The 45412-nt window shown below is 39.5% G+C and carries 32 protein-coding genes and 1 tRNA gene; 27 read left to right on the top strand and 6 right to left on the bottom strand.

The window, feature by feature from the left end:
- From M0R21_09965 to M0R21_09955, 3 genes are all read left to right on the top strand, one after another.
- Positions 1–368 (top strand): T9SS type A sorting domain-containing protein (locus M0R21_09965; protein MCK9618145.1); only part of this gene is annotated, 368 nt, incomplete at its 5' end.
- 310 nt (positions 369–678) lie between these two features.
- On the top strand, positions 679–2160 hold the full coding sequence (locus tag M0R21_09960; GenBank protein MCK9618144.1) for a T9SS type A sorting domain-containing protein: 1482 nt from the start codon (positions 679–681) through the stop codon (positions 2158–2160).
- A gap of 241 nt (positions 2161–2401) precedes the next feature.
- The gene (locus M0R21_09955; GenBank protein ID MCK9618143.1) at positions 2402–4174 is read left to right on the top strand and encodes a YgiQ family radical SAM protein; all 1773 of its coding nucleotides are present in this window, start codon (positions 2402–2404) and stop codon (positions 4172–4174) included.
- A 27-nt stretch (positions 4175–4201) separates the two neighbouring features.
- On the opposite strand, the gene M0R21_09950 is transcribed toward M0R21_09955, so the two are convergent.
- A complete protein-coding gene (locus M0R21_09950) occupies positions 4202–4639 on the bottom strand; it encodes a universal stress protein (GenBank protein MCK9618142.1) in 438 nt (145 codons plus the stop codon).
- A 131-nt stretch (positions 4640–4770) separates the two neighbouring features.
- Between M0R21_09950 and M0R21_09945 the strand changes: the two genes are divergently transcribed.
- Positions 4771–6015, top strand: a complete 1245-nt coding sequence (locus M0R21_09945) for a hypothetical protein (protein ID MCK9618141.1) — start codon at positions 4771–4773, stop codon at positions 6013–6015.
- 26 nt (positions 6016–6041) lie between these two features.
- Here the strand turns inward: M0R21_09945 and M0R21_09940 are convergent, their stop codons facing one another.
- Positions 6042–6695: a succinate dehydrogenase cytochrome b subunit gene (locus M0R21_09940; GenBank protein MCK9618140.1), complete on the bottom strand. Its 654-nt coding sequence runs from the start codon at positions 6693–6695 to the stop codon at positions 6042–6044.
- A gap of 124 nt (positions 6696–6819) precedes the next feature.
- Here M0R21_09940 and M0R21_09935 point away from each other — a divergent pair, with 124 nt between their 5' ends.
- The 17 genes from M0R21_09935 (at position 6820) to M0R21_09855 (ending at position 33846) form a co-directional block, all read left to right on the top strand.
- Entirely contained in the window at positions 6820–8109 is a 1290-nt protein-coding gene (locus M0R21_09935) for an aminopeptidase P N-terminal domain-containing protein (protein MCK9618139.1), read from the top strand.
- 147 nt (positions 8110–8256) lie between these two features.
- On the top strand, positions 8257–9495 hold the full coding sequence (locus M0R21_09930; GenBank protein MCK9618138.1) for an insulinase family protein: 1239 nt from the start codon (positions 8257–8259) through the stop codon (positions 9493–9495).
- A 2-nt stretch (positions 9496–9497) separates the two neighbouring features.
- On the top strand, positions 9498–10778 hold the full coding sequence (locus M0R21_09925) for an insulinase family protein (protein ID MCK9618137.1): 1281 nt from the start codon (positions 9498–9500) through the stop codon (positions 10776–10778).
- Between the two features lie 20 nt (positions 10779–10798).
- Positions 10799–12253 (top strand): gliding motility-associated C-terminal domain-containing protein, encoded by a 1455-nt coding sequence (locus M0R21_09920; protein ID MCK9618136.1) that lies wholly within the window; start codon positions 10799–10801, stop codon positions 12251–12253.
- Positions 12254–12345: 92 nt separating this feature from the next.
- On the top strand, positions 12346–13959 hold the full coding sequence (locus M0R21_09915) for a DUF2807 domain-containing protein (GenBank protein MCK9618135.1): 1614 nt from the start codon (positions 12346–12348) through the stop codon (positions 13957–13959).
- Positions 13960–14063: 104 nt separating this feature from the next.
- Complete coding sequence (locus M0R21_09910; GenBank protein MCK9618134.1) at positions 14064–14810, top strand: YebC/PmpR family DNA-binding transcriptional regulator; 747 nt, start codon at positions 14064–14066, stop codon at positions 14808–14810.
- Positions 14811–15091: 281 nt separating this feature from the next.
- Positions 15092–15532, top strand: a complete 441-nt coding sequence (locus tag M0R21_09905) for a TlpA family protein disulfide reductase (GenBank protein MCK9618133.1) — start codon at positions 15092–15094, stop codon at positions 15530–15532.
- Positions 15533–15635: 103 nt separating this feature from the next.
- Positions 15636–17324 carry a DUF6029 family protein gene (locus M0R21_09900; protein ID MCK9618132.1) on the top strand — a complete coding sequence of 563 codons (1689 nt, stop codon included), beginning with the start codon at positions 15636–15638 and terminating at the stop codon, positions 17322–17324.
- 11 nt (positions 17325–17335) lie between these two features.
- Positions 17336–18214 carry an Omp28-related outer membrane protein gene (locus M0R21_09895; protein ID MCK9618131.1) on the top strand — a complete coding sequence of 293 codons (879 nt, stop codon included), beginning with the start codon at positions 17336–17338 and terminating at the stop codon, positions 18212–18214.
- Positions 18215–18341: 127 nt separating this feature from the next.
- Complete coding sequence (locus M0R21_09890; GenBank protein MCK9618130.1) at positions 18342–19448, top strand: ROK family protein; 1107 nt, start codon at positions 18342–18344, stop codon at positions 19446–19448.
- 194 nt (positions 19449–19642) lie between these two features.
- A complete protein-coding gene (locus M0R21_09885; protein ID MCK9618129.1) occupies positions 19643–20974 on the top strand; it encodes a succinylglutamate desuccinylase/aspartoacylase family protein in 1332 nt (443 codons plus the stop codon).
- 17 nt (positions 20975–20991) lie between these two features.
- On the top strand, positions 20992–22698 hold the full coding sequence (locus M0R21_09880) for a carboxypeptidase regulatory-like domain-containing protein (GenBank protein ID MCK9618128.1): 1707 nt from the start codon (positions 20992–20994) through the stop codon (positions 22696–22698).
- Positions 22699–22727: 29 nt separating this feature from the next.
- Positions 22728–27074, top strand: a complete 4347-nt coding sequence (locus M0R21_09875) for a C25 family cysteine peptidase (GenBank protein ID MCK9618127.1) — start codon at positions 22728–22730, stop codon at positions 27072–27074.
- Positions 27075–27232: 158 nt separating this feature from the next.
- Complete coding sequence (locus M0R21_09870; GenBank protein MCK9618126.1) at positions 27233–27853, top strand: TetR/AcrR family transcriptional regulator; 621 nt, start codon at positions 27233–27235, stop codon at positions 27851–27853.
- A gap of 3 nt (positions 27854–27856) precedes the next feature.
- Complete coding sequence (locus tag M0R21_09865; protein MCK9618125.1) at positions 27857–29263, top strand: TolC family protein; 1407 nt, start codon at positions 27857–27859, stop codon at positions 29261–29263.
- A 14-nt stretch (positions 29264–29277) separates the two neighbouring features.
- Positions 29278–30393 (top strand): efflux RND transporter periplasmic adaptor subunit, encoded by a 1116-nt coding sequence (locus M0R21_09860; GenBank protein MCK9618124.1) that lies wholly within the window; start codon positions 29278–29280, stop codon positions 30391–30393.
- 51 nt (positions 30394–30444) lie between these two features.
- The gene (locus tag M0R21_09855; GenBank protein ID MCK9618123.1) at positions 30445–33846 is read left to right on the top strand and encodes an efflux RND transporter permease subunit; all 3402 of its coding nucleotides are present in this window, start codon (positions 30445–30447) and stop codon (positions 33844–33846) included.
- 72 nt (positions 33847–33918) lie between these two features.
- Here the strand turns inward: M0R21_09855 and M0R21_09850 are convergent, their stop codons facing one another.
- Complete coding sequence (locus tag M0R21_09850) at positions 33919–34428, bottom strand: nitroreductase family protein (protein ID MCK9618122.1); 510 nt, start codon at positions 34426–34428, stop codon at positions 33919–33921.
- 36 nt (positions 34429–34464) lie between these two features.
- On the opposite strand from M0R21_09850, the gene M0R21_09845 reads away from it, so the two are divergent.
- A complete protein-coding gene (locus tag M0R21_09845; GenBank protein ID MCK9618121.1) occupies positions 34465–34779 on the top strand; it encodes a hypothetical protein in 315 nt (104 codons plus the stop codon).
- Between the two features lie 44 nt (positions 34780–34823).
- On the opposite strand, the gene M0R21_09840 is transcribed toward M0R21_09845, so the two are convergent.
- Positions 34824–34896 (bottom strand) — tRNA-Phe (locus M0R21_09840).
- A gap of 109 nt (positions 34897–35005) precedes the next feature.
- On the opposite strand from M0R21_09840, the gene M0R21_09835 reads away from it, so the two are divergent.
- From M0R21_09835 to M0R21_09815, 5 genes are all read left to right on the top strand, one after another.
- On the top strand, positions 35006–35743 hold the full coding sequence (locus tag M0R21_09835) for a type III pantothenate kinase (GenBank protein MCK9618120.1): 738 nt from the start codon (positions 35006–35008) through the stop codon (positions 35741–35743).
- The gene (locus M0R21_09830; protein MCK9618119.1) at positions 35724–37028 is read left to right on the top strand and encodes a hypothetical protein; all 1305 of its coding nucleotides are present in this window, start codon (positions 35724–35726) and stop codon (positions 37026–37028) included. The genes M0R21_09835 and M0R21_09830 overlap by 20 nt, the downstream gene beginning before the upstream one ends.
- 67 nt (positions 37029–37095) lie before the next feature.
- Positions 37096–37572, top strand: a complete 477-nt coding sequence (lptC, locus tag M0R21_09825; GenBank protein MCK9618118.1) for an LPS export ABC transporter periplasmic protein LptC — start codon at positions 37096–37098, stop codon at positions 37570–37572.
- A gap of 32 nt (positions 37573–37604) precedes the next feature.
- A complete protein-coding gene (locus M0R21_09820; protein MCK9618117.1) occupies positions 37605–38867 on the top strand; it encodes a hemolysin family protein in 1263 nt (420 codons plus the stop codon).
- A gap of 111 nt (positions 38868–38978) precedes the next feature.
- Positions 38979–41093: a SurA N-terminal domain-containing protein gene (locus M0R21_09815; protein MCK9618116.1), complete on the top strand. Its 2115-nt coding sequence runs from the start codon at positions 38979–38981 to the stop codon at positions 41091–41093.
- Positions 41094–41420: 327 nt separating this feature from the next.
- Here the strand turns inward: M0R21_09815 and M0R21_09810 are convergent, their stop codons facing one another.
- Positions 41421–41588 (bottom strand): hypothetical protein, encoded by a 168-nt coding sequence (locus M0R21_09810; protein ID MCK9618115.1) that lies wholly within the window; start codon positions 41586–41588, stop codon positions 41421–41423.
- 29 nt (positions 41589–41617) lie between these two features.
- On the bottom strand, positions 41618–45412 hold a 3795-nt coding region (locus M0R21_09805), incomplete at its 5' end, for a hypothetical protein (GenBank protein ID MCK9618114.1).

Here is a 45412-nt window from a genome sequence, read left to right as displayed (position 1 = left end):
CCATGCTTTGTAATATTTTGGATGTTTTTGAAGGTGGTCCATTAAGGTGTTATGAAGATAATACTTTGGGATATTTTTCCACAAACATTGCTTCCTCATGCGATTATATCGCAGGAATCAGTAAAAAGAAAAAGGAAAATACTTTTCAACTCTTACCCAACCCCGGCACCAACATTCTATACATCCAAACCACATTAAAAGATGCGAAATTAGAGATGTACGATGCCAACGGCAAGTTAGTAATACAACAAGACATAAACGAAACCACAACGGTAAGTACATCTGCACTAAATCAGGGCATGTATTTTTACCGGGTAATGCAGAAAGGAGAAGTAAAAGATAGCGGGAAATGGGTGAAGCAGCAGTGAACTGGGAGCCTGGAGCTATGAAAAAACAAAAAAGAACGAACCAATCCACTTGTATAAGAAAACATTCAACCAATAATCGTCGTAAATAAAAAAACTTAATTTTGAAAGTATAACAAAACTTAATTTTTTTGATAATCTTTAAGATAAAGCAAAGAAGAATACAAATTTTTTTAAAGAAATCAATAAACAAAAGGGGAAATAAAAACCAACATAGACAATTAAGTGTGGATGTGCTGGTTCTAAATGATTTAATTAACCATCGAAGGGCTGCACTTTTGTACAGCCCTTCTAAAAATAATATATTGAAAATATGATTAAAAAAAAATTTCTATTACTGGCAATCATTGTAGTATGGGTAGGAAACAGCAAAGCTCAGCCTGAATTTCTACTTAATTTAACACATCCTGAAACAGATGATGTAGTTTATGATACTAAAGAACTTTCGGATGGTACTTTTTTGTTTGTAGGAAGAACGTTTGATTGGGCAACGTCTTGCAAAAGTCCTCTATTGATTAAAACTGACTTCAATGGCAATATAGAATCATATAAGCAATATAATTTTTCACCATATTCCGGCGATTTTTTCAATATAGTTGAAAAAAGTGGTCAGATATATGTTGTTGGTGATTTGATAGATACTACAAATGCTGGTATTAACAGGTTTTTTATTTCTGAATTAAATAGTAATTATGATACAACAAGTCTTCATTTTTTTATCCTACCAGATAGTCTTGATGTGACAGATGCCATGAGCTTTGTTGATAGCTCCGGAAACTTTATCATATTTGGTTATTTGTGTAATAAATTAAATATATATCAGAATAATATGTTTGTTTATAAGATAAACATGAATAGTAAACAAACACAGTTTAAATTATTTAATGATATAATGTTTTGTTATGACATGGTAGAAAGAAAAGAAAGGAAAGGTTTCTATGCGTTTATTTTTGGTCGTTCTGAAAAAAATACAAATGAAATGGTACGATTAGATTCTTCCTTAAATATTCAATCCTTCTTTTCATTTGATCAGATTTTAGAAGGGGTTCATAGTTCAGCAAAATGGTTTTCAGATACTACTTTAATTTGTGTTTCAGAAATAGTACATAGTAATTATCCAGCTCCCGGAGTTAAAAGAGGCATTACTTCTATTATCCTTAACCCGGAAGATACTATTATTTCACAAACTGATATTGAAGTAAATGATACGCTCACTTTTCCTGCATGCAGAGATATCATTTCCGTGAATGGAGATAACTCTGCTTATATAGGAGGGATAAAGAATTTTGATGTAAATGGTGGGGGGGGGTATTGGTCAACATACAAATCATGGTTTTCACTCACCAGATTAGATAAGGATTTGAATATTATATGGACAAAGTATTATGGGGGAGACGCTTATTACGTTTTATGGACTGTAAAAGCTACTTCAGATGGTGGCTGCCTTTTGCTTGGCACAAGATATGATTATTTAACACAGAATGAGGAGCGTGATATATTTATTATAAAAGTTGATGAAAATGGAAATGTTACTTCTGTTAAAGATAATCCCGGTATAATGGCTAAGGAAGCCATTCTTTACCCCAACCCCGGCGCCAACACTTTGCACATCCAAACCGCTTTAAAAGATGCAACATTAGAGATGTACGATGCCAACGGCAGGTTGGTAGTACAACAAAACATCAACGAAACCACTTCAGTAAATACCTCAGCACTAAATCAGGGCATGTATTTTTACCGTATAATGCAGAATGGAGAAGTAAAAGATAGCGGGAAATGGGTGAAGCAGCAGTGAACTGGAAACTGGGAGCGATGAGAAAGTAGTACCTAAGATTGCATATCTAAAGGTTGGCGTAAACGAAGTCCTGGCAAAATCCGTGAGTGGCAGATTGTCTCATTTTAAAAAGACTTTATATTTTTCCGGTAAATTTGCAGCTAATGGCTACTTTTGCAAAATATTCATTTCATGAATTCAACAAGATTTGACGATCTCCGGTAAAAAACCTCCTCTTTGGCTCCCCATTACCCGCGACGAGATGCTCCACCGTGGCTGGAACGAAGTGGATGTCGTCCTTATCACCGGCGATGCCTATGTGGATCACCCCTCTTTCGGGACGGCTGTGGTAAGTCGTGTTATTGAAAAAGAAGGCCTTCGCGTGGCAATAGTCCCTCAACCCAACTGGCAGGACGACCTGCGTGATTTCCGTAAATTCGGCAAGCCTAAACTGTTCTTTGGTGTTGCTTCCGGCAACATGGACTCAATGGTAAATCATTACACCGCCAACAAACGCCTTCGTTCCGACGATGCTTTTACTCCGGGTGGCAATGCCGGTTTCCGTCCCGATTATGCAGCTTACGTCTACACACGCATCTGTAAACAACTTTACCCGGATGTTCCGGTGGTGCTTGGCGGTATAGAAGCGTCGCTGCGACGACTTACCCATTACGATTACTGGAGCAACAGCCTGAAACCTTCTATTCTGACAGATACCGGTGCCGACCTGCTGATTTATGGCATGGGCGAGCGACCACTGGTTGCCCTCTTAAACGAATTAAAATCCGGGAAACCCTTTGCAGAACTTACCAATATTCCGCAAACGGCTTACCTTACTGAAAATAAAACGGTAGCTCAGAACTTCCACGAAAGCATAGAACTTCCTGCACATGAAGTTTGTGTAAAGGATAAAAAAGCTTTTGCCCTGGCTTTTCGGCTTACCGAACAGGAATCGAACCGCTGGCAGGTTAAGCATATTCTGCAAGCTGTTGGCGAGAAAGTTGTTGCTGTGAATCCACCTTTTCCCCCCATGGAAGAAACCGAACTGGATGCCGTTTACGACTTGCCGTTTACCCGTCTTCCACACCCAAAATATGCCAAAAGAGGTACCATTCCGGCTTACGAGATGATACGCCATTCGGTAAATATCCACCGAGGATGCTTTGGCGGATGCAGCTTTTGCACCATTTCGGCACACCAGGGAAAATTTATTACCAGCCGTTCGGAAGCATCCGTTCTGCGCGAGGCAGAAGCCATTACCAGGATGCCAGATTTTAAAGGTTATATCACCGACCTGGGTGGCCCGTCGGCAAATATGTACCGGATGAAAGGCTTTGATACGGCACTATGTAAAAAGTGCGGCAGGGCTTCCTGTATTTTCCCTTCCGTTTGTAAAAATCTGAATTTCGATCATCAACCTCTTACCGCATTGTATCGTAAGGTAGCTGTGCTTCCGCAGATAAAGAAGGTTACCATCGGCAGCGGTATACGCTACGACCTGCTCGCCGGTAAAAGTGATGAAGAAAACCGGCGTTTCGGACTGAGGGAATATACCCGCCAGGTGATTGTACATCATGTTTCGGGAAGACTGAAAGTGGCTCCCGAGCATACCGCCGACAGTGTATTGCAAATCATGCGAAAGCCTTCGTTCCGGCTTTTTCATGACTTTAAAAAACAATTCGATGCCATCAACCGCGAAAACGGGCTAAACCAGCAACTGATTCCTTATTTTATTTCGAGCCATCCGGGTTGCAGTCTCGAAAATATGGCAGAACTTGCTGTGGAAACAAAAACTTTAGGGTATAAACTGGAACAGGTACAGGATTTAACGCCAACCCCCATGACCCTTGCTTCAGTAATGTATTACACCGGACTGGACCCCTACACGATAAAACCCGTGTACGTGGCAAAAAACCGGGAGGATAAACTGAACCAACAACGATTTTTCTTTTGGTACAAACCGGAAAACAAAGCCTGGATAAGGGCTACCCTTAAAAAGCTCCGGAAAGAAGAACTCCTCCGAAAACTGTTTTGAATCCTGATAAAGTAAAAAATTTGTCTTTTATTCCTTTTCGGGAACAATCAACACCGGGATTTTCGACTTCCGCATCACACCTTCGCTTACACTACCCAAAAAAGTTTTGTAGAAAAATCCATGATTGTGCGAACCCATAACAATAAGGTCAGACTCCACTTTTTCAGCCTGTTCCAGAATACTATCTACAATAAGTCCTTTTACCAACAAAGCTCTTGCATCCAACCCTTTGTCTTGAACATGCTTTTCCAGCAGTTGTAATTCTCTTTCCTGCTGTTGCAAATCTTCATCCTGATATGTTTGATCGGCAGGTGATACCATATCAAAACCAACAAAAGCAGGAGGAAGGGAAGCAATATGGATTAACCATATTTTACTTTTAAAGGCAAAGGCTATCTCAGCAGCTTTGTTAATAACTTCCAGCGACAAATCGGAAAAATCTACCGGCACAAGAATATTTTTCATTGCCTGATAAAATTAATGATACAAATATAGCTAAATAATGGGTTGTAACCTATTTTTTTGATTTTTTTAATAAAATATCTGCTATAAAAAGTTTAATTTGTGTACTTTTAGCCTCTTTTTGCAAATTGCGTATGAAAATTGCCGTGATTGGTTTTGGTGCTGCCGCCATTGGTTTTATTGAAAGAATTAAAAATTCGGAACATGAAATTCATGTTTTTGAAAAAAGTAAAGATATTTATTCGTCAAGTATTTCTGGCATACGAGCCGACGGGAAGCTTTTCGTTTCGCGCGAAATGGGTGGCGACATGGACATACCGTTGACGCTTCAGAAGGAAATAGTGGATTACTACATCCATCATACCGATAACGGAACGGTGGAAACCGGCAGTTCGTTTACCAATAAAGAATATTACAGCCGGTTTTACGAAAAGGGATTCCAGCCAATTGCTTCCGATTTTTACCATATCGGCACCGACCGGCTAAAAGAAGTTCTGTTCAATATTTATGATTCTTTTAAAAAATACAGCAATATTCATTTTCATTTCGAGAACGAAATAAAAGAAGTTAACTGCCTGCCCGGAAAGGTGATGCTGAATAATACCGATACTTTTGACTCTGCCATTGTTTCTGTGGGCAGAAGCGGGCATAAACTCATCAATACTTTGATTCACAAATATCCAGAACTGATACTCGACAATACCAAGGTTGACCTGGGCATACGCTTTGAAATTCCCAACCATATTGTGGAAGATATCAACCGGGAAATGTACGAATTTAAAGTAAAATTTAAAAGTCGCACAGGGTATATGGTTCGTACATTTTGCAACAATCCTTCTGGCTACGTGGTTACCGAGCATTATGGTGATTTTGTTACTGTAAACGGGCATGCCAAGGTGAAAGACAAAAGTAAAAATACCAATTTTGCGGTATTGGTTACTATTCAGCTTACCGAGCCCTTCAACGATCCTATTGGCTTTGGTTCGCTTATCGCCAAGCTTACCAACCTGTTGGCAGGAAAGGATAAGCTGATATTGCAGACATACGAAAACTTTAAAATGTCGAAACGTACCAAGTATCTTTACCGGGTACAACCTACTCTCGACAGTGAAAATTACATCCTGGGCGACATCAACCTTGCTTTTCCGCGTCGTATCATCGAAAGTATCATTGATTTTATTGAAAACCTTGACAAAGTACTCCCTGGTACTGCCAATCCGGATAACTTGGTTTATGCTCCCGAAATAAAATTTTACTCAAATCGTCTCGACAACGATAAGATTAATAACCTGATGTTCATTGGCGATTGCAGCGGTGCAACTCGCAGCATCATTTATGCTACCGGGCACGGATACATGGTAGGTGAACGGTTTTTATAAAAACTACTTCCCTCCTTAGCCTGTATTTATTTCCACCACAGATAATACATGGGAATAATGGCAAAACCCAAAGGAATAATAATGGAGTACAAAATTCCGGCAAGTTTAATGGCTGTATTGTATTTACTATGATTCAGCCCAAGTGTCTGAAAAGCCGCCTGAAAAGCGTGGTTAAGATGAAAACCTAAAAATAGCATGAAAACAATGTAAAGCAGGCTGTAACGAAAATCGGAAAACAACAGCTGTGCCATGGTATAAAAATCGTGCCTGTCAACCCCGGTAGGAGGTGCCACCCAGCCCGCTTTCACAAAATAAAAATTGCTAAAATGGATGACCAGAAAAAGGATAATAATGACTCCGGTATGAATCATGTACTTCGAAAAAAAAGAAGTGTGTGAAAACCCACCAATTTTATAGTGTTGCGGACGAGCCCACCAATTTTGTATCTGTACCAGAATGGCAAGTAAGATATGAAGTGCAAAGCCACCAAATAAAATCACTTCGAACACTTTAAGCACATAGTTTGTTGACATAAAATGCGCTGCTGCTGTAAACCATTCACCATCATCGTTTCTGAGAAGCAATAGGTTAATACTTAGATGCACTACCAAAAAGGTGATGAGAAAAAATCCTGCAAGCGCAATAATAATTTTTTGGGTGATGGAGGAATAACGTATCATAATTTTTCGTGTGAAAATAGAATAATCTCAAAAAATTCGTGTAGGTTTGTAAGCCATAACCATACAAAACTAAACAAGTTTACGAAAATATTAAAAAAATTTAAATAATTAATAACCAACCCTAATGAAATACGAACCTATAAATCCGGAATTGTTTATCATTAACCGTGATAATTTCCGCAAACAATTAAAACCAAAATCGGTGGCAATTTTTAATTCCAACGATGAATTTCCACGCAATGGCGACCAGAATTTTCCATTCCGCCAAAACAGCGATTTGTTTTACCTTTCGAGCATTGACCAGGAAAAAACCATTCTGCTCATTGCACCCGATTGCCCTAACCCCAAATGGCGCGAAGCCTTGTTCCTGGTAGAAACCAACGAACACATCGCCGTGTGGTACGGGCATAAATATACCATGGAAGAAGCACAAAAAGCCTCAGGCATAAAAAACATCTACTGGCTCGAAAGTTTTGAAAGCGCTCTTGCCGAAGTGATGGCTACCTGCGAAAATGTGTATCTGAATACCAACGAAAACATCCGGTTCTCCTCCGAGGTACCCTATCGTGATCTCCGTTTTGCCAAAGAGTTAAAATGTAAATATCCCGTTCATAACTACGAGCGTTCGGCTCCGATTCTTTCCCAGTTGCGTGTTGTTAAGTCTGCACTGGAAGTTGCATTGATACAAAGAGCCTGCGATATTACCGAACAGGGATTCCGTCGTGTACTTTCTTTCGTTAAACCCGGTGTGATGGAATATGAAGTGGAAGCGGAAATTACCCGTGAATTTATCCGCAACCGTGCAACCTGTCATTCCTATAATCCTATCATTGCTTCTGGAAAGAATGCCTGTGTGTTGCATTATGTGGAAAATGACAAGGAATGCAAAGACGGCGATTTGCTACTGCTCGATATCGGTGCCGAATATGCAAATTATGCCGGTGACCTTAGCCGTACGATTCCGGTAAACGGGAAATTCACTCCACGTCAGAAAGAAGTTTATAATGCCATCCGTCGCGTAATGAAAAAAGCTATCAGCATGCTCGTTGTTGGAAATACCATTGATAAATACCATGCCGAAGTATGCAAACTGATGGAAAAAGAACTCATCAATCTGGGCATGTTTACCGAAGAAGATGTAAAGAATCAGGATCCTTCAAAACCTTTGTATTTTAAGTATTATATGCACGGAACTTCACATTTTATGGGTATGGATGTACATGATGTAGGTTCCAAACAGGAAACATTGCAGCCGGGTATGGTTTTTTCGTGTGAACCGGGATTATATATTATGGAAGAAGGCATTGGCATCCGCATCGAAGACGACATCCTTATCACTGAAAGCGGCCCTGTTGACCTGATGGCTTCCATACCCATTGAAGCTGACGATATTGAAGCCCTGATGGCAAAATAACGCGTTTGACACATTTTCAGATAACGACTTCTCCAGGCAACAGGAGGAGTCGTTTTTTTAAAAAAGAGTCATTGACAACAAAACCGTTATACGTTTTCGTGTACTTTTGTATAAATTTCTGCGTTTGCATCTTACACATTTACTAATATGATTCTTTTCGACCGGTTTGTTTTGGATAATGGATTAAAAGTGCTGGTGCACCGCGACGAGCTCTCCCCTATAGTTGCCATGAATATACTTTACAACGTAGGTTCCCGCGACGAAAATCCTGACCGAACCGGCTTCGCTCACCTGTTTGAACATCTGATGTTTGGCGGTTCGGTGCATATTCCCCGCTACGACGAACCCCTTGAACGTGCTGGCGGTGAAAACAATGCCTTTACCAATAATGATATTACCAATTATTACCTTACCATTCCCAGGCATAACCTCGAAACCGCCTTCTGGCTCGAAAGCGACCGCATGCTTAACCTGGCTTTTACACCCCAAAGTCTTAATGTGCAACGAAAAGTCGTGATAGAAGAGTTCCGGGAAAGTTATCTAAACCAGCCTTATGGTGATGCCTGGCTATTGTTGCGCCCCCTGGCATATAAGGTACATCCTTACCAATGGAATACAATAGGAAAAGATATTTCACATATCCGGCAGGCAAAAATGGAAGAAGTAAAAAAATTTTATCATCAGTATTACAATCCCGGAAACGCCATCATGACTATCGCGGGAAATGTGGACACTGAAACAATTAAACAGCTTTGCTACCGCTGGTTCCAGCCAATTGAAAATGCAGGAACCTATTTCCGGAATCTGCCATCCGAACCTGTTCAAACCGAAGCGCGTTTTTTAACCGTTGAACGCTCTGTACCTTTCGATTCCCTATACAAAGCCTGGCATATCTGCAAACGAAGCAGCCCGGATTTTTATATTTTTGATGTCATTTCCGACCTGCTTGCCAATGGAGATTCCTCGCGGCTGGAACAGGAACTGGTAAAAAAACAACAACTTTTCAGTGAAATCAATGCCTTTGTAACCGGTGATTTTGACGAAGGATTGCTGGTAATTACCGGAAAGTTGCTGAAAGATATTCGTATGGAACAGGCTGAACAAGCCCTGAACAACGAAATCAGCAGACTGGCAGAAGAAAAAGTCAGCAATTATGAATTACAGAAAGTAAAAAACAAAATTGAATCCATGTTGGTTTTTTCGGAAATGAAAGTACTCGACAAAGCCATCAATCTTGCCTTCGCCGAATTGATGGGAGATGCCAATCTGGTAAATACAGAAATAAAACGCTTTATGTCAGTAACGCCGGACGATATTGTCAAAACTGCTTCCCTTTCACTCGTTCCGCACAATTGTTCAACTTTGTATTACCTTGCCAAACAGTAACCATGTCGCTTAACCGAAAAATACCTCCCGGGCTGAATGCATTTATTACGCCCCAATTACCCACTCCTTCTGTGTTTTGTCTTGATAATGGAATCCCGATTTGCCCTATTCAGGGAGGCTCTCAGGACATTGTAAAAATAGATTTTATTTTTAAAGCCGGAAAATGGTATCAGCCATCCCCTTACATAGCTTACGGAGTAAACCGGCTAATGAAAGAAGGAACCTGCCGGCACACTTCTGCTGAAATAGCCGAAAAACTTGACTTTTACGGAGCATTTCTTGATACTTTTTCAGAAGCTGACGATGCAGTAATCACATTGTATTCTCTTAATAAACACCTTGATACATTACTTCCTTTGCTTGAAGAAATCATCAAGATGCCAGAATTTCCACAAAAAGAAATAGATATTTTCATCCAAAAAGAACACCAACGGTTTATTATCAATCAGCAAAAGGTAAAATATCTGGCAAGAACACATTTTATGGAAACCATCTTCGGAGCGGAACATCCTTACGGAAAAACGATCAAAGAAGAGGTTTTTTCTAACTTGCACCGTGAGGCATGGAAGAGTTACCATTCCGAATATTACAGGTCTGATAACTGCAAAATTATTCTTTCCGGCAAAATTCCTGGTTCGCTACCCGCAGCACTCAATCGCTTTTTTGGTGGAAAAGACTGGGAAAACACGGCTGCAGAAACCCATCAACCGGCAGAAATCATTCCTATTACAGACCATTATCGTAAAATTACCAAACACGACACACAACAATCGGGCATACGCATCGGCAGACCCCTTTTCAACCGTACACATCCTGATTATTTCCCTTTTACCGTGTTGAATACTTTATTAGGGGATTATTTCGGTTCCAGATTAATGACAAATCTTCGCGAAGAAAAAGGATATACCTATGGCATTGGCTCGCAATTAGTTTCTTTTAGGCATTCAGGTTATTTAACCATAGCTTCGGAAGTAAACGGTGATAGCACAAACCAGGCATTACAGGAAATTATGTTTGAAATACAACAATTGCGCGAAATTCCGATAAAAGAAAAAGAACTTTCGCTAGTTAAAAATTATATGCTCGGCAGTTTTTTGCATGGAATAGAAGACCCCTTTTCATTAGCCGATAAATACAAAAAGACCCTGATGTACGGAAAAGATTTCTCTTATTACTACCAATGGCTGGATGCAATACAGTCCACCTCTGCAGAAAAAATTGCTCAGCTTGCCAATGCCTATCTGAAGGAAGAAGACCTTTGGACGGTTGTTGCCGGGAAATAGGAATTTACTGAATTACAAAAATGTACAGAATCATTATCACCGTTTTTGTGTTGATTAAAGCAGTAGTAGGTTTCGCTCAGCTACCCCCAACACCGGTTATTGATTCGGTGAGTATAGTAAATGGTAAGGCTGTCGTCTCGTGGTTTCCCAATCATGATTCAACCGATGGTTATCTTATTTATCATTTAAATGGCGCAAGCCGGATATTGATAGACACCGTGCATGGCATAACATCTTCTTCCTACACAGATATTTTATTCGATCCGTGCATTGGCAATCAGGCATATTGTGTAAATGCTTATCAGGGTGATAATGTCAGCCCTGATGGGACTTTGTATCCTATAGGAACCTTGTTTTTTCGTTCCCTTTCGTTTCAGCAATGCGACAAAATCGCCACTTTGCTTTTTAATAATAGTGAATTTACTTATAACGACATAATCGGCTATTCTGTTTTCAGTACCGAACACGGAAAAGAAACCTACCTGGGAGAAGCAACTGGCGGAATATTTATTCACGAATTTGATTTTATGCAAGGAGCACCTTACTGTTACCTGATTCGGCTTTACCGAAATAATGGCAGCACCTCTTCTTCTTGCGAACGCTGCTTTTCAGCACAATACCCTCCTATGCCTTCCCGGCTCGGACTAAAATTGCTCAGTGTGAACAACAATACTGCCGAGCTGCTGCTAACTCCTGATCAAACCAACCCTTACGCACAGCTTAAAATTCTCCGGACGGAAGTAGGCACGGGAAATACACAGGAAATGTTTTTTACCAATGGCTGGAATAGCGAGTTGCTGATAACCGATGCCTCTGCCAGGACAAATAACTACTCCTATATTTATAATGTTACGGCTTTAGATAGTTGCGGCAACGAAAGCAACCTCCTTACGGTACAAGCCCAAACCATGCTACTTACAGCATACTCCGCCAACGAAAGCACGAATACCCTTGAGTGGAATGCCCATACAAACAGCCAATGGAAAGTAATTCACTACAGGGTTCGCAGAAGTATTCCGGACAGACCCGATACTTTAATTATTCTTCCTGCAACAACGACAAATTATAATGATATAGTCTTGCAATACGCCCATTTAGGTCTTAGTTTTACATATGTGATAGAAGCAGAATGTGTTCCTGATGTATTGAATTCTAATCCTGATACTGTAATAAGTTTTTCTAACCCGGTAACTTTGGTTCAAACCCCCTATTTTACAATTCCTAATGCATTTACTCCCGATGGCGATGGGTTGAACGACATTTTTCATCCCGTTCCGGCGGAAGTTTTTCAATTCAGCACTTTTACTTTCACGATTTTCGACCGCTTGGGAAAACAAATTTATTCTACTCATAATCAAAATGAAGGTTGGAACGGGGACGGTTATCCCATGGGAATTTATTTTTACAATATTGTCTTTAAATTATTTAGCGGTAAATCTTATGAAAAAAGAGGGGTTATTACACTTATTCGGTAAAAAAACTTTCCGTTTTTGTAACTAATCCAGTGTATTTTCGTCATACGACAAAGAAAAACGGGAAAATTAACCATTCAAAGTAAGGATAAACCATGAAAACAAAACTTTTAAATGTCGGTTTGTTAGCTTTCACGATGTTGTTCACAAGTGCATTTGCTTTCAGCCAAGGAACTGTAGAACAAAAAAGAACTGTATCCGATTTTAATGCCATTGAAGTTGGAGGAGCATTTAAAGTAACATTATCACAAGGAAATGAAAATGCTGTTACAGTAATTAGTGATGAAGAAAACATTGACAGGATTATTACAGAAGTTTCGGCTAATACCCTCGAAATATATGCAAGGGGTATCAGAAATGCTTCAAAACTCGAAGTAAACATCACCTGTAAAACACTCGAACGGCTTGAAATTTCCGGTGCAGCACAGGTAAGTACTACAGGAACGCTTGCAGCCGAAAATTTCGTACTGGAAGCCAGCGGTGCATCAAAAGCTACTCTTGCACTGAATGTTAACACCATGAAAAGTGAGATTTCGGGAGCTGCCGATGTGAAACTTTCGGGAAATGCCAACAATCTTAACTCTGAAGTTAGCGGCGCCGGGCATTTAAAAGCCACCGAGCTGGAAACTTCAAGCGCCAAGCTGGAAGTTAGTGGAGCCGCAAATGCCAAAATCAATGCGAAGGACGAAGTGGAAGCAGAAGTTACAGGTGCTGGCTTTTTTAACAATATTGCCAACCCTCCAATTCAGCGGATTGAAAAAAATGGAACTATTGAAATCCAGAGAAGAAGAATTGAAGAAAAATCGAGAGAATTGGAACAACAGGCAAGAGAATTGGAAGAACAAGCAAGGGAAATAGAAAATAATATATCCGTTCCCCCTATACCCCCTGTTCCTCCCGTGATAATTGACGATTCAGAAACCATTACCGAATACAATGCAGACTCAACCCGTATCATTATTCGCAAACATAAACACCACAGAGATAATGATCACTCTATTGTGATTCTGGGCGACAAAAAAATTATTGTTGATGATGAGGGCATTAAATACGAAAAAGACAAACATAAAAATGAGTTCAACGGACATTGGGGTGGGTTGGATCTGGGCATAAACGGCTATCTTACCTCCGATAATGATATGGAAATGGCTGATAAATACGAATATTTGGATCTAAAATACGAAAAATCAATCAATGTTGATATTAACCTTTATGAACAAAACATTAATCTCATAAACAATCATTTAGGCTTAATTACCGGGATAGGCTTAACTTACAATAACTATCGTTTCGACAACAATACCGTATTAGTTTCCGATACAAATATCGTTTACGGCTTTGTTGATAATGCAGCAACAAGCAACTATAAAAAGACCAAATTACTTGTAAATTATCTTACTGTGCCCCTGCTGCTCGAATATCAAACTAACGACCGGACCGATGTTAACAGCTTCCACATCACTGCCGGGCTTATCGGAGGGATTCGTTACGGTTCGCATACCAAGATTGTTTTATCTGATGGGAAAATGACCAAAAATCACGATGATTTTCATCTCAATCCTTTTAAACTCGATGCTACCGCACGTATTGGCTGGGGATTGGTTAATCTTTACGGAACCTACTCTCTTACCACTTTGTTTAAAGACGGAAAAGACCCCGAGTTGTATCCTTTCAGCTTAGGAATTGCGTTTGATGTAAACAACTGGTAATCTTTTATAACCAAAAAACCAATCTTAAAATGCCATCCTTTGGATGGCATTTTCTGTTTAATTGTCAATTTTTTTTTAATTTAGCACCCCAAAAATCAAGATTTATGTCAGGTCATAATAAATGGTCAACCATCAAGCGCAAAAAGGGTGCTTTAGACGCCAAGCGTTCTAAAATTTTTTCAAAAATCATTAAAGATATAACCATTGCCGTTCGTGAAAGCGGAAGCGATCCGGATTCCAACCCTCGGCTAAGGCTGGCTATTGCCAATGCCAAAGGCGCAAGTATGCCCAAAGAAAATATCCAACGGGCTATAAGCAAAGGAGCTGATAAAGACGCAGCTTCGTTACAGGAAACTACCTATGAAGGTTATGTTCACAGCGTAGCTGTTTTTATTGAATGTACTACCGATAATCTTCAGCGTACGGTAGCAAATATTCGTTCTATTTTTAATAAATATGGTGGAAATCTGGGTACTAATGGCTCGTTGGCACACGTTTTTGAACGCAAGGGAGTTTTTGTCATTCCCAAAAGCCATATAAAAAATATGGACGATTTTGAAATGGAGGTGATTGACGCAGGCGCCGAAGACATAGAAAGTGATTCCGAAAGCGATATCGTTACCGTAACCACTCAGATGGAAGATTTCGGCATAATGATGAAAAAACTCGAAGTTTTGGGTATTGAACCGGAAAGTGCACAATTGCAGCGAATTCCTATTACAACCACCCCGGTTGAAAATGATGTTGCCCTTAAGGTGTTAAAAGTTATTGACATGTTTGAAGACGATGATGATGTGCAAAACGTATATCACAACATGGAAATGACAGAAGAAATAATGGCAAATTTGTAATCTTCCAGGCATTAGCCAACAGCTTTCGTTTTACTGCTATCTGCATTTTCACATTATGTGAAAAATATTTTTATGAGTTATTCACTTAGTTTTAATAGTACAGGCTTATTTTTTGCTTTGCAATAACACGGCAAACAGTTGGTTAAGTTAGTAGCTTCTTGCCGTATTATACCTGAGAAACCCTTTAATATTTTTATTGATGGAACAAATTTTAACATATTTATTTTAATGTATATAATTTTTTAGATATTTGCCTCATCTGAATTTTAAAACGTTTTACAATGAAATTAAAATCTATTATTCTGTTTATTAATCTTTTTGCAATTGCTTCACTTGCTTTTCCCCAGACAGAAATGTCTATACAAAAGCTTCCTTCAGTTGATTTAAGAACACCTGATGGCAAAATATTTAACACTTCTTCTATTCACAACGACGGAAAACCGATAATAATAAGTTTCTGGGCTACATGGTGTACAAATTGTATTAAAGAACTTAATGTGATTTCGGAAGAATACGAAAACTGGCAAAAGGAAACAGGGGTAAAACTTATAGCAATTTCAATTGACGATGTTCGCAACGCAGCCAAAGTTATGCCATTTGCTAATGGTAAGAACTGGGACTACGAAATTTTGTTGGACCAAAACAAAGATCTTTACCGTGCACTGGGTATTACCGTGGTTCCCACAACTTTTCTGCTCGATGGCAATGGAAATATTGTTTGAAAAAAAGTAGAATTTAAAGAAGGAAACGAAACTGAACTATACAAAAACTTAAAGAAAGTTTCCGAAGGTAAAACAATAGAATAGTTTTATTTTTAAAAAAATAATGATGAAAAAAATTCTACTCGCTTTAATAATCTTTACCTTATTATCTGAAATTAACCAAGGGTTTGCCCAAAACCTCCTTGGAGGTCAGGTAAGGGGAGATTTTCAGCTTGATGCCCAGTATTATAATAAAGATAAAGAACTTGGCATAAACGATTCTACACTTAATGGTAAAAAATTTGGTTCAAATGCTTACCTGAATGTAACTTACGAACTTGGTAATTTTACTGCCGGAGTTCGTTACGAGCATTACCTTAACCCACTCAACGGCTTCGACAACCAATACGAAGGCAATGGATTTGCTTACCGTTTTCTTTCCTACAAAAAGGATAATCTCGAAGTTACAGCAGGTAATTTCTACGAGCAATTCGGAAATGGAATCATATTAAGAAGTTATCAGGAATGGAACCTTGGCTTCGACAATTCAATTGACGGAATCAGAGTAAAATATCGTCCTTACAAAGGCGTAACTTTCAAGGGTATTGTAGGAAGTCAAAGATATTTCTGGCAAAAATACGACTCCGATAACCGCGGCTATCTAAGGGGTGCCGATTTGGAATTCTCAGTTAACGAAATGTTTAGCAAATTGGAAAACTGCAAAACCCAGGTAATTATTGGTGGAAGTTGGGTAAGCAAATACCAGAAAGATGACCCTACTTCTAATTATAAACTGCCTGAAAATGTTAGTGCCTTCGCCGGAAGAATGAATATCAATCATGGAAATTTCGGATTTACGGCAGAATATGCCAATAAAATTAATGACCCCACCGAAGCAAACAGTTATATTTTTAAAAATGGTCAGGCTTTGCTGGTTTCGGCAAACTACACTAAAAAAGGGCTGGGAATCACCCTTTCAGCTAAAAGAATTGATAATATGAGTTTTAAAACTAACAGAACCATTGAAGACATACCACTCGATATCAATTTCATTTCTCCACTTACAAGGCAGCATGGATATACCCTTCTGGGATTGTATCCTTATTCAACCCAAGCAAACGGCGAAATGGGCGGCGAAGCACAGTTAACTTATTTTATTAAGAAAAATACCTGGCTTGGCGGAAAATACGGAACCGAACTCAGCTTGAATTATTCACGGGTGCAATCTATTGATATTGACTCAATAAAAATTGATGGCATGGTGCCATATTCTGGTACTAAAGGCTATAAATCCGACTTCTTTAAAATCGGAAATGAACTTTATTTCGAAGATATTACATTCGAACTCGACCATAAATTCAGCAAGAAGTTCAAAGGTGTTTTTTCTATTTCCGGACTTTCGTACAACAAAACCGTGATGGAAGGTGAAGGTGGAATGATTTATGCTATAGCCGAAGTAACCGATCTAACTTACAAACTTACTCCCACAAAATCACTTCGTGCTGAAATCCAGCATTTATCAACCGAACAAGATTTAGGAAACATTGCTTACGGAATGATAGAGTTCGATATTGCCCCAAATTGGTTCTTTTCAGTAGCCGATCAATATAACTATCAGAAAAAAAATAATGAAAACGGAGAACAAGCTGACCGAATCCATTATTTCTCAGGAAGTATGGGCTATACAAAAGGAACAACCAGAATTACACTCACTTATGGACGGGTGCGCCAGGGTTTGCTTTGTGTTGGCGGCGTTTGCAGGCAAGTTCCGGCTTCAAGTGGTTTGACTATTGGAATTTCAAGTAGTTTTTAAAAAATAAAGCCATGAAACGAATATTGTTTTTTTTATCACTGGTATCCGGACTTTTCGTTAGTGGATGCTTGCTTTCCTCTTGCGATAAAATTGATGAACCTTACACCCGCGGTACGGGAGGAGCTAATGAAACTCCCTACAGGCTTTGTATTTACCTGATTGAAGACAGCATTGTTGCACCACAAAAAAATAATGACCCCTCGGTTGGACCTACCCCCGATTGGCTCGATTATGTACATAATCACCTACTTAGAACTTCTCTTAACGGAACATGGGGTAGTATTTTTACAGGAGGAATTGATGCCGAAGCCGATGACACGGTGAAAGTAACAAAAAAAGTACTGCTCGAAGATTTTACCGGGCATCTTTGTATTAATTGTCCCTCTGCAGCCGAAAAAGCCAAGGAATTAAAAACTATTTACGGAGAAAACCTGTATATTATAGCTCATCATGCCGGTGAATTTGCCGAACCACAAACTTCCGGAAATTATACTGCAGACTTTCGTAATCCAAGTAGTAATGAATTGTATGCTGAATTTGGTATAACTTATAATCCTGTAGGCTTAATCAACCGCCACGAGTTTAATAGCCAGCGGCGTGTTGGTGCCGGACAATGGGCAGCAAAAATAGGTGAAATGATGAACCAGAAAACCGATATAAAAATTACATTTTCAAAAAACTACCAAGCTCTCACCGGATTGCTTGAAGGAAATGTAAAAGTCAGAATTTCTGGGAAATGGTTTACTCAGCCCTTTAGTATTTTTATGAATGTTTATGATACCAACAACTGGAATGCCAACAATTGCAAACTTGTAGCCTTCGTTTATGAGGAATCTTCCCGCGAAATTTATCAGGTAGAAGAAACAGATGTATATTCAGGGAAAAAATAATAAACAATTTAAAATAATTCATCATCCCGGATAAATATTATCGAACGAAAAAATAAAAGCCTAAAATAAAAGATTAATTTTATAAATCTTTTGTTTACTTTTGTCCTAAGCTTGAAAAAAGCAGTCTATGAGGTATATTAATGATAATCGTATCGTATTGACACTGGATGCTGGTGGTACCAATTTTGTTTTTTCGGCAGTAAAAGGCGAAAAGGAGTTCATAAAACCGGTAAGCCACCCAGCGCATGGCGATACGCTTGAAATTGTATTAAATACTATTATCCACGGTTTTGAGGAAGTTATGATGAAACTTGACGAAAAACCCGTAGCAATAAGTTTTTGCTTTCCCGGACCTGCAGAGTATGAGCTTGGAATAATCGGCGACCTCGAAAACCTACCTACTTTCAAAGGTGGAGTGGCTCTGGGTCCTATGCTCGAAGATAAATTCGGGATACCTGTTTTTATTAATAACGATGGTGATTTGTTTGCTTATGGAGAGGCAATTTCAGGCTTATTGCCCCATATCAATGAGTTGCTTGAAAAATCCGGCAGCCCTAAAAGATATCAAAACCTCTTTGGGATAACCCTTGGTACGGGCTTTGGCGGGGGCATTGTTTCGAAAGGGCAACTTTTTATCGGCGATAATTCTGCTCAGGCAGAAATTAACCGTATGCGTAACCGGCTTTTCGATAATGCAAGCGTTGAAGAAAGCACAAGCATCAGAGGCGTGAAACGGGTGTATGCCATCGAATCGGGCATTAACATTATCAAAAGCCCCAATCCTAAAGAGATTTTTGAAATTGGCATGGGAGCACATGATGGAAACAAAGCCGCAGCCATAAAAGCTTTTGAAGAACTGGCGATGGTGGCTGGCGATGCCATTGCCAATGCCATTACCCTGATTGACGGGCTCGTAGTTATCGGTGGTGGGCTTTCAGGCGCATATCCTCTGTTTCTGCAAAAACTGACTGAGGAAATGAACGCCCATTTTCAGACAATGGCTGGTGCTTCGCTCGACCGCCTTGAAGTAAAAGCATTCAATCTGGAAAATGAAAGAAATCTTTCAGCATTTATTAAAGGCGATATTCGCGAAATAACCGTACCCTTCAGCAACCGGAAAATTACTTACGATCCCCTGAAAAGAATTGGAGTTGGGGTAACAAGGCTTGGAACTTCCAAAGCCGTTTCTATTGGAGCTTATTCTTTTGCCCTTAACCGTCTTGATACACATTAAAAAAGGAAATACTAATTTTTCCCGTTTTATTTTATTATTTGATTTTTTTTATATTTTTGGAGCGGCTTAAAAAGCTAATGAAGGTATTAATGGCTGTTTTACAATTAATTAATAATTAAATATATTGCCCCGAATTTCTTTACAATTCGATGATTTTTTATTTTAAATAATACACATATAATCAATATTAATAAATGAAAAAAATAATATTACTTTTTTTTGTTTCAATGTTTTTTTTCAATGGAATTTCACAGACACAAAATTCTCTGAAAAAAGAAATTGAAGTTAAGGTTTTCATTGACAACCCTAAACAAGCTGCATTTTTATATAATTTACATCTTAAAGGCGAAGTTTATCCAATAGGTTATGGCTGGTTCGAACTTTCATCCGAACAATTAGAATTAATTAAAAATGCCGGACTGCGTTACGAAATATATGAAAATAATTTTTCGGAAAACACATCAGGAACACTCGAAGCATTTCATAACTATTATCAGATTCTCGAACTAATGGATAGCCTTGCAACCGCTTATCCATCAATTTGTAAAAAATATACTGCCGGCACTTCAGCCGGAGGAAATGCCATAGTAACCCTGAAAATAAGTGATAATGCCGACATCGAAGAAAACGAACCCGAAATAATATTCGATGCCGGAATTCATGGCGACGAATTGGTAGGACAGGAAATCACAATCCGTTTGGCACGATACCTTTGTACAAGATATACTACCGACCCTTATATTCAGCAACTTGTTGATAACCGTGAAATATGGATTTATCCCAACGTAAATCCCGACGGACGCATTGCCCTCGACCGTTATAATGCCAACGGACAGGACGTTAACCGTGACTGGGGTTACATGTGGTACAACGAAACTACAGCCGCCTGGTCGCAACCCGAAACAAAGGCTCTAAGACAAATTGTCTTCGACAATCAGTTTGTAATTCACACTTCTTATCATGGAGGAACCGAATATTTATCTTACCCCTGGAGTTATCGCCCCGACACCCCTCCCGACCTTTTATCAATAGATTTTCTTGCCGAATTGTACTCAACCACTTCAGGTTATGCCAATCTTCCTTATGGACAGGGATATACAGGAATGTACCCAATTAACGGAGCCTCAAAGGATGCAAATTACGGTTTGATGGGTTCAACTACATGGTCGTGTGAAGTTTCTATGGATAAAATGCCTTCACCATCTACCATACCCACTTACTGGAATTACAACCTCCCTTCACAACTGAAAATGATTGAATATGCCGGATATGGCATTGAAGGCACAATAACCGACGCACTTACAGGTGCTCCGGTTGAGGCTTCAATTTATGTTGGAAACAATTTTCCAATTTATTCCGACCCTGTTGTTGGAGATTATCATAAATTTTTAGTTTCCGGAACCTATAACCTGAAAATTGTTGCAAACGGCTATCAAACAGCAATAGTTCCAGGTGTTATAGTTAATGAAGAACAATCAACAATACCAATATTACCCTCGAACCGCAGTTTAGCCATTTTGCATTAAAAGTTACCGGAGTAGTTTTGCCCGGAAATAATTTTTCCGACGAAGGCTACACTCCGGCAATTCTTGGCTCTGCCGATTTTATAAATTATTCGCTTGGGAAAAACGGGTGGATTACCGTTGATATGGGTACTCCAATACCCAATCTTACCGGAAACGACATTAAAATTGTAGAAGGCGACACCTCTCCCGAAGGTTTTAGCTGTTATGCAGGACAATCGCTCGATGGACCCTGGCAACTTCTTGGGCAAGGCACCGGCACCACCGAATTCGACCTTTCAAATATTCCTCTCGTAACCGAAGCCCGTTATTTTAAAATTGTTGACGACGGCGACGGTTCGGCAAGTGCACCAAATGCTGGTTTCGATATTGATGCTATTCAGGGTCTTGAACAACCCCTTGGAACCAACCTGCTTCTTACTTCTTACAACGTTGACGACCTTTCGGGCAACGGAAACAAAAGAATGGATCCAGGCGAAACAGTTAATATTAATGTAATTATTGCTAATAGCGGAGATATTGCAGCAGAAAATGTTTCGACAATAATTTCCTGCGACACCACCTATATTTCACTAATTTCAGCTTCTGCAACTTCCGAAGTAATAATGCCGGGAAACAGCGATACACTGACTTTTATTTGTAAGGCAAAAGAAAATACCCCTGCCAGCGAAACAGTAGTTTTCCAGCTTGACCTTTCAGCCAATTCAGGAAGTTACACTAATTCTTACGAAATGCAGTTTATGATAGGAATTATCGTTGAAGACTGGGAAACCGGAAATTTTGAAAAATTCGACTGGAACTTTTCAGGAAATTCGCAATGGACAATATCTGATTCAGATCCTTACGAAGGAACGTTCTGCTCCGGCTCGGGAAGCATCGGCGACAGCCAATCCTCAGAACTCTTTTTAGAAGCAAATGTTTTTCAGAATGGATCAATATCTTTTTTCCGTAAAACTTCCTCTGAAGCCGATTACGATTTCCTTAAATTTTTTATTGATGACGAGCTAAAAGGACAATGGTCGGGCGAAACACCCTGGGCTGAAGTATCTTTTCCCGTAACAGCCGGCGAACACAATCTTCGTTGGGTGTACTCGAAAGATGTAGGCACAGTAGGCGGAAGCGATTGTGCCTGGGTTGACTACATTATTTTACCCAAAATTCAAATTCCTGGAACCGGTTCGGTAAGCGGAACGGTTACTTCGCAGCAAACAGGGTTGCCAATAGCCGGAGCAACAATAACTTTAAGCCAAATTCCATCAGATGAGGAGTTCAATACCATTTCTGGTGCCGATGGCACATATTCTTTTACAAATATTCCGGAAGGAAATTATTTACTCTGCGCTTGGGCGCCTAATTTCGACACTTCCTGTTATACCCGGCAGATAACCTCCGGAGAACAGATTTTGCAAGACTTTTTATTAATTTCTACCGTAGGAACCCATGATATATTATTGAATAACAATGTTTTTATTATTTACCCGAATCCTATGGATACAAAATCTACACTCCAACATTCAGTAGAAACTAAATGTTTTGTATCTTTGGACATTTATAATCTTACTGGAGAAATAGTGAAAAATCTTTCCTCGGGTACAGTTTATCCCGGCATTTACAGCATTGATTTCAATGGTGAAAATATTGCCGGTAAAAAATTACCGGGAGGTATTTACATCGTAAAACTCAGAAAAGGAAACTCACTAATCACACGAAAACTCATAATAAAATAATAATAAAAACAATAATAAATCCATAAAAAATGAAAACCAGATTTACTTTTCTGTTGTTAGCCATAATGCTGTCTTTTACAGTTATGGCGCAGCAAAATCACTTCACTTACAACGACAGTTGGGGAAAAGCAGGTTACAACCTTGTAAATTCCGATGCTTCTGATGTTGAAGTAACGTATTCTGTTACCGATTTTTCATTGACTGATCAAATGATAAAAGGTGAAAGAATGCTGAACGTAGAACTTCCGGGCTATTTTCTATTCAACAACGAAGGAGCCCCTAACCTGCCGGGTGGCAGTCGTTATATTGCCATTCCCCAGGGAGCAACCCCTGTGCTTACTATTACTGCACAGCGCACCGAAACAATACATAATGTGAATATTGCTCCTGCACCGAAAATTCCTCTCGACACAAAAAAGGAAATGGTGTATGAAAAAGATCGGAAAATTTATACAAAAAATGCCTTTTACCCCGAAAAACCGATATTGATATCGGAAGTTACTTCTCTCAGGGGAGTTGATGCAGTTATGCTGGGAATCACACCATTCCAGTATAATCCTATTACGAAAGATCTTATAGTTTATCGCGACCTGAAAGTAAAAATTTCCTTCAAAGGCGGAAATAATCATTTTGGTGAAGATCGCCTGCGCAGTCGCTATTTTGATCCTATATTAGAAGATAATATATTAAATTACAGTTCATTGCCCAAAATTGATTACGATAAAAAACTCGCAGATTCCTACAAAAAGAATGGTAGCCGTGAACAGGGTTGCGAATATTTGATTATCCGTCCCACTAATGCCGAATTTGGTCAATGGGCAGATTCAATCCGTATATTCCGTACCCGCCAGGGTATTCTAACCAAAATAGTTACCATTACCGAAGTTGGAGGAAACACCTCTGCTGCCATTGAAAATTACATTAACAATGCTTACAATACCTGGGATATTGTTCCTTCTGCGTGTTTGCTGATGGCAGACTATGGCACCGATGGTGCAAAAAACATTATATCCCAAACCCTTAACGACCATCCGGGCGGATATAACCCTTACATTTCCGATAATCCTTTTTCCGACGTAACTGGTGATTTACTTCCGGATATTTGTTTTGCACGCCTTACGGCAAATACACCTACTCAATTACAGGTTCTTTGTTCTAAATTTTTAAATTACGAACGTAACCCGCCAACCAATCCCGATTTTTATAACCATCCTATTACCGCTTTAGGCTGGCAAACGGAACGCTGGTTCCAGCTTTGTTCCGAAATCGTGGGTGGGTTTATGAAAGATGTTTTAGGTAAAGACCCCGTTCGTATTAATGCTGTTTACGAAGGTAACCCCAATGTTGACCCTTGGTCAACAGCTTCCAATACCTCTACTATTATCAATTATTTTGGACCTAATGGTTTAAATTACATCCCCTCAACTCCACAGTCCTTAGGAGGATGGTCAGGAGGAACAGCTACAATGGTTAATAATGCCATAAACTCAGGTGCATTCATGCTGCAACACCGCGACCATGGTTATTACCAGGGCTGGGGCGAACCTGCTTATTCAAATACCAATGTAAATGCTCTTACCAATACCGACCTTACCTTTATTTTTACTATCAACTGCGAAACCGGAACCTTTAATTATAGCGGAAATTGTCTTGGAGAAGCATTCCACAGATATACTCACATTGGTCAAAATTCAGGTGCATTAGGTTTTGTAGGTCCTACCGAAACTTCATATTCTTTTGTAAATGACACTTATGCCTGGGGAATGTACGATAATATGTGGCCTAATTTTATGCCCGCATACGGATCTACTCCGGCTTCAAGGGATTTCAGACCCTGTTTTGGTAATGCCGCCGGAAAATACTTCCTCCAGCAGTCAAACTGGCCTTACAATACAAACGTCAAAGCCATTACTCATAAACTTTTCCATTACCATGGCGATGCCTTCAATTGGGTGTACTGGGATGTTCCTCAACAATTAGCTGTAAGTCATGATAATACTATGGCAACCACAGCCACAACCTTTTCTGTTACAGCCACTCCCGGTGCTTTCATTGCATTAACCGTTAACGACCAAATTATAGGTACTGCTACTGCAACCATAGGTTCAACCATTATTACTATTCCTCAGCAAGCACAGGGATCAACAATGTGGGTTACAATTACCAAACAAAATTACTACCGTTATTCTGCGCCCGTTACCATAGGCGGAGCTCCCCTTACAGCCAATTTTACCGCTAATATTACCGGTGTATGCGAAGGTAGCTCTGTTAACTTTACCGATGAAACTGTTGGAACAGTAACTTCATGGGAATGGACTTTTGAGGGCGGAAATCCTTCGACTTCTACTGAACAAAACCCCACAGGCATAGTGTACAGTACATCGGGTAATTACGATGTATCTTTAACCGTTTCTGACGGTTCACAATCCAATACAGCTTTAAAAACCGATTACATTGTTGTTAGTTCCAACCTCCCCGTGGGTGTTAGTGTTACTGCCGATCCGGGAACGACAGTTTGTCAAGGCATTTCAGTAACCTATATAGCTGCCCCTGTAAATGGTGGAGCAGAACCCTCTTACCAATGGCAAAAGAACGGACTTAATGTAGGTACTAACAGTGCTACTTATATTTACTCTCCTATAAATAATGATGTGATCACATGTGTGCTTACCTCAAGTTCTGAATGTGCATCTGGCAACCCGGCTACATCCGAACCACTTACCATGAGCGTAAATCCCAGTATACCTGTAAGTGTTTCTATTGTTGCCAATGCAAGTACTACTATATGCGAAGGTACCCCGGTTATATTTACAGCATCTCCTGTAAACGGTGGAACCACACCAGTATATCAATGGAAAGTAAATGGAGCCGATGCAGGCACAAATAGCGAAACATTTGAATATACTCCTGTAAATAACGATATCATCACATGTCAGCTAACTTCAGACGAAGTTTGTACTACCGGAAATCCTGCTACATCAAATGCTATTTCAATGCAGGTTAATCCTAACCTTGAAGTAGCCGTTGCAGTAGAAGCCGAGCCTTCAGGAGCCGTTTGCGAAGGTACAACCATCAACTTTGCAGCAATTGCCCAAAATGGTGGAGCAGCACCCATTTATCAATGGACTGTAAATGACGCTAATGTAGGAACTAACAGTAATATTTTTGCTTATATTCCTGTAAATGGAGATGTTGTAACTTGTACACTCACTTCGAGCGAAACCTGTACCACAGCAGGAAATACTGCAACTGCCGAACCCATCACCACCGAAATCATTCCAAATTTGCCCGTAAGCGTTACAATTTCTGCTGATGCAATGGGTGTTTGCACCGGTACACAGGTTACATTTACTGCTGAAGGCTTAAACGGTGGAACAGAACCCGAATACCGCTGGATGGTTAACGGAACACAGATGGGAGAAAATTCTCCAACCTATGCTTACATCCCAGCCGATGGAGATATTGTTTCATGCGAATTGATTTCCAATGAAGTTTGTACATCAGGTAATCCTGCAACTTCCAACGAATTGACTATTTCTGTAAGCGAAATGGTTGCTGTAAGCGTAAGCATTGCAGCTAATACTAATCCCGCTTGCGCCGGTCAGGATGTTGTATTTACTGCTGCTCCTGTAAATGGTGGCGATACCCCCGTTTATTCTTGGAAACTTAATGGAAGTGCAATCGGAGATAACACAAATACTTTAACTTACAATGCATTTGCAAATAATGATGTTGTAAGCTGCGAACTAACTTCATCTCTGTTCTGCACATCAGGTAATCCTGCAACTTCAGAAAGTATTACTCTTACCATTAATAATATCCCCGCTACTCCTGAGGCTCCTGTAAGCGAAAACGATTCAATCAATCTTTATGCAACACAAGTAAGCAACTTTATGGTAAATGCCGCTCAGGATGCTGATAGTTACAACTGGACACTTTCACCTTCAGAGGCTGGTAGCATATCCGGAAATACTACCTCTGCCGTTGTGAACTGGACTAATGGATACTCTGGCATTGCCAATGTAACGGTAAGCGCTACTAACGAATGTGGTGAAACCGTTGCTTCTCCGGGTTTTGCAATGACCGTTTACAGTACAGAAGGAATTTCTGATCCGAATAATCCTTTGAATGTTCGCTTGTATCCGAATCCTTCCAACGGACGCTTCATTCTTGAACTAAACGCTATTACACCTTCAGTATACAACCTGAAAATTGTTAATACACTGAATAATTTGGTTTACGAAAAACAAAACCTTAAAGTTGACGGACAAATTAACAATCAGATTGACCTGAGTTATTTATCGGATGGTGTGTACTATTTAATTATTGAAAGCAAAAATGTACACTCTACCTTTAAAATTATTTTTCAAAAATAAGGCTGATTATTAGTACATTTTTAATTAAAAACCGTATTGAAATTTCAGTACGGTTTTTTTATGTCCACCTCGGAAACATATTTTTTCTGGAAACGTTTTTAATATTATTTGTTTCTTTCGTTTTTTGGTTTTAATTTTGCCGCCGAAATTTAAAAACCATGGATGAAAAACAGAAAAAAATTTTAATTGAATCTGCCAAACTATTTCAGAAATATGGCATCAGAAGCATTTCTATGGACGATATTTCGCGCGAAATGGGTATATCAAAAAAAACAATGTATCAATATTTTGAAAATAAGGCGGATCTTATCAGTAAAATTTTAAATTATAATTTTGAATTACACAGCCAGGTTGAAGATGCACATATTCTGGAAAAAGGTAATGCTATTGACATTCTACTCACCGTAAGTAAAAAAGTGTGTGAAGAATTAAAAGAGTTCAATCCTTCAATTACTTTTGATTTACAAAAATTTTATCCGGAAATTTATAAACAGTTTTTTGAAAAAAAACGGGACCATATTTTTGAAAAAATCAAGTGCAATATTAAAAAAGGGATTGAACAGGATATTTTCAGAAACGATCTCGATATTGAGTTAGTTGCTCGTTTATATGTTCAGCGGCTGGCAGATTTCCACAATCCTGATTTTATTCTCTCCGGAGAAGGATCTTTCGAGAAAGTATTCAAGGCTATGTTTGATAACCATATCCGTGGCATTTCAAATGCGAAAGGAATAGAATACTATGAAAAACAGAAAAATAATCTTAATTTTAATTTATAAATTATGAAAAAAATTCAATTTCTTTTCTTATTTTTATCAGGTATGGTATATTTTGTGTCTTCATCTTGGGCACAGGAGCAACCGTTGAAAAAATTTTCATTGAAAGAAGCCCAGGAATATGCCATTAAAAATTCATATCAAACTCAAAATGCCGTCCGCGATATACAAATTGCCAAACTCCGTGTTAATCAAACTACTGGTATCGGACTACCCCAGGTAAGCGCCTCCGTTTCGTATAATAATTTTATCAACATACCAACCCAGCTCATGCCAAATTTTTTAACTCCTGCTGTTGATGGAGTTTTGCTTGAACATGGACTGATAGATACCAATCAGATGCTTCCTATGAGCGGTGACAAATTTAAAGTACAATTTGGCTCAAAACATACGGCAACTGCCAATATCACCGCCAGTCAGCTTATTTTCGACGGATCGTATATTGTAGGATTACAGGCTGCAAAAGTTTATGTTGAACTTTCTCAAAACGGTCTTGCAAAAAGCGAAATCGAAACAAAGGAAACCGTTGCCCAGTCGTATTATCTTATTCTCGTAGCTCTTGAAAACCGTCGTGTTTTGGCAGCTTCCATTGAAAACCTGAACAAAACTCTCTACGAAACACAGCAATTGTACGATAACGGATTTGTTGAAGATTCAGATGTCGATCAGTTGCAATTGATGGTTTCTTCGCTCAGAAGCAAACAAAATATGGTTGACCGGCAAATAGAACTTGCTTATAACTTATTAAAATACCAGATGGGGCTTGGTATCACCGAAAAAATTGACCTGACCGATAAATTGGACTACCTTGTAGCCGATGCCATTGCCGAAAATCTTGTCCAGCAACAGTTGAATTATAATAAGCATATTGATATTAAATCGCTCAACACACAAAAACAACTACTGGGACTTAACCTCAAAAAGGATAGGTATGCTTATTTGCCCACAATGTCAGCTTTTTACAGCTATGAATGGAATGCACAACGCAATAAGTTCAATTTCTTTGAAAGCGGGCAGGATTGGTTTAAAACCAATATTCTTGGGTTTAGCCTTAACATTCCGTTATGGAGTTCTGGAATCAGAAGCACGCAGGTAAAAATGGATAAAATTGAACTACAGAAAATAAACACTACTATCGAACAAGTGAAGCAGGGTCTTGTACTTGATGTGGAAAACAACCGTTCATCGTTGAAAACATTCACCGATCAATATATAAATGATAAAGAAAACATGGAATTATCTGAAAAAATTTATGAAAAAAACCTTTTAAAATACCACGAAGGAGTTACATCCAGCCTCGATCTTACACAAGCACATAACCAATATCTTACATCACAAGGCACCTACTTTAATACACTTCTTGAATTATTAAATTCAAAATCAAAATTAACTAAAGCATTAAATAATTATTAATATCTCTAAATAATATGAAAACAAATATTTTATTTGCTGGCATTATTTTTCTTGCTTTTTCATGCAGTCAACCATCCGATAAAAGTGCCGAGTTGGCAAAATTGAAAAAGGAACACGATAAAATTGCCGAAAAAATTAAAACTCTCGAAGCCGAAATTAGTTCCTCAAAAGGGAATGTTGCAATTGGCGAAATTAAAAGTGTTGCCGTTGCTGACATAAAAAAAATAACCTTTAACCATTATATTGAGGTACAAGGAAAAATTGACGGCGAAGACAATGTGGCTGTTACTCCTCAAACGGCGGGCGTTGTAACCATTATCCATGTTAAAGAAGGACAATCGGTAAAAAAAGGACAATTATTAGCCGAACTTGATAATAAAGCATTGCTGCAAAGTCTGAAAGCAACCAAGGCTCAGTATAACTTGATAAACGACCTTTTTATTAAACAAAAAAACCTATGGGAAAAGAAAATTGGCTCAGAAGTGCAATACCTTACTGCAAAAACCAATAAGGAAAGTATGGAAGAAAATATCAAAACCATTGAAGAACAAATTGAAATGACTCGCGTTAAATCACCCATCAATGGAACTATCGAAGAAATTCCCATAAAAATCGGGCAATTGGCTTCACCGGGATATCCTGCTTTCCGTGTGGTAAATTTTTCGCGTGTAAAAGTAGTGGCAGAAATTGCAGAAGCGTACGCTCCAAAAGTGAAATCGGGAGATAATGTAATGGTATATTTCCCAGATTTTAACAAAGAAATTCCTGCTAAAATCAATTTTGCCAGCCGTTATATCAACCCTATTAACAGAACGTTCACGGTAGAAGTTCGGCTTAACGGAAGCGCAATTGATTTTAAGGCAAATATGATTACTGTTTTAAAAATCAATGATTATACTTCTAAAAATGCAATCGTCATTCCTATGAATCTGGTTCAAAAATCGTTCGATAAACAATTTGTTTTCATGGCGAAAGAAGAAAACGGTAAAAAAATTGCTTATAAACAAACAATTACCCCAGGAGTAAACTATAATGGGCAAACTGAAATTATCGGTGGACTTACCGAAGGAACCAAACTTATCACCATGGGATACCAAGATTTGAATGAAGGACAGCTTGTAAAATATTAACTTTCTGAAAATATTTTGTATCAAGACTTTAAACAATCAAATTAATTAAGGATGAAAAAAAATAAGTTTAAGGAGTTTTTTGCTACCAGCTGGGCTATTGACAGCAAAACAAGCATATACGTGATTGCCATTTTTATCACCATTTTGGGTTTGTTTAGCTATCAAAGTCTTCCCAAAGAATCTTTTCCGGAAATTGTAATTCCGACTATGTTGGTTACCACACCTTATCCTGGCACCTCCCCCGAGGATATGGAGAATCTGGTTACTCGCCCAGTTGAAAAAGAGCTGAAAGCATTGAATGATGTTAAAAAAATCACCAGCAGTTCGGTGCAGGATTTTTCGACTATTGCGGTAGAATTCAATACCGGCATTACCAAAGCCGATGCCAAGCAAAGAGTAAAAGATGCAGTGGATAAAGCTATCCCCAACTTGCCAAACGACCTGCCAAGTCAGCCTAATGTTATGGAGATTGACCTTTCGGAAATTCCTATCATGTATATCAACATTTCGGGTAATTACGATCTTGCCCGTCTGAAAAAATTTGCCGAAGAAGCCCAGGACAGGATAGAACAACTACCCGAAATTACCCGTGTTGACATAGTAGGGGCTTTAGAACGCGAAATTCAGATCAATGTTGACATGTATAAAATGCAGGCTGCCGGAGTTACACTTGGCGATCTGGAAAATGCAATTGCTTATGAAAATGTTACCGTTTCGGCAGGAAATGTACCGGTTGACGGAATGAAACGTTCATTACGTGTCCGCGGACAGTTTACCGACCCAAAGCAAATTGAAAATATTGTACTTCTCTCCACCAGCGGGGCAGTAATTTACGTAAAAGATGTTGCCCAGGTACTCGATTCGTTTAAGGAACAGGAAAGTTTTGCCCGCTTTAACAAAGAAAATGTTATAACGCTGAATGTTGTTAAAAAAAGTGGCAAAAATTTATTGAATGCCAGCGATGAAATTAAAAATATTATAAATAATGATCTTAAAAATAAAGTATTTCCCAGCGATCTGAAAGTTTCTGTTACCGGCGACCAATCGCGCTACACCCGAAGTACTCTCGAAGAATTGAATAATACCATTATTATTGGTTTTCTTTTGGTAACTGTTATTCTCATGTTTTTTATGGGATTCGGGAATGCCTTTTTTGTAGGATTATCTGTACCTCTTTCAATATTTGTAGCTTATATGGTAATGCCTGGAATTGGTTTTACTATGAATATGATGGTAATGTTTTCATTTATTTTTGCCCTCGGCATCATTGTTGACGATGCAATTGTGGTAATTGAAAACACACACAGGCTACATCGCTACGAAACAGATATTGTAAAAGCCGCCAAACATGCTGCCGGCGAGGTGTTTCTCCCAATATTTTCGGGGACACTCACCACACTGGCTCCGTTTTTTCCACTTGCATTTTGGCCTGGCATTGTAGGTAAATTCATGTATTTCATGCCGGTAACGGTTATTATTACCCTATTTGCTTCATTGTTTGTAGCTTACATTATCAATCCGGTTTTTGCAGTATCGTTTATGAAGCACGAATACGATGAAAACGTAGGCAAGGTTGATAAAAAGAAGATTTTTGTAAGAGTGGTAATTTTCATAAGCATAGGTTTACTTTTCCATCTTTTCCGATGGACAGGAATGGGCAACTTCATGTTTTTCGTTTCATTGCTTATACTTTTGTATTTTTATTTGTTAAAAAACTGGGTTTCTGCTTTCCAGAACCAAATATGGCCATATTTCATGAAAATTTACGAACGTACCATTCGTTATTTTATGAAAGGTCGCCGTCCGTATCATTTACTTTGGACTATTGTAGGGTTATTTTTTCTTTCCTTTATTGTTTTAGGGATACGTTCACCTAAAATATTATTTTTCCCCGATAATCAGCCCAATGAGGTGTATATTTATATCAAATTACCTGTAGGAACAGACCAGAAGGTTACCGATTCCATTACAATGGAAGTGGAAAACCGTATTTTCAAGGTTCTGGGAGAAAAAAATCCTCTTGTCGAGTCGGTTATTTCAAATGTGGCTATAGGTGCCAGTTCAAACATGTTTGGTGGAACTAATGCTCAATCGAACTTGGGAAAAGTTACAGTCAATTTTGTTGAACATAAATACCGCCACGGAGCCAATACCACTGAAGTTCTTGAAAAAATCAGAAAGGAAATCCAGGGAATACCAGGAGCCGAAATTGTGGTGGAAAAAGAAAAAAATGGTCCTCCTACCGGGAAACCTATTAATATTGAAGTTACTAGTGAAAATCTAGAAAACCTCATCAAGGAAGCCAACCGTTACAAAAATTATTTAGATTCATTGCAGGTTCCTGGTGTTGAGCGTTTAAAATCTGATTTTGAAGAATTTAAACCCGAAATTGTGATTAACATTGACCGCGAAAGAGCCAATCATGAAGGAATTTCGACCGGGCAGATAGCTATGGAAGTACGCTCGGCTGTTTTTGGAAAAGAAATTTCCAAATACAAGGAAAATGAAGATGAGTACGAAATAAATATCCGCTACGCAAAAGAACAACGTGAAAATATCAATCGCCTGCTCGACCTAAAAATTACCTATCGCGATATGAATAGTGGTCAGATGCGCCAGATTCCCCTTTCTTCGGTTGCCCGCATTGATTATTCGAACACCTACGGTGGAATAAACCGGAAAGACCTCAAGCGGATGATTACACTGTCTTCCGAAGTTTTATCGGGTTTTTCGGCAAATGAAGTTATGGCAAATATCAAACAACTTACTAAAAATTACGAAAAAAGCGATGATGTTACAATTTCATTTACAGGAGGTGAACAGGAAGAACAAAATGAAACCTCAGCATTCCTTGGAAAAGCCATGCTTGTTGCCATCGGGTTAATCTTTTTTATCCTCATCAGCCAGTTTAATTCCATCAGTAAAGCTTTTATTATACTTAGTGAGGTGTTATTCAGTATTATCGGTGTATTTTTCGGCATTGCAATTTTTAACATGCCGGTATCAATTCTAATGACCGGACTTGGAATTGTAGCCCTTGGAGGAATTGTAGTCCGCAATGGGATTCTCCTTGTAGAATTTACCGATGTCCTGAAAGAAAAAGGTATGAAAACTCGTCAAGCCATAGTGGAAGCCGGAAAAACCCGTATTACTCCGGTTGTTCTTACGGCTACCGCCTGTATTACAGGGCTGATACCCCTTGCAGTAGGGTTTAATATTAATTTTGTAACCCTGTTTACTGAGTTAAAACCCGACATCTATTTCGGAGGAGATAATGTCTCTTTCTGGAGCCCCTTGTGTTGGACGATTATTTTTGGAGTAAGTTTTGCAACCTTCCTTACCTTGGTGTTTGTTCCGGCTATGTATTTCATAGTCTATGTGATGAAAATCCGCATCAAACGTCGTAAATCCAATCGTTCGTATCGCAACAGGTTACGTTTACAGAAAGGATGAAAGGTTAATTGATTATCTGCAAAAAAGGCTGTTTCGAACTTTTTGAAACAGCCTTTTTATTAACATGAATGACTACCACTTTTCCCAATGAATTCGTTCGGGGAAAAAACGATGGGGTTGTTCTTTTTTTTCGTCAGGGTAACCTATAGCTACCATCGAAACCGGAATAATTGTATCAGGTAAGCTGAAAAGTTTTCGGATATTTTCCAGCCGTTCTGCATTGGGATATACACCCAGCCATACGCCTCCCAATTCTAACGCATAGGCTGCCAGCAATAGGTTTTGCGTTGCTGCTGCACAATTAATAGCATTATAAGCTTCTATTGGCTCTATCGTGCTATCTCCGCAAATTATAATAACAAGCGGAGCTTTATAAATCATTTTAGCATGGGGGTGCAAAGAGGGAATCTGGTCTAAAAATGCTCTTTCGCGTACCACAATAAAGTGCCAGGGTTGTTTGTTCATAGAAGAGGGGGCAAACATGGCAGCTTCGAGTAGCTTGTTAATCAATGGTTCAGCTATTGTTTCGGTGGTAAATTTTCTTATACTTCTTCTTTCGAGCAGCACTTGCATCGCATCCATAAATGTATTATATTTAGCGGGTTAAAAATGATGAATATGGGACTATTTTCTTTTCAAGGCAAAAGTACCGAAAAAGCCGGAACAGTACTTTATAAAGTACATTGTTCAAAGGGTGATTTTAACCTTACTTATAAGTGTAAAGACGAAAAAACATGCCAGCTTCCCCAGGTAAACAAAAACTGGAAACATCAGTTTGAGGCTGGTACAGGCGATTATGTGTATCTCGCTGCACAGGCAAATTCTCTTAAAAGTAAGGTGGATATTAAAATCATTTATCGTGGTAAAACATTCCGGAAAGCCATAGCCGATGGTGATTATGCTATGGCAATTTCTTCGGGATGTTTATGTTGAAAAATAAAAAAACCGGTCTTTTTGAAAAAGTACCGGTCTTCGGGTGGTGTCGACTGGAATTGAACCAGTGACACACGGATTTTCAGTCCGTTGCTCTACCAACTGAGCTACGACACCCTTAACGTTTTGGGAGTGCAAATATAGGAATAGTTTTTATTCCCAAAAAAATATTTTTTCTTATTCATTCATACTTGATTTTTCTAATTTTACAGCCATTTCCATTGTCATGAATCTTGTAATAGATATTGGTAACACACTTACCAAAATTGCTTTTTACCGGGGAAATACGTTAGAGGAATTATTTGTACAAAAAAGCCTTTCGGTATTCCTTCTGAAAAAGCTGCAGAAACAGTATCCTCAAACCCGTGCAGCCATCATTTCGTCGGTAAAAGCCTATCCTGTGGCGGTGAAACAATTTCTTAAAAACCATTACATTTTTGTTGATAACCCCAAAGATATTTCTCTGCCACTGCAAATTAGCTATAAAACACCCGATACCTTGGGTAACGACCGACTGGCAGCTTCCGTTGCCGCAAAAGCCTTATACCCTTCCGAAAATGTGCTTATTATCATCGCAGGTTCCTGTATTACTTACGATATGGTAAGTAGGGAAGAAATTTATTTAGGTGGAGCCATCTCGCCGGGCTTGCAAATGCGATACAAGGCGTTGCATACTTTTACCGGAAAATTGCCGTTAGTTGTTCATAAACCCTTTGCAAAAATAATAGGCGAAACTACCGAAGAATCTATTATGTCGGGAGTTATCAACGGAATGACTGCTGAGATTGACGGGATGACCAATTATTATAAAAACCTGTTTACCCCGTTAAAAGTAATTCTTAGCGGGGGTGATATGGAATATTTTGAGAAAAGGTTAAAAAATAACATCTTTGCAATCCCAAATATAGTACTTACCGGTCTTAACCACCTATTAACTGTTTACCTTGAAAAAAATAACCACTAAACTTTTTTTACCTGTATTTCTTTGTTTGCTGTTTACCGGAGGCACCTTCGCACAGAATCGCCCCAGTTCACCTTATTCCCGTTTTGGTGTGGGCGATATTTTTACAGCCACAAATATAAGTAATTTGTCCATGGGATTATCAGGTTATGCCCTGCAGGGACCTTCAAGCATTAACTATGCTAATCCGGCTTCTTACATAGCTTTCGACACTACTTCTTTTATATTCGATGCCGGTTTTACGAGTAATTTTTCCACACTGAAAACAAATGCTCTCAGCCAAAAATCCAATTATACATCTTTGAATAATTTGCTTTTCGGCTTTCCGGTTGCCAGCTTCTGGCGAACCAGTTTTGGGCTGCTTCCTTTCAGCCAAGTTGGCTATAAAATTTACGATGCGCAAATTAAAGATTTTTCGTATGGGCACGACTCTATTATTCCGGTAAGCATTCGTTACAAATATGAAGGTTCGGGTGGAATAAACCAGTTTTACTGGGGTAATGCCTTTAAACTAACGCCAAACCTTTCTGTTGGGGTAAATGCTACTTTCCTTTTCGGAACCATCGAACGACTTTCGGCAATTGAATTTCCCGATTCTACTTACATGTTTAATTCGAGAGATAAACAAGAAATTTATGTACATGATTTTCTTTTTACTTACGGTTTACAGTATCATAAAAAAATGCAGGGAGACGTTATACTGGGAGCAGGAATTACTTACAGCCTGGCAACCAAGATAAACGCAACGGATAAATTGCTTGCCGAAAGTTATATACTTGGTGATAATGATGTTATTTACATAAAAGATACCATTAGATTGGAAGAAAAAGACAGCCATATTACTCTGCCACAAACTCTGGGAGTAGGGTTTTCCTACAGCCTATCGGATATTTTTATGGCAAGTGCGGATTATCAATGGCAAAATTGGAAAAAATATGAATATTTCGATATAAATGAAGATCTTTTAAATAGTTGGCGTGCCGCCCTCGGATTTAAATATTGCCCAAAGAAAATGATACTTCCCCAACTTTTTGACCGCATAGAATACCGCATAGGAGCACATTATGCTAAAAACTACCTCGAACTGCGTAATACGCAAATTGACGAAATCGGGGTGCACGCAGGATTTAGCCTGCCCCTACGGAAATCGAAATCTATCATCAATATCGGATTTGAATTAGGAAGAAGGGGAACCACCTCTCACGACCTTATACAGGATAACTACTTTAAAATCGGGATAGGTGTTTCGCTGTACGAACGTTGGTTTGTGAAAAGTAAATATGATTAAGCCCCCATTTATATTACCATTTATCTTTCTTCTGGTTTGTTTCATGGCTTTTTCGTGTGAAAATAGCATGAAAAAAGTGAAAAAAGTTACCCAAACCGATACAGTTCCTGTACAAACCGCTAAAAACATTGAAGTATTTTACAGCGAATCAGGTATGCTGAAATTCAAGCTCACCAGTCCCTTCCTTATCAATTACCCGGGCGAAGATGCCTATTATAAATTCCCCAAAAGTTTGAAAGTGGTAATGTACGATTCTTTGCATCGCGAAAAAAACGAACTCACCGCTAATTATGGCATTAAATATGAAAAACGAAGAATGATGGAAGCTACTGGGAACGTTATCCTCTTTAACAAGCTGAAAGGAGAGAAACTTACCACCGAGCACCTTGTTTGGGACGAACGCAAAAAAACCATTTTTTCCGACCGTTTTGTAACCATACGCACTCCTGACAAAATCATTTATGGCGAAGGATTGGTATCCGATGAAGGTTTCGATAAATGGAAAATAAAAAAAGTAAGAGGTATCTTTTACGTTAACGAATAAAATTACTATTATTGTTTTGATTTTTACACTGTATGCAAGGCTGGCTTGTTGTTGCGGTTACTCTTCTTTTTTCTGCATTTTTTTCAGGAATAGAAATTGCATTTGTTAGTGCCAACAAACTACAGATGGAAATTGACCGGAAAAAGGGACTTTTCTCGGGGAAAATATTTTCCGGTTTTCTGAAAGAACCCTCACGGTTTATTTCTACTTTACTATTAGGTAATAACATCGTGCTTGTAATTTACGGAATGGCAATGGGCGATATATTGTTCCATTGGTTGAACAACTTTCTTCCCGGCAATTTGCATACTAAGTTTTTTATCCTTTTATCACAAACTGTAATTTCCACCCTGCTTATCCTTATTACCGCAGAATTTATCCCTAAAATGCTTTTCCGTATTAACCCCAATTCTTCCCTGCGAATGTTATCGGTACCCAGTTATCTGGCTTATCTGTTGCTGTACCCGGTAAATATTTTTTTTACAAAACTTTCTCAACAACTACTCAACCTTTTTTTTAAAGTTAAAATAACAGAACAAAACTATACTTTCAGTACTACAGATCTCGATCATTACCTTGCAGAACTTTCAGCACGTAACATTGAGCAAAGCGACATCTCGCAGGAATTGATTATGGTGGATAAAGCCATCGAATTTCATAAGGTGAAACTCAGGGAATGCATGGTACCCCGAAACGAAATTGTTGCCATTGAACAAGGTGAACCCATAGAAGCCCTGCACGAACTGTTTATCCGGAGCAAGCATTCAAAAATATTGATTTATAAACTTACCAATGATGAAATTGTGGGGTATGCCCATTCGCATGATTTGTTTGGGAAACCCCAATCTATCGTTTCCATTCTGCACCCATTGCTCATAGTACCCGAAACCATGCCCGCCGAAAATCTGCTCCAAACATTTATCCGGGAGCATAAGAGCATAGCCGTGGTTGTTGACGAATTTGGCGGCACATCGGGAATGGTTACTATGGAAGATATCATTGAGGAAATTTTCGGAGAAATATACGACGAACACGACCTTCCCGAAAGGGAAGAAAAACAACTCAGTAAGCACGAATTCATTTTTTCCGGCAGACTTGAAATAGATCATCTCAACGAAAAGTTTAAACTTTCGCTTCCCGTTTCCGACGAATATGAAACCTTAGCCGGACTTATCATTCATCTGCACGAAAAAATTCCTGAACAAAATGATGAAATCGTAACAGATTCCTTCATTTTTACCATTCTAAATGCAAGCGAAAACAGGATTGAACTTGTTAAAATAACGAAAATTTGACATTAAATTTATATATTCTTCTTATTATAAGTTATTTAACCTTAGTCTAAAAAAATTTTTGTTCAATTATTTTTATTGTAAATTTGCAACTCCCAAAAAATTAACAGACAAATGGCAGTTATTGGAAAAATCAGAAAACGCTCAGGACTACTTGTGGTTGTCATCGGCATAGCTTTAGCAGCTTTTATTCTTGGCGACTTCAGCCGCAAAAGCTCCAAAGGATCCAACAATGTAGGTAAAATTGACGGCGAAGCTATCAGTATAACCGATTATAATGCAAAAGTGGATGAAAATACTAACCTGAGAAAACTCAACAGCGGTAATGAAAATCTTAGCGCAGAAGAAAATTTTAACATCAGAAATTCCACATGGGACCAAATGGTTAACGATGTTTTGATGAATGCAGAATATGATGAACTCGGTATTGCTGTATCTGAGGACGAACTGGAAGACCAGATCCTGGGTAAGCATCCACACATGTATATCCAGCAGAATTTTAAAGATCCACAAACCGGAATATTTGATCCGGCATTGGTAAAAAACTTCCTCGAAAACCTTGATAAAGTGGAACCCCAGATGAAGGAAAGATATCTGTACATAGAAAAAGCCATAAAACAGGACAGGATAGAAACCAAACTGAAAAACCTGATTTCAAAAGGTTACTATGTACCTAAGGCGTTCGCCCAAATGGATTTCATAGACAAAAACCGCAGTGCTTCTATCCGGTATTTTGCTGCAAAATATAGTGACCTGGCAGATAACACAATAAAACTCACTGACGCTGATTACGAAAAATATTATAACGAAAATAAATTCCGCTACCAACAGGAAGATAGCCGTGATATTGATTATATAGTGTTTGAAGCTCTTCCTTCTGAAATAGACCGAAAAAAAATAACCGAGGAAGTAGGCAAACTGTACGAAGAATTTAAAACTACCAACGAGGTTCCATCATTTATCAATGCAGTGTCTGATAGCCGCTTCGACAGTACCTGGCACAAAAAAGGCACTTTAGCTCCTCGTATTGATTCTGTAATGTTTTCATCACAAATAGGTACTTTTTATGGACCCTACGAAGAAAACAACATATTTCATGTTGCCAAACTGGTGGATGTACAAATGCGGCCCGACTCAATGAAAGCAAGCCATATCCTTATAAGCTACACAGGTGCTCAGGTTCGCGAAAAAATAAACCGTACCAAGGAACGCGCAAGCCAGATTGCAGACAGCCTACTGATGCTGATTAAACGTGATGCTTCACAGTTTGAGGTTATTGCAAAAAAACTTTCCGACGACCAAAGTGTAAAATCCAACGGTGGTGACCTTGGCTGGTTTGCCGACGGAACCATGGTTACTGCTTTTAACAACGCTGTAATGAACGGGAAAACCGGTGATATCGTTAAATGCGAATCACCATTCGGGTTTCATGTTATAAAAATCACCGGTAAAAAAGAACCGGTAAAAAATGTAAAAGTGGCAATGCTCGACCTAAAAATTGAACCTAGCAACCAAACCTTTCAGGAGACCTACGTAAAAGCAAGTTCATTCCAGGGCGGATTGAAAACGGCTGACGATTTTGAAAATACCGTTAAAAAGCAAGGGCTCAACAAACGCAACGCTCAATATCTCCGTCAGATGGATTATACCATCCCCGGTATCAAATATGCAAGGGAAATCATCCGCTGGGCATATCACGAAGATACCAAAAAAGGCAGCATTTCGCAGGTATTTGATGTCGAAGGTTCATATGTGGTAGCTGTATTAAAAGAAATCCGCGAGAAAGGTATCGCCAGCCTCGAACAAATTAAACAACAAATTGAACCCCTTGTAAAACGTGATAAAAAAGCTGAAACTTTGACTTTGCAAATCAACAGTGCCATGGCATCGGTAAAAGACATTAACCAGCTTGCCGCTAAATTCAATGCCAAAACCGATACCATCAGTATTACATTTGCAACCTACAATTTGCCTCAATACGGACGCGAAACGGAAGTAATCGGAAAAACTTTTACCCTAAAACCCGGCATAGTGTCAAAACCCATTAAGGGTACCGTAGGTGTGTTTGTTGTAATTGTTGACAACTTTACCGAACCCACTGCTAAAACCGACTACAAACAGGATGCTTTTATGATGTACAACAATTTTGCCGGAACCGTGAACCGTGAACTATACACCATAATGAAAGACAACGCCAACATTAAGGACAACCGCTGGATGTTCTATTAAAATATTTTTCTCAATACATAAAACGATGTAGCCACTTCTCTGACAGAAGTGGCTTTTTTTATTATAATGGCAGGAAGTTGGGAGATATATTTTACCCACAAAGTTATATAACCTGAGTCCGGGACAAAACATGTTTTGCTATTAACCCGTCAAGGGTTTAATATCAATAGAAAAGGGTTTTTATTTCTGGTGGATTCTCCGTCAGGAGATCAATAATTAATGCCCTACGGACAATCTTTTATAAAAAACCAACATTCTATTAACATTAATCGCCTGCAGCGAAATGTAACATACTGAAATATTACAGGAATAGTTTACAACCTTACGCTAACTCAGGTTACTATTTAGCCAAACCTTTATAAAAAACCAATAGACAGTATTATGATGATGGTTTCCGTTGGCGGAAGGCATCATCGTAATGGCGGAAGCCATCATCGAAACGGCGGAAGCCATTATCGAAATGGCGGAAACTATCACCGTAACGGCGGAAGGCATTACCGTAATGTATCATTCTAAAAAAACCGCTATTCCACCTTCACCCGTATCCCTTCGGAATGGGAAGCAAATTCCGGGGCATACATGCACTGTATGGTGGTGATGCCGTTGGAGAATTCTCCTTTTTGCGATACCACCAGTTCGTATTCAAATACCCAGGTTCCCTTTGGCAAACGGCTAAAGAAGAAGTTGGTAGAAGCATCCCGGGTAGATTCATAGTAGCCAAGACCACCCTGATATTGGTAACCGGAGAGAACATTCACCGGTTCAAAAGCCGAAGCGCGCATATCCTTCATGTGAACATAATCCATGTCGCGATCCACGCGCAGTTCGATGCGGACTTTCAGCTTGTCGCCAACTTTTAGGTGAGTTGCCGTGCTTACCGGTTCTATCACAGTGCCCGAAGGTGTGTTGCGTTCCACAAAAAGCTTTTTATCCAACTGAAGCGGCGTTTTCTGAGTAGTTATTTTATCCAACTGTTCCAGATGTTGCCAGTACATGGCTCCCCAGGCAATGCCGTCGTCGGCTTTGCTAACGGTAACTTTCCCCATTTCCGGAAACACCTGCTCGCCGTTCCAGGAAGTCTTGAAATATCCCGTTCCGGCTTCTATTTTAGTCTCTTCCAGTTTTTGCGGTTCGATGATGCGCTTACCTGCCTGGATTGTAAGCTTGCTATCGGTAGCAAGCATCTCTCTTCCGGTACTCAGGAGTGCATAAACTGCTTCGGCGGTGGCTCGGGTACTTCCCCAATTTTGTGTCTGCTTTTGTTTCAGCAGCCAGGTTTTCATCTCTTCCACAGCTTTTTTATCCCCATTGATGGTGTTGAAAGCCTCTATCAGCAATGCCTGTGTTTCCACCGGAGCCTGGTGCCAGAAATACCCGGATTTATTATCACGCCAATACATTCCCATTTCTTCCGAATGCAATGCCTTTTCGGAAATGGAGCTCAAAATGGCTTTAGCTGTCGCTGAATCGCCGAAACGATGCAGGGCAAGGGCAATCATCGCCTGCTGGCAAAGATCGTTCTGCCGCCAGTATTTCTGCGCCTGCTGGCGGAAATAAGCTATGGCTTCCGCCTGCTGTTTATTTGCCGGGATGGTTGCATCGAAATAGCTTCTTGCATACAGATACTGGATTTTCATTCCGTCGAGATGGTTATTTTCCATGTAGGAGGTATCCTGTTTTTTAATATTCGTAAAGTCATCCTTTACCTGATTATCCAAAAATCGTACAGCATTCCGCAGCATGTTCCAGGTGGTTGCGTTGCCGATCATATCTTTGATGCCCAACTGATCCAGATGTCCAAGTCCGGTAACGATATACTGGGTAATATATTCATCTTCGGGCATGCCGGGAAACCAGGGCCAGCCGCCGTTGGAAGATTGTTTTTCGCTTAGCTTACGCAAACTGCTTCCCTGTTCGTCCGACATTTTGTTGATGTCGAATAGCAAAGCAATCCGTTGTTTTTGTCCTTTTTCGCTTGCGGCTTCCATCACCCAGGGCGTTTCTTCGAGCAAGGCGCTTTTCAGCTCCTGATTTTTCTCTAAGTTGGAAAGAAATGCAGAAGGAGTAGTGTTTTTCCAACTGTCGAAAACCCGTTTGATGGCAGGATTACGGTTTACCAGAGAGGTGGAGATACTGTTGGCATAGTAGCAGTTAAAGATGTTGCTAACACATTCATACGTAGATTCCCTCAGGTAAGGCAATGCCTGCACGGCATACCAGGCAGGATTGGACGTGAATTCGAGGGTGAGTTTACCATTTCCACCCCCTTTTGTCCCCCCAAGGGAGGGAGATTGGAGCAGTTTATCCATTGTAAAATTATACGTTCCCTTGCCGGGAATAGGCATCGGCAGGGTTTCGGTAACGAGCATGCGGTTGGTAAGAACGGGCAGGGTGTTTTCCTCTCCGTCGCTGAAATTACCGGATTGAGCTGTGATGCGGTAGGCAACTGCCTGAGTTCCTTGCGGGATGATCAGTTTCCAGCCGGCAACGGCACTCTGACCTTTTTGTGCATTAAATGTCTGTGTTTTTTGCGTTCCGGTGGCAAAGAGATTTACCGGCTGCATGCTTACGGCATCGAAAAATTCGAGGGAAGTGGTTCCCTGCATGGCTTCGCTGGTAAGGTTGGAAATCTTAACCTGGAAAGTCATGGTATCGCTTTCGCGGAAAAAGCGGGGGGCATTGGGCATCACCATCAGTTCCTTTTGTGTTACAATCTCTTTACTGAACTGGCCGTTCATCAGGTCTTTGGTATGAGCCAGTCCCATCAGTTTCCAGCGGGTAAGCGATTCCGGGGCGGTAAATCTGATCAGCACATCCCCGTTTTCATCTGTTTGCAGGTTAGGATAAAAGAAAGCCGTTTCGTTGAAGTTGCGGCGGAGCAGTGGTTGCTCTAATTGTTTCGGGGAAACTGGTTGAGATTTGTTCCCTTCGTCATTTATTTTTTTATCAACGATAACCTGATTGGCAACATCCATCGTTTCTTCTACTACGATTGCATCCCTGTTTTTTCCTTTTGCCGCCATGGATTTCATGCCACCCACAAAGCGATTGGAATGTCCAAAATTCATTCCCATCCAGTTCAACTGGTCGTAAATTTTCGGTAAAAAACTTTCGTTGATATTGACATTATAGTCAATCACAGTACCCCAAGAAATGCCAAAATCATTTGCATTCCAGTTTTGTAAAAAAGCTTTTTTGTTGAAAATATAAAAATTCCAGTCTGCCGGACGGAAAGCATCCAGCGAAGCATCGTACATGGAAGCCAGCATCTCGGCGGCAACTTTTTCACCTTTTTTGCCTTTGATGCGGATGCGCCATTCTTCGGCTTGTCCCGGTTGCAGCTTGTCGCGGAAAGTTTCAAAACCGAAATCGAGCATCTTGTTGGTGTAAGGCACTTCGATGATCGTTTGATGCAGGTAAATGCGGTTGTGTTTCACAAAGAAAAGAGTAACAGGAATTCCACCGCGGTTTTCTTCTTTTATCGGAATTTCAAACAGTTTCTGCTGGCGGTTAAGTTTTAACCACTGTCCGCCGGAAGCGGGATTGCTGCCGGTTTCAAAATATACATTCACATTTTTATCGCGACAACCCAGCAGCAAAGAAGCTTTTTCACCCGGTTCACCGCTGCTTTTCAGTTCGGTAAACCAGTCCATGCTATTGGTCGCCGTTTCGCCGGATTCGGGAAGGAAAACGGTAAAGTATTTTTCGGTTTTCACTTCCGTGCCAAATTTATCGCGGGTTTTTATTTCGGCAACGTACTGCCCCGGTTCCCAGCGATTGAAATCCGGAAACGTTAGCAGGGAATCTTTCCCGGTATCCATTTTGCCTGAAAAGCAGACAGATTTCTTTTCCCATTTGGTAATATCATCTTCATTATCATAAATATCGTAAGGGAAAGAAGCTTCGAATTCTTCTTTGCTCATCACAAACTTATCCGGACGGTCCCAGTTACGTGCACGGAAAATCTTTTCCGGCTGGCGGAGTTGGGAAACCGTAATTTCGAGATTTGCCGGTTCTTTTTCCCCGTTCAGATTGGTAGTGAAAAGTCCAAATCCAGATTTTGCTTTGCGATTGACATTTTCAGGAATATCAAGCTTAATTATCAATGCATTGTAACCAACTGAAACTATTTGTTCACCAGAATGGCTTTCCCCGTTGATATCCGTAACATCGGCAGTTACGGTGTAATCAAAAACCGGTTTCTGCCAGGAAGACAGGTTCTTTTCGGGGATGGCGGTGAAATCTACGGTGAACATTCCGTTTTCATCGGTTTTAGCTGTTCCGTTCGTAATTTCCATTTCGGGCGATTGCGGACGAAT

The sequence above is a fragment of the Lentimicrobiaceae bacterium genome (genome assembly GCA_023227965.1).
Lineage (GTDB): Bacteria > Bacteroidota > Bacteroidia > Bacteroidales > JALOCA01 > JALOCA01.
Note: the sequence above shows the minus strand (reverse complement) of the source record. Positions and strands in the feature narration are given on the sequence as shown.

Bases quoted from the DNA above. Each gene is read 5' to 3' on its own strand.
- M0R21_09855 (MCK9618123.1), top strand. From the start codon at position 30,445: ATGAAAAAAAATAAGTTTAAGGAGTTTTTTGCTACCAGCTGGGCTATT.
- M0R21_09850 (MCK9618122.1), bottom strand. From the start codon at position 34,428: ATGGATGCGATGCAAGTGCTGCTCGAAAGAAGAAGTATAAGAAAATTT.
- M0R21_09935 (MCK9618139.1), top strand. From the start codon at position 6,820: ATGAAATACGAACCTATAAATCCGGAATTGTTTATCATTAACCGTGAT.
- M0R21_09895 (MCK9618131.1), top strand. From the start codon at position 17,336: ATGAAACGAATATTGTTTTTTTTATCACTGGTATCCGGACTTTTCGTT.
- M0R21_09905 (MCK9618133.1), top strand. From the start codon at position 15,092: ATGAAATTAAAATCTATTATTCTGTTTATTAATCTTTTTGCAATTGCT.
- M0R21_09870 (MCK9618126.1), top strand. From the start codon at position 27,233: ATGGATGAAAAACAGAAAAAAATTTTAATTGAATCTGCCAAACTATTT.
- M0R21_09875 (MCK9618127.1), top strand. From the start codon at position 22,728: ATGAAAACCAGATTTACTTTTCTGTTGTTAGCCATAATGCTGTCTTTT.
- M0R21_09845 (MCK9618121.1), top strand. From the start codon at position 34,465: ATGGGACTATTTTCTTTTCAAGGCAAAAGTACCGAAAAAGCCGGAACA.
- M0R21_09900 (MCK9618132.1), top strand. From the start codon at position 15,636: ATGATGAAAAAAATTCTACTCGCTTTAATAATCTTTACCTTATTATCT.
- M0R21_09950 (MCK9618142.1), bottom strand. From the start codon at position 4,639: ATGAAAAATATTCTTGTGCCGGTAGATTTTTCCGATTTGTCGCTGGAA.
- M0R21_09960 (MCK9618144.1), top strand. From the start codon at position 679: ATGATTAAAAAAAAATTTCTATTACTGGCAATCATTGTAGTATGGGTA.
- M0R21_09925 (MCK9618137.1), top strand. From the start codon at position 9,498: ATGTCGCTTAACCGAAAAATACCTCCCGGGCTGAATGCATTTATTACG.
- M0R21_09820 (MCK9618117.1), top strand. From the start codon at position 37,605: ATGCAAGGCTGGCTTGTTGTTGCGGTTACTCTTCTTTTTTCTGCATTT.
- M0R21_09890 (MCK9618130.1), top strand. From the start codon at position 18,342: ATGAGGTATATTAATGATAATCGTATCGTATTGACACTGGATGCTGGT.
- M0R21_09835 (MCK9618120.1), top strand. From the start codon at position 35,006: ATGAATCTTGTAATAGATATTGGTAACACACTTACCAAAATTGCTTTT.
- M0R21_09810 (MCK9618115.1), bottom strand. From the start codon at position 41,588: ATGCCTTCCGCCGTTACGGTGATAGTTTCCGCCATTTCGATAATGGCT.
- M0R21_09920 (MCK9618136.1), top strand. From the start codon at position 10,799: ATGTACAGAATCATTATCACCGTTTTTGTGTTGATTAAAGCAGTAGTA.
- M0R21_09945 (MCK9618141.1), top strand. From the start codon at position 4,771: ATGAAAATTGCCGTGATTGGTTTTGGTGCTGCCGCCATTGGTTTTATT.
- M0R21_09915 (MCK9618135.1), top strand. From the start codon at position 12,346: ATGAAAACAAAACTTTTAAATGTCGGTTTGTTAGCTTTCACGATGTTG.
- M0R21_09860 (MCK9618124.1), top strand. From the start codon at position 29,278: ATGAAAACAAATATTTTATTTGCTGGCATTATTTTTCTTGCTTTTTCA.
- M0R21_09930 (MCK9618138.1), top strand. From the start codon at position 8,257: ATGATTCTTTTCGACCGGTTTGTTTTGGATAATGGATTAAAAGTGCTG.
- M0R21_09910 (MCK9618134.1), top strand. From the start codon at position 14,064: ATGTCAGGTCATAATAAATGGTCAACCATCAAGCGCAAAAAGGGTGCT.
- M0R21_09865 (MCK9618125.1), top strand. From the start codon at position 27,857: ATGAAAAAAATTCAATTTCTTTTCTTATTTTTATCAGGTATGGTATAT.
- M0R21_09815 (MCK9618116.1), top strand. From the start codon at position 38,979: ATGGCAGTTATTGGAAAAATCAGAAAACGCTCAGGACTACTTGTGGTT.
- M0R21_09955 (MCK9618143.1), top strand. From the start codon at position 2,402: ATGCTCCACCGTGGCTGGAACGAAGTGGATGTCGTCCTTATCACCGGC.
- M0R21_09885 (MCK9618129.1), top strand. From the start codon at position 19,643: ATGAAAAAAATAATATTACTTTTTTTTGTTTCAATGTTTTTTTTCAAT.
- lptC (MCK9618118.1), top strand. From the start codon at position 37,096: ATGAAAAAAGTGAAAAAAGTTACCCAAACCGATACAGTTCCTGTACAA.
- M0R21_09940 (MCK9618140.1), bottom strand. From the start codon at position 6,695: ATGATACGTTATTCCTCCATCACCCAAAAAATTATTATTGCGCTTGCA.